52 protein-coding genes (2 of these 52 running past the window's edge) are annotated in these 56,538 nt (G+C 69.3%); 28 read left to right on the forward strand and 24 right to left on the reverse strand.

Going from position 1 to position 56,538, the window contains the following annotated elements:
- The 4 genes in view from AC3ERS_RS00275 to AC3ERS_RS00290 are tightly spaced (each overlapping or abutting the next) and all read left to right on the forward strand, a layout consistent with a single transcriptional unit that may run on beyond the window.
- Positions 1-5,984, forward strand: partial view of an amino acid adenylation domain-containing protein gene (locus AC3ERS_RS00275; protein ID WP_431962188.1) — the final stretch only. It extends 7,759 nt beyond the left edge of the window; only the last 5,984 of its 13,743 coding nucleotides appear in the window; its start codon lies off the left edge, out of view; the stop codon is at positions 5,982-5,984.
- Positions 5,981-6,952, forward strand: a complete 972-nt coding sequence (locus AC3ERS_RS00280; RefSeq protein ID WP_431962190.1) for an ATP-binding cassette domain-containing protein — start codon at positions 5,981-5,983, stop codon at positions 6,950-6,952. Before AC3ERS_RS00275 ends, AC3ERS_RS00280 begins: the two co-directional genes overlap by 4 nt.
- The gene (locus AC3ERS_RS00285; protein WP_431962192.1) at positions 6,949-7,767 is read left to right on the forward strand and encodes an ABC-2 transporter permease; all 819 of its coding nucleotides are present in this window, start codon (positions 6,949-6,951) and stop codon (positions 7,765-7,767) included. Before AC3ERS_RS00280 ends, AC3ERS_RS00285 begins: the two co-directional genes overlap by 4 nt.
- Positions 7,767-8,579, forward strand: a complete 813-nt coding sequence (locus AC3ERS_RS00290) for an ABC transporter permease (protein ID WP_431962194.1) — start codon at positions 7,767-7,769, stop codon at positions 8,577-8,579. The genes AC3ERS_RS00285 and AC3ERS_RS00290 overlap by 1 nt, the downstream gene beginning before the upstream one ends.
- A gap of 68 nt (positions 8,580-8,647) precedes the next feature.
- Here AC3ERS_RS00290 and AC3ERS_RS00295 read toward each other — a convergent pair whose 3' ends face one another.
- The gene (locus AC3ERS_RS00295; RefSeq protein WP_431962196.1) at positions 8,648-9,511 is read right to left on the reverse strand and encodes a helix-turn-helix domain-containing protein; all 864 of its coding nucleotides are present in this window, start codon (positions 9,509-9,511) and stop codon (positions 8,648-8,650) included.
- A gap of 85 nt (positions 9,512-9,596) precedes the next feature.
- Between AC3ERS_RS00295 and AC3ERS_RS00300 the strand changes: the two genes are divergently transcribed.
- Complete coding sequence (locus AC3ERS_RS00300; protein WP_431962198.1) at positions 9,597-10,043, forward strand: hypothetical protein; 447 nt, start codon at positions 9,597-9,599, stop codon at positions 10,041-10,043.
- Between the two features lie 47 nt (positions 10,044-10,090).
- On the opposite strand, the gene AC3ERS_RS00305 is transcribed toward AC3ERS_RS00300, so the two are convergent.
- The 3 genes from AC3ERS_RS00305 to AC3ERS_RS00315 form a co-directional block, all read right to left on the reverse strand.
- The gene (locus AC3ERS_RS00305; RefSeq protein ID WP_431962200.1) at positions 10,091-10,315 is read right to left on the reverse strand and encodes a hypothetical protein; all 225 of its coding nucleotides are present in this window, start codon (positions 10,313-10,315) and stop codon (positions 10,091-10,093) included.
- Between the two features lie 35 nt (positions 10,316-10,350).
- Positions 10,351-11,115, reverse strand: coding sequence for an HNH endonuclease family protein (locus AC3ERS_RS00310; protein WP_431962202.1), 765 nt, complete (start codon positions 11,113-11,115; stop codon positions 10,351-10,353).
- 300 nt (positions 11,116-11,415) lie between these two features.
- Positions 11,416-12,087 (reverse strand): phosphate signaling complex PhoU family protein, encoded by a 672-nt coding sequence (locus tag AC3ERS_RS00315; RefSeq protein ID WP_431962204.1) that lies wholly within the window; start codon positions 12,085-12,087, stop codon positions 11,416-11,418.
- 177 nt (positions 12,088-12,264) lie between these two features.
- Here AC3ERS_RS00315 and AC3ERS_RS00320 point away from each other — a divergent pair, with 177 nt between their 5' ends.
- Positions 12,265-12,660, forward strand: coding sequence for a nitroreductase/quinone reductase family protein (locus AC3ERS_RS00320; protein WP_431962206.1), 396 nt, complete (start codon positions 12,265-12,267; stop codon positions 12,658-12,660).
- Positions 12,661-12,663: 3 nt separating this feature from the next.
- Positions 12,664-12,918, forward strand: a complete 255-nt coding sequence (locus tag AC3ERS_RS00325; RefSeq protein WP_431962208.1) for an NUDIX domain-containing protein — start codon at positions 12,664-12,666, stop codon at positions 12,916-12,918.
- Here AC3ERS_RS00325 and AC3ERS_RS00330 read toward each other — a convergent pair.
- Positions 12,875-13,258 (reverse strand): DUF4377 domain-containing protein, encoded by a 384-nt coding sequence (locus tag AC3ERS_RS00330; RefSeq protein ID WP_431962210.1) that lies wholly within the window; start codon positions 13,256-13,258, stop codon positions 12,875-12,877. The genes AC3ERS_RS00325 and AC3ERS_RS00330 overlap by 44 nt on opposite strands.
- Positions 13,259-13,311: 53 nt before the next feature.
- Here AC3ERS_RS00330 and AC3ERS_RS00335 point away from each other — a divergent pair, with 53 nt between their 5' ends.
- The 10 genes from AC3ERS_RS00335 (at position 13,312) to AC3ERS_RS00380 (ending at position 23,547) form a co-directional block, all read left to right on the forward strand.
- Positions 13,312-14,403 (forward strand): calcium:cation antiporter, encoded by a 1,092-nt coding sequence (locus tag AC3ERS_RS00335; RefSeq protein WP_431962212.1) that lies wholly within the window; start codon positions 13,312-13,314, stop codon positions 14,401-14,403.
- 197 nt (positions 14,404-14,600) lie between these two features.
- On the forward strand, positions 14,601-15,446 hold the full coding sequence (locus AC3ERS_RS00340; protein WP_431962214.1) for an ABC transporter permease: 846 nt from the start codon (positions 14,601-14,603) through the stop codon (positions 15,444-15,446).
- Positions 15,446-16,312, forward strand: a complete 867-nt coding sequence (locus AC3ERS_RS00345; RefSeq protein ID WP_357458190.1) for an MlaE family ABC transporter permease — start codon at positions 15,446-15,448, stop codon at positions 16,310-16,312. The genes AC3ERS_RS00340 and AC3ERS_RS00345 overlap by 1 nt, the downstream gene beginning before the upstream one ends.
- 3 nt (positions 16,313-16,315) lie before the next feature.
- Positions 16,316-17,350 carry an MlaD family protein gene (locus AC3ERS_RS00350; protein WP_431962216.1) on the forward strand — a complete coding sequence of 345 codons (1,035 nt, stop codon included), beginning with the start codon at positions 16,316-16,318 and terminating at the stop codon, positions 17,348-17,350.
- Positions 17,347-18,351, forward strand: a complete 1,005-nt coding sequence (locus tag AC3ERS_RS00355) for an MlaD family protein (protein ID WP_431962218.1) — start codon at positions 17,347-17,349, stop codon at positions 18,349-18,351. Before AC3ERS_RS00350 ends, AC3ERS_RS00355 begins: the two co-directional genes overlap by 4 nt.
- Entirely contained in the window at positions 18,339-19,385 is a 1,047-nt protein-coding gene (locus AC3ERS_RS00360) for an MlaD family protein (protein ID WP_431962220.1), read from the forward strand. The genes AC3ERS_RS00355 and AC3ERS_RS00360 overlap by 13 nt, the downstream gene beginning before the upstream one ends.
- A complete protein-coding gene (locus AC3ERS_RS00365; protein WP_431962222.1) occupies positions 19,385-20,488 on the forward strand; it encodes an MlaD family protein in 1,104 nt (367 codons plus the stop codon). The genes AC3ERS_RS00360 and AC3ERS_RS00365 overlap by 1 nt, the downstream gene beginning before the upstream one ends.
- The gene (locus tag AC3ERS_RS00370) at positions 20,485-21,552 is read left to right on the forward strand and encodes an MlaD family protein (RefSeq protein ID WP_431962224.1); all 1,068 of its coding nucleotides are present in this window, start codon (positions 20,485-20,487) and stop codon (positions 21,550-21,552) included. The genes AC3ERS_RS00365 and AC3ERS_RS00370 overlap by 4 nt, the downstream gene beginning before the upstream one ends.
- On the forward strand, positions 21,549-22,505 hold the full coding sequence (locus tag AC3ERS_RS00375) for an MlaD family protein (RefSeq protein WP_431962226.1): 957 nt from the start codon (positions 21,549-21,551) through the stop codon (positions 22,503-22,505). The genes AC3ERS_RS00370 and AC3ERS_RS00375 overlap by 4 nt, the downstream gene beginning before the upstream one ends.
- Positions 22,506-22,728: 223 nt before the next feature.
- Complete coding sequence (locus AC3ERS_RS00380) at positions 22,729-23,547, forward strand: hypothetical protein (protein WP_431962228.1); 819 nt, start codon at positions 22,729-22,731, stop codon at positions 23,545-23,547.
- Positions 23,548-23,601: 54 nt separating this feature from the next.
- On the opposite strand, the gene AC3ERS_RS00385 is transcribed toward AC3ERS_RS00380, so the two are convergent.
- Complete coding sequence (locus tag AC3ERS_RS00385) at positions 23,602-24,156, reverse strand: TetR/AcrR family transcriptional regulator (RefSeq protein WP_431962230.1); 555 nt, start codon at positions 24,154-24,156, stop codon at positions 23,602-23,604.
- A 226-nt stretch (positions 24,157-24,382) separates the two neighbouring features.
- On the opposite strand from AC3ERS_RS00385, the gene AC3ERS_RS00390 reads away from it, so the two are divergent.
- Positions 24,383-25,606 (forward strand): cytochrome P450, encoded by a 1,224-nt coding sequence (locus tag AC3ERS_RS00390; RefSeq protein ID WP_431962232.1) that lies wholly within the window; start codon positions 24,383-24,385, stop codon positions 25,604-25,606.
- A 1-nt stretch (position 25,607) separates the two neighbouring features.
- On the opposite strand, the gene AC3ERS_RS00395 is transcribed toward AC3ERS_RS00390, so the two are convergent.
- Positions 25,608-25,988 (reverse strand): DUF5313 family protein, encoded by a 381-nt coding sequence (locus AC3ERS_RS00395; RefSeq protein ID WP_431962234.1) that lies wholly within the window; start codon positions 25,986-25,988, stop codon positions 25,608-25,610.
- Positions 25,985-26,464 carry a MarR family winged helix-turn-helix transcriptional regulator gene (locus AC3ERS_RS00400; RefSeq protein WP_431962236.1) on the reverse strand — a complete coding sequence of 160 codons (480 nt, stop codon included), beginning with the start codon at positions 26,462-26,464 and terminating at the stop codon, positions 25,985-25,987. The genes AC3ERS_RS00395 and AC3ERS_RS00400 overlap by 4 nt, the downstream gene beginning before the upstream one ends.
- 202 nt (positions 26,465-26,666) lie before the next feature.
- On the opposite strand from AC3ERS_RS00400, the gene AC3ERS_RS00405 reads away from it, so the two are divergent.
- Positions 26,667-27,689, forward strand: coding sequence for a DUF418 domain-containing protein (locus AC3ERS_RS00405; protein WP_431962238.1), 1,023 nt, complete (start codon positions 26,667-26,669; stop codon positions 27,687-27,689).
- Positions 27,690-27,717: 28 nt separating this feature from the next.
- On the opposite strand, the gene AC3ERS_RS00410 is transcribed toward AC3ERS_RS00405, so the two are convergent.
- The gene (locus AC3ERS_RS00410) at positions 27,718-28,935 is read right to left on the reverse strand and encodes a cytochrome P450 (RefSeq protein ID WP_431962240.1); all 1,218 of its coding nucleotides are present in this window, start codon (positions 28,933-28,935) and stop codon (positions 27,718-27,720) included.
- A 357-nt stretch (positions 28,936-29,292) separates the two neighbouring features.
- On the reverse strand, positions 29,293-29,487 hold the full coding sequence (locus tag AC3ERS_RS00415; RefSeq protein ID WP_431962242.1) for a hypothetical protein: 195 nt from the start codon (positions 29,485-29,487) through the stop codon (positions 29,293-29,295).
- Between the two features lie 160 nt (positions 29,488-29,647).
- Between AC3ERS_RS00415 and AC3ERS_RS00420 the strand changes: the two genes are divergently transcribed.
- The 3 genes from AC3ERS_RS00420 to AC3ERS_RS00430 are packed head-to-tail and all read left to right on the forward strand — an operon-like array spanning position 29,648 to position 30,478.
- Complete coding sequence (locus tag AC3ERS_RS00420; protein ID WP_431962244.1) at positions 29,648-30,088, forward strand: hypothetical protein; 441 nt, start codon at positions 29,648-29,650, stop codon at positions 30,086-30,088.
- 37 nt (positions 30,089-30,125) lie between these two features.
- A complete protein-coding gene (locus AC3ERS_RS00425; RefSeq protein WP_431962246.1) occupies positions 30,126-30,281 on the forward strand; it encodes a hypothetical protein in 156 nt (51 codons plus the stop codon).
- An 8-nt stretch (positions 30,282-30,289) separates the two neighbouring features.
- Positions 30,290-30,478 carry a CsbD family protein gene (locus AC3ERS_RS00430; protein WP_431962248.1) on the forward strand — a complete coding sequence of 63 codons (189 nt, stop codon included), beginning with the start codon at positions 30,290-30,292 and terminating at the stop codon, positions 30,476-30,478.
- Positions 30,479-30,662: 184 nt separating this feature from the next.
- Here the strand turns inward: AC3ERS_RS00430 and AC3ERS_RS00435 are convergent, their stop codons facing one another.
- The 9 genes from AC3ERS_RS00435 to AC3ERS_RS00475 all read right to left on the reverse strand — a co-directional run bounded on the left by AC3ERS_RS00435 (position 30,663) and on the right by AC3ERS_RS00475 (position 45,867).
- Positions 30,663-32,027 carry a hypothetical protein gene (locus AC3ERS_RS00435; RefSeq protein WP_431962250.1) on the reverse strand — a complete coding sequence of 455 codons (1,365 nt, stop codon included), beginning with the start codon at positions 32,025-32,027 and terminating at the stop codon, positions 30,663-30,665.
- A 71-nt stretch (positions 32,028-32,098) separates the two neighbouring features.
- Positions 32,099-33,388, reverse strand: coding sequence for a discoidin domain-containing protein (locus tag AC3ERS_RS00440; protein ID WP_431962252.1), 1,290 nt, complete (start codon positions 33,386-33,388; stop codon positions 32,099-32,101).
- A complete protein-coding gene (locus AC3ERS_RS00445) occupies positions 33,388-36,840 on the reverse strand; it encodes a hypothetical protein (protein ID WP_431962254.1) in 3,453 nt (1,150 codons plus the stop codon). Before AC3ERS_RS00445 ends, AC3ERS_RS00440 begins: the two co-directional genes overlap by 1 nt.
- A gap of 24 nt (positions 36,841-36,864) precedes the next feature.
- Positions 36,865-38,985, reverse strand: coding sequence for a hypothetical protein (locus tag AC3ERS_RS00450; protein WP_431962256.1), 2,121 nt, complete (start codon positions 38,983-38,985; stop codon positions 36,865-36,867).
- 17 nt (positions 38,986-39,002) lie between these two features.
- A complete protein-coding gene (locus AC3ERS_RS00455) occupies positions 39,003-41,801 on the reverse strand; it encodes a DUF6603 domain-containing protein (protein WP_431962258.1) in 2,799 nt (932 codons plus the stop codon).
- A gap of 389 nt (positions 41,802-42,190) precedes the next feature.
- Entirely contained in the window at positions 42,191-42,862 is a 672-nt protein-coding gene (locus AC3ERS_RS00460) for a phosphoribosyltransferase (protein ID WP_431962260.1), read from the reverse strand.
- Positions 42,863-42,950: 88 nt separating this feature from the next.
- Positions 42,951-43,676 carry a VIT1/CCC1 transporter family protein gene (locus AC3ERS_RS00465; protein WP_431962262.1) on the reverse strand — a complete coding sequence of 242 codons (726 nt, stop codon included), beginning with the start codon at positions 43,674-43,676 and terminating at the stop codon, positions 42,951-42,953.
- 78 nt (positions 43,677-43,754) lie between these two features.
- Positions 43,755-45,359 carry a GMC oxidoreductase gene (locus tag AC3ERS_RS00470; RefSeq protein WP_431962264.1) on the reverse strand — a complete coding sequence of 535 codons (1,605 nt, stop codon included), beginning with the start codon at positions 45,357-45,359 and terminating at the stop codon, positions 43,755-43,757.
- A 109-nt stretch (positions 45,360-45,468) separates the two neighbouring features.
- Positions 45,469-45,867, reverse strand: a complete 399-nt coding sequence (locus AC3ERS_RS00475) for a hypothetical protein (RefSeq protein ID WP_431962266.1) — start codon at positions 45,865-45,867, stop codon at positions 45,469-45,471.
- Positions 45,868-46,154: 287 nt separating this feature from the next.
- Between AC3ERS_RS00475 and AC3ERS_RS00480 the strand changes: the two genes are divergently transcribed.
- Positions 46,155-46,871 (forward strand): hypothetical protein, encoded by a 717-nt coding sequence (locus AC3ERS_RS00480; RefSeq protein ID WP_431962268.1) that lies wholly within the window; start codon positions 46,155-46,157, stop codon positions 46,869-46,871.
- A gap of 23 nt (positions 46,872-46,894) precedes the next feature.
- On the opposite strand, the gene AC3ERS_RS00485 is transcribed toward AC3ERS_RS00480, so the two are convergent.
- Entirely contained in the window at positions 46,895-47,899 is a 1,005-nt protein-coding gene (locus AC3ERS_RS00485) for an AraC family transcriptional regulator (protein WP_431962270.1), read from the reverse strand.
- 70 nt (positions 47,900-47,969) lie between these two features.
- Between AC3ERS_RS00485 and AC3ERS_RS00490 the strand changes: the two genes are divergently transcribed.
- The 3 genes from AC3ERS_RS00490 (at position 47,970) to AC3ERS_RS00500 (ending at position 51,127) form a co-directional block, all read left to right on the forward strand.
- A complete protein-coding gene (locus AC3ERS_RS00490; protein WP_431962272.1) occupies positions 47,970-49,508 on the forward strand; it encodes a flavin-containing monooxygenase in 1,539 nt (512 codons plus the stop codon).
- 86 nt (positions 49,509-49,594) lie between these two features.
- A complete protein-coding gene (locus tag AC3ERS_RS00495) occupies positions 49,595-50,017 on the forward strand; it encodes a DUF7144 family membrane protein (protein ID WP_431962274.1) in 423 nt (140 codons plus the stop codon).
- 27 nt (positions 50,018-50,044) lie between these two features.
- Positions 50,045-51,127, forward strand: coding sequence for a DNA glycosylase AlkZ-like family protein (locus AC3ERS_RS00500; protein ID WP_431962276.1), 1,083 nt, complete (start codon positions 50,045-50,047; stop codon positions 51,125-51,127).
- Between the two features lie 25 nt (positions 51,128-51,152).
- Here AC3ERS_RS00500 and AC3ERS_RS00505 read toward each other — a convergent pair whose 3' ends face one another.
- From AC3ERS_RS00505 to AC3ERS_RS00520, 4 genes are all read right to left on the reverse strand, one after another.
- Positions 51,153-51,644, reverse strand: coding sequence for a hypothetical protein (locus tag AC3ERS_RS00505; RefSeq protein ID WP_431962278.1), 492 nt, complete (start codon positions 51,642-51,644; stop codon positions 51,153-51,155).
- A complete protein-coding gene (locus tag AC3ERS_RS00510; protein ID WP_431962280.1) occupies positions 51,641-52,705 on the reverse strand; it encodes a DNA polymerase III subunit beta family protein in 1,065 nt (354 codons plus the stop codon). The genes AC3ERS_RS00505 and AC3ERS_RS00510 overlap by 4 nt, the downstream gene beginning before the upstream one ends.
- A 33-nt stretch (positions 52,706-52,738) precedes the next feature.
- On the reverse strand, positions 52,739-53,353 hold the full coding sequence (locus AC3ERS_RS00515; protein ID WP_431962282.1) for a carotenoid oxygenase family protein: 615 nt from the start codon (positions 53,351-53,353) through the stop codon (positions 52,739-52,741).
- Between the two features lie 138 nt (positions 53,354-53,491).
- Positions 53,492-54,400 (reverse strand): cation diffusion facilitator family transporter, encoded by a 909-nt coding sequence (locus AC3ERS_RS00520; protein WP_431962284.1) that lies wholly within the window; start codon positions 54,398-54,400, stop codon positions 53,492-53,494.
- A 426-nt stretch (positions 54,401-54,826) separates the two neighbouring features.
- On the opposite strand from AC3ERS_RS00520, the gene AC3ERS_RS00525 reads away from it, so the two are divergent.
- Both AC3ERS_RS00525 and AC3ERS_RS00530 read left to right on the forward strand, forming a co-directional pair.
- Positions 54,827-55,636 carry an SAM-dependent methyltransferase gene (locus AC3ERS_RS00525; protein ID WP_431962286.1) on the forward strand — a complete coding sequence of 270 codons (810 nt, stop codon included), beginning with the start codon at positions 54,827-54,829 and terminating at the stop codon, positions 55,634-55,636.
- Positions 55,637-55,685: 49 nt separating this feature from the next.
- Positions 55,686-56,538, forward strand: partial view of a diguanylate cyclase domain-containing protein gene (locus AC3ERS_RS00530; RefSeq protein WP_431962288.1) — the 5' portion only. 422 nt of this gene lie beyond the right edge of the window; only the first 853 of its 1,275 coding nucleotides appear in the window; its start codon is at positions 55,686-55,688; its stop codon lies beyond the right edge, outside the window.

A 56,538-nucleotide genomic window follows, 5' to 3' on the forward strand; every position in this document is an offset into this window, starting at 1 on the left:
CCCTCGGCGAGGAGGCCGAATACGACACCGAACGGCTGCGCTCGCGCATCGCGGGCGCGCTGCCCGGCTACATGGTGCCCGGCTATCTCGTCGTGCTGGACGAGGTGCCGCTGACACCGGTCGGCAAGCTGGATCGCAACGCGCTGCCCGTGCCCGATTTCGCCGCGTTCCTGCGCCGGTACCTGGCCCCGCGCACGCCGGTGGAGCAGGCGGTCGCCGAGGTGTTCGCGGAAGTGCTCGGCGCCGAGCGGGTCAGCATCGACCACTCGTTCTTCGAACTCGGCGGCAACTCGCTCAGCGCGACCAAGGTGGTGGCCAGGGTCAACGCGGCGCTCGGCGCCACGATCGCGCTGCGGGACCTGTTCGACGCCCCTACTGTCGCGCAACTGTCGGCGCGGGTGGTCCCCGCCGCGCCGGGGGCGCGGGCCCGCTTCGCGCTGGCACCGCGCATCCGGCCGGACCGTATCCCGCTCTCACCCGCCCAGCAGCGGATGTGGGTGCTCAACCGGCTCGACCCCACCTCGCCCGCCTACAACATCGCTGTCGCGCTGCGGCTCACCGGTGAACTGGACGTTGCGGGCATGCGGCGCGCGCTGCGGGCCGTGATCGACCGGCACGAAAGCCTGCGCACCATGTACCCGGCCGACGCCGAGGGGCCGCGGCAGGTGGTCCTCGGCGCCGACGCCGTGGCGCCCGAGCTCCACGCGGTCGTCACCGAACCCGGTGCGCCGCTGCGTGATCGGATCGCCGCACTGGCCGGTGTCGGATTCGACCTGGTGACCGAGCCGGCGCTGCGGGTCGGACTGTTCCGGTTGCACACGGCCGACGGCAACGGGCGCGCGACGCCGGTGCACGTCGTGGTCCTGGTAGTGCACCACATCAGCGCGGACGGCGCGTCGATGGCGCCGCTGGCCACCGACCTGATGACCGCGTACGCCGCGGCCACGATGGGCCAGGAGGCGGCGTTGGCCGCGCTGCCGGTGCAGTACACCGATTTCGCGCTGTGGCACCGGGAACTGCTCGGCGACGAGTCCGATCCGGAATCGCCGGCCGCGAGCCAGATTCGCTTCTGGACCGAATCGCTCTCGGGCGCACCGGATCTGCTGGAGCTGCCCGCCGACCGGCCGCGCCCCGCGGTGCAGTCGATGCGCAGCGCCGACCTGGATTTCGCGGTCGAGCAGGGGCTGCACCGGGCCATGGCCGAGCTGGCCGCCGACGCCGACGTCAGCATGTTCATGCTGGTGCACGCCGCCCTCGCGGTGCTGCTCGCGCGGCTGGGCAGCGCCGAGGACGTGGTGATCGGCACCGCGGTCGCCGGGCGCGGGGAGGCCGCGCTGGACGAGATGGTGGGCATGTTCGTGAACACCCTCGCGCTGCGCACACCGGTCGACCCGAACCTGACCTTCCGCGAATTCCTCAGCGCGGTGCGCTCGTCGGATCTGGACGCCTTCGGCAACGCCGACGTGCCCTTCGAACGCCTCGTGCAGGTGCTGAACCCGACCAGGTCCACCGCGCACCACCCGATCTTCCAGGTCTCGCTCTCCTTGCAGAACTTCGTCGAACCGGCGCTCGAGCTGCCCGGCCTGCGCATCGACGTGGAGGATCTGGATCGCGACGCGGCACAGTTCGACCTGACGCTCGACCTGCGTGAGCGCTTCGACGGCGCTCAGCTCGATGAAACCCAGCTCGATGAAACCCAGCTCGATGAAACCCAGCCCGAGGGAACCCAGCCCGAGGGAACCCAGCGCGCGGGCATCGATGCCACGTTGACCTATGCCACCGACCTGTTCGACGCGCCGACGGTCGACACCCTCGCCCGCCGGTGGCTCGGGGTGCTCGCCGCGGTCGTCGCCGATCCGGGGCAGCGCCTCGGCGACATCGATCTGCTGGTGCCGCTGGAGCGCGCCGAACTGGCTCCCGCGCGCGGCCCGGAATCCGCCGGGGTGCGCACTCTGCCCGAGGTGTTCGCGGCGACGGCGGACGCGTATCCGGAGCGCGCCGCGGTGGTCGCCGCGGGCGCGACACTGACCTACCGCGAAGTGGCCGCCCGCGCCGCGCAACTCGCCCGCCTGCTGATCGAGGCGGGCGCGGGACCGGAGACGGTGGTGGCGCTCGGGCTGACCAGGGGCGCGGAGCTGCTGGTCGGCATGTGGGCGGCCGCCGCGGCGGGCGCGGCCTTCCTCCCGGTCGACCCGAAGCATCCGGTGGACCGCATCGAGCACATGCTCACCGATTCCGGTGCGGTGCTCGGGCTCACCGTCGCCGCGCACCGGCCGCAGCTGCCCGAGGACACGCGGTGGCTGGTCCTCGACGACGCGACCTTCGCCGCCCGCTGGCGCGCGGCCGACGACGCACCGCTGCGCGCCGACGAGCCGCGCGTGCCGATCCTGCCGGACCACCCGGCGTGGATGATCTACACCTCGGGCTCCACCGGAACGCCGAAGGGCGTGACGGTCTCACATCGCGGCATCGCCGATCTCGTGGCCGCGCAGCGCGAGTCGCTGGCGCTGGACGAGCACGCGCGCGTATTGCAGGTCGCCTCACCGAGTTTCGACGCGTCGGTGTTCGAGGCGATCATGGCCTTCGGCGCGGGCGGCGCCTCGGTGGTCGCGCCGCCGGAGGTGTTCGGCGGGGACGCCCTGGCCGAACTGATCGAGGCCGAACGCGTGACGCACGCGGTGATCACGCCGTCGGCGCTGGCCACGGTGGATCCGGCGCGGGTGTCGAGTCTGCGGGTGCTGGCGGTGGCGGGCGAGGCGGTCGGCGCGGAGCTGGTGGAACGCTGGGCGCCGGACCGGACCATGGTGAACCTGTACGGCCCTACCGAATCCACCATCTGGGCGACGGGTTCGGGTGCGCTGTCGGTGGACGCGCCGGTGACCATCGGCGGTCCCATTCGCGGCGCGTCGGTGCTGGTGCTGGACGGGCGGCTGCGCCCGGTGCCGGTGGGTGTCGCGGGAGAGCTCTATCTCGCCGGTCCCTCCCTGGCGCGCGGCTATCACGCCCGCCCCGATCTGAACGCCACCCGCTTCGTCGCGAATCCCTATGGGACGGAGGGGGAGCGGATGTACCGGACCGGCGACCTGGTGCGCTGGGACGGCGACGGTGAACTGGAATACGTCGGCCGCACCGATTTCCAGGTGAAGGTGCGCGGCCAGCGCATCGAGCTCGGCGAGATCGACGCTGTGCTCGGCCGGGCCGATGGCGTGGAATTCGCCGTGACGCTCGGCGTCCGCGGCCCAGCCGGCGGCACCGCACTGGCCGCCTACGTGGTCCACGAATCCGGCGTCGAGCTGGACGTCGAGGGGCTGCGCGCGCACGCCGCCGCGGCACTGCCCGGCTACATGGTGCCCGCGGCCTTCGTGGTGCTCGACGCGATTCCGCTCAACGCCGTCGGCAAGCTCGACCGGAAAGCACTGCCGGAACCGGTGTTCGCCGACGAACGGATCGAGTACGTCGCACCACGCACGCCCACCGAGGAGACTCTGGCGGTGGTCTTCGCGGAACTCCTGGGCCGCGAGCGGGTCGGCGCCGAGGACTCCTTCTTCGCGCTCGGCGGCGACAGCATCCTCGCCATCCAACTGGTCTCCCGCGCCAGGCAAGGCGGCGTGACCATCACCCCGTTGCAGGTGTTCGAGCACCGCACCGTCGCCGCGCTGGCCGCCGCGGCGGACGCCGCGGGTGAGCTGGTGGTGCTCGAGGAGCTGCCCGGCGGCGGGGTCGGCGAGATGCCGCTGCCGCCGATCGTGCGGTACATGATCGAACGCGGCGGCGACTACGACCGTTTCGCGCAGACCGCGGTATTGGAACTGCCCGTCGGCATCCGCGCCGAGCAGCTGGCGGCGACGATCGCGGCCGTGGTCGACCGCCACGACATGCTGCGCGCCAGGCTGCTGCACGACCCGGACGTGCGGCTCGAGGTGTCCGAACCGGGCAGCGTCGATGTGGCGAGCCTGATCCGCCGCATCGAGTTCGCCGCCGACGCGGACACGGTCGACCTGCGCGAATACGCGCTCACCGAACTGGATTCCGCGATGAACCGGCTGAACCCGGCGCGCGGTGTGGTGTTGCAGTTCCTCTGGCTCGATCCGGTCGGCGAGGCCGGTGATCGCAGCCGGTCCGGTCGCCTCATCGTGATCGCGCACCACCTCGTCGTGGACGGGGTGTCCTGGCGGATCCTGGTGCCCGACCTGATGGCCGCCTGGGCTCAGGTCTCGGCGGGCGCGACGCCGGTGCTCGCCGACACCGGCACGTCGATGCGGCGCTGGGCGCACGCGCTGGCCGAGGAAGCGCACAGCGCCGCGCGGGTCGCCGAACTCGACTACTGGCGCGACCTGATCGACGGACCCGATCCGCTGATCGGCGGCCGCGAGCTGGATCCGGCCGTGGATCAGGCGGGGCAGCTGCGCATGGTGGAGGCGGAGGTGTCCGAGGCGGTCACCGCCGCGCTGCTGACCACGCTGCCCGCGCTGTTCCACGGCGGCGTCGAGGACGCGCTGCTCACCACGCTGGCCCTCGCCGTGCACAAGTGGCGCGCGAGCCAGGAGCGCAGCGTCCTGGTGCGATTGGAAGGGCACGGTCGTCAGCAGGAAGTGATCCCCGGCGCCGACCTGTCCCGGACCGTCGGGTGGTTCACCAGCATCTACCCGGTGCGGCTGGACCTCGGGACGGTGGACGTCGACGAGGCATGGGCCGGTGGCCCCGCGCTGGGGCAGGCGATCCGCGCGATCAAGCACCAGCTGCTCGCGGTGCCCGACAAGGGCATCGGGTTCGGCCTGCTGCGCTACCTGAATCACCAGACCGCCGAACAATTTCCGCGTCGCCTGCCGGGCCGCGTCGCCTTCAACTACCTGGGCCGCTACGCCACCGGCGAGATCCCGCCCGGCCTGGAGGGACTCGGCTGGCTGCCCACCGAGGAGCTCGGCGATCTGCCCGCGACCGAGTGCCAGGACGTGCCGCTGCAAGCCGAGATCGACGTGAACGCGGTGGTCCTCGGCGACCGGCTGCGCGCCACCTTCGGCTTCCCCGCGACGCTGCTGGACCGCGCCGAAGTCGCCGAGCTCTCCCGCCTCTGGGTCGAAGCGCTCGGTGTCGCCGCCGCATTCGCGTCCACCCCGGAGGCGCGCGCGGCGGGCGCGGAAGAGGAGCGGGCCATGGCCGAACTCGCCGCCGCCGCGGCGCAACCCGCGCCGGGCACGGCCCTCGGTCTCGACGTGCTGCTGCCGATCCGCCCGGGCGGCGACGCACCCGCGCTGTTCTGCATCCACCCGTCGTCCGGAATGTCGTGGACCTACCTGGGTCTCGCGGAGGCGCTCGCGCCAGGCCGCCCGATCTACGGTCTGCAAGCGCCGGATCTGAGCGGCCGCGAACCGTCCGTGCGCAGCATCGAGGAATTCGCCGACCGCTACGTGCGCGAGATCCGCGCTGTGCAGCCGGAAGGTCCGTATCACCTGCTCGGCTGGTCGTTCGGCGGGCTCATCGCGCACGCCATGGCCACCCGGCTCGAACAGGAGGGCGCGTCCGTCGGCGTGCTCGCCCTGCTGGACGCCGACACCGCGGACATCGACGGCGACAGCATCGAGCCGCTCACCGCGGGCTCGTTCGTCAGCACCTTCGGCGCGGTGTTCGGCATCGACGACGTCCCCGCCGATGCCACGGCGCAGGAGGCGGCCGCGCTGATCGCCGAGCGGACCGGCGGCGTGGCCCTGGTGGACGCCGACACCCTCGAGCGAATGGCGGGCTCCTACAACGCCTCGGCGCGCACCAGAACCGGGTATCAGCGTCCCGTCTACCACGGCGACGCCCTGTATTTCAGTGCCACCGTGGACAGTTCGGACATCTTCGGCCCCGAGGGCTGGCGTCCGTACGTCACCGGTGCGATCACCAACTACGACGTCGAGGTCACCCACGACGAAATGACCGCACCACACGTGCTGCCGATCATCGCGCGTGTGCTCGACGAGCAACTTGGAGGCATGCAGTGAACGACAGCGGAGTTGTGGTGGAAGGCGTGGAGAAATCCTTCGGCCCGGTGCGCGCCCTGCGCGGCGTGGATTTCACCGCCGCGCAGGGTGAGGTGCTCGGCATCCTCGGCCCGAACGGCGCGGGCAAGACCACCATGGTGAACGTCCTGTCCACGCTCATCGCGCCGGATCGCGGCCGCGCGCAGGTCGCAGGCTACGACGTGGTCGCCGATCCGGCGGCGGTGCGCCGCTCGATCATGCTGACCGGGCAGTTCGCGGCGCTGGACGACATGCTCAGCGGCTACGAGAACCTGGTCATGTTCGGCAGGCTCATGGGACTGCGCAAACCCGCCGCGCGGGCGCGCGCCGACGAACTGCTCGCCGAATTCGACCTGGTCGAGGCCGCGGACAGGCGGGTGGGCACCTATTCCGGCGGTATGCGCAGGCGCATCGATATCGCGTGCGGACTCGTCGTGCGGCCCGACGTGGTGTTCCTCGACGAGCCGACGACGGGCCTGGATCCGCGCAGCCGCCAGGGCGTGTGGGATCTGGTGTCCGGCTTCCGCAAACACGGCATCACCACGCTGCTCACCACGCAGTACCTGGAAGAGGCCGACGCGCTGTGCGATCGGATCATCGTCATCGATCACGGCGTGGTCATCGCCGAAGGCACCGCCGACGAGCTGAAGTCGCGCACCGGAGGCAGCTACTGCGAGGTGGTCCCGCTGCGGCTGGAGGATCTGCCCGCCATCGCGGCCGCGCTGGGTTCACTACTGCCCGAGGAGAATCGGGCCGCCCTCACACCGGAGTCCGACCGCATCGCGATCCCCGCTCCCGAGGGCGCGAAGACGCTCGCCGAGGCGCTGCGCAGGCTGGACTCGTCGGGCATCCAGTTGGTCGACATCGCCCTGCGCCGTCCTTCCCTCGACGACGTGTTCCTCCAGCTCACCGGCCACCTGGCGGCCACGGAGACGGGAGCGGCCGGATGACCGCGGGCACCTGGCTGACCGAGACCCGCGCCACGCCGGTCCGCGTGCAACAGTGGTGGGTGCTCACCACCAGGCTGGTGACGCCCGCGATCAAGAGCGGCGAGGTGCTCAGCTCCGTCGTCGCGCCCGTCGCCTTCACCGCGAGCTTCTACATTCCGCTGAAAACGGTGATGACCTTCATCGGCACCGGATTCAGCAGCTACGCGCAGTTCATGATGCCCATCGTCATCCTGCAGGCCTGTGCGTTCACCGCGATCGGCGCCGCGTTCCGGTCGGCCACCGACGTCGTCGCCGGGATCGACCGCCGCTTCGGTTCGATGCCGATCGGTCCGCTCGTTCCGGTCGGTGCGCGCATGTCCGGCAATGTGTTCCGGCTGTTCATCGCGATAGCGGCGGCGCTGGTCTGCGGACACGTGATCGGCTTCCGCTTCCGGCTCGACGGCTGGCACACGCTCGGATTCCTGGCCTTCTCGTTGCTCATCGGCATCGTGTTCACGCTGGGCGGCGACGTCATCGGGACGCTGGCCAAGAGTCCGGAGGCGACCACGCAGGCGTTGGTGCTGCCGCCGTTGATCCTCGGCATGCTCTCGACGGGTTTGGCTCCCGCGGACCAATTCCCCAGCTGGATCCAGCCTTTCGTGCGCAACCAGCCGGTTTCGCAGTTCGTCATCGCGTTGCGCGCGCTGGCGGGCGACACGAAAGGCAATGCGGGCGAGGTGAGCTGGGCGCTGATGGGTCCGCCGCTGCTGTGGGCGGCGGCGATTCTGGTCGTCTGTGTGCCGACGGCGATCCGGCTGAGCTCGAGGAGGGCGTGATGATTGTGACGACCCAACACCCGACGCTGTCGCACGGCGAGAGCTCGCCGGTCTCGTTGCTGCGGCACACCGCGATCCAGACCCAACGCCTGCTGGTGCGCTGGTCCCGCAGTCCGGTGGCGCTGCTGGAGACGCTGATCATCCCGTGCCTGCTGCTGTTGATGCTCGACATCGTCATCGGCAATCAGATCGCGAAGTTCTCCGGCACCGACGCGCTGTACGGGTCCGTGCCGATGGTCGCCATCGTCGGCGCGCTGAGCGGCGCGATAGCGGGCGGGGTGATGCTCGGCCGGGAACGCGACGCGGGACTGCTCGCCCGTTTCTGGGTGCTGCCGGTGCACCGGTCCTCCGGGCTGATCGCCCGGATCCTGGCCGAGGGCTGCCGGATTCTGCTCGGCACGCTCGTGGTGCTCGTCGTGGGCTATGCGCTCGGCTTCCGCTTCCACCAGGGGTTGCCGGCCGGGCTGTTGTTCGTGTTCATTCCGGTGCTCTTCGGGTTGGCGTTCGCCACCATGGTCACCGCCATCGCGGTCTTCACCGCGAAAGCGGCGCTGGTGGAGGGAATCACGATCCTCACCTCGCTGCTGATGTTCTTCAGCACCGGCTTCGTCCCGCTGATCGCCTTCCCGCCGTGGATCCAGCCCGTGGTCCGCAACCAGCCGATGTCGGTAGCGGTGGACACCATGAAGGCGCTCTCGCTGGGCGGCCCGCTGGCCCACCCCCTCACGATGACCTTCGTCTGGTCGATCGGCGCGGTCGTCGTCTTCGCGGTGCCCGCGGTGATCGGCTACCGGCGCGCCAGCCGCCGGTGAGCCGTTCCCACGTACGCCTTTCCACGCGTCACAGGGTGGTGTGCGATGACCGTGTGGGGCGGCTGGCGTCAGCGGCGGTCGGCGCGGGCGCGGAGGACGGCCGCGGTGTGGTCGTCGGCGGGGAGGAAGGCCTCCAGGTGCAGTTCCGAGAGCGTGACGTCGACGGCGGTCGCGAAGGACGTGATGGTGGTGATCAGCCGCAGTTCGCCCTCCTCGCTGCGCAACCGCAGCGGGACGGCGAAACCGAGGTGGTCGGGGCCGGGCTCGGCGGCGGGCAGATAGCCCGTCAACTCGGCGATGAAAGCGTCCAGCTCGGGATCGGGACTGCGCAGCGCGCGCCCGCGCAGTGACTCGGTCACGTGCCTGCCCCACTCCGGCAGGTTCAGCACCCGGCGGGCGAGGCCGTCCGGATGCAGCGCCAGACGCAGCACGTTGATCGGCGGGGCGAGCAGCTCGGGCGCCGCATCGTCGGTGAGCAGCTCGAAAGCGGCGTTGGCGGCGACCAGCACGCCGTACGGGCGCACCACGACCGCGGGGTAGGGCATGTGGCCATCCAGAATGCGGTCGAGCGCGGCCCGGACCGGCGCCAATTCCGGCGTGTCCAACCGTGATTCGGCGAAGACGGGCGCGTATCCCGCGGCGAGCAGCAGACCGTTGCGTTCCCGCAGCGAGAGTTCCAGCGACTCGGCGAGGCGCACGACCATGGTGCGGCCGGGGCGGGAGCGGCCCTGCTCGAGGAAGCTGAGGTAGCGCTGGGTGGTGTCGGCGCGGATGGCCAGATCCAGCTGACTCACCCGGCGCATAGTGCGCCAGCGTTTGAGCTGATGGGCGAACGCTCCGGGTTGTGCGCCCGCGCCGGCAGGTGGCTCGGCCACGGTGCCGATAGGTGGCTGCGCCACGGTGTATCTGGGTGACTGCGCCACGGTGCTCATCGGTCCTTGATATCGAACCCGGTGCGGCCGCGCCATACCCTGCGGGGAATCGCGGCGTCGCACCGCGCTCGCCAGACTCGTTCCCATGAGCATTCACCACGATGACAAAGAACCGGCCCGCTTCGCCGAGCGGTACATCGCACTCTGGAACGAGCCCGACCCCGCGCTCCGCCGCGGCCTGATCGACGAACTCTGGGCCGCCGACGGTGCGCAGGTGCTGATCGATCCCCCCGAAGCCATCCGCGACGCCGCGACCGACCTGGCCTTCCCGATCCCGCCGCTGGAGGTGCGCGGCGCCGAAGCCTTGGAGCGGCGCGTGAGCCGCGCCTACGAGATGTTCGTCGCCCCCGGCGAGCACGTCTTCGAAACCCACGGTCCGGCCACCCGGCTCAGCACGAACCTGATCGGCTTCGGCTGGGCGATGGTGACCAGGGCCGACGGCGCCGTCGCAGGCGGCGGCTACGAGGTGATCGCGCTGGACGGCGAGGGCCGAATCCGCCTGGACCACCAGTACATCGGCATCGACGCCTAGCCGATCGCGTCGCAGCGGTTCCGGTCAGCGGGATGCGCGCGAACTCGTCACGCCTCGAAGAACACCACGTTGCCCGCCGCGTCGCGGGCGCCGAGGCCTGCTTCGATGGCGGCGGCGAGTTCGGCCGTCGTCGACCAGGTGCGCGGGGGGTCACCGTCGAGATTGCCGATGGTCAGCCACGTCTCGGTATCGCGGTAGCGGACCAGTCCCTTGCCCGTCGCGTCGACAGTGACATCGAGATCGCCGGACACCGTCCCTTCCTCTTCGGTCATGACGGCGGCCCTGGCGGAGATCTCGATGATGTCGATTATCTGAATCCTCCTCGGCTGACGCAGTCGTCGACTGCGGCGCGCAGCGCGGATTGTTCGGCAGGGTCGATGGTCAAGCCGTATTTTACTTTGATCTGGAGGTAGTGACCGATATAGCCACACCGGAAGTTTCCCGGCGGCAGATAGTTCGCGGCGTCCTGATCGCCCTTCGACCTGTTGGCCGATGGGTCGGAGGCGACGAGGTTGATCGCGTCGTTCGCGATGCGGCGGCGCGTGTCCTCGTCACGGGTGGCCGCCCCGGATCGCCACGCCTCGGCCAGCGGGACGATGTGCTCGGCGTCGACACCGGACGGGTCGGTGATCCACTTGTACTCTTTGAGCTGTCCGGTCTTGCTGTCCAGGACGCCGTACTGATCGCGCCAGCCCCCGTCGGAACCGATCGTGAGCTCACAGGTTTTGGGATCGAGCCGGACCGAGCCGACGGCGTCGCGCAGCATCATCACTTCCCGCGTGGTGCAGCGACTGTATTGCGTGAAGTCAGCGCCGAAACCGTGTTCGGGCTTGTTGGTATCCCAATGCGGGAACTTCTCGCGGCTGTACCCGGTCATCGGCGCCTCCGGCGCGACAGCGAGTTTCGCGAGCAGGTCGCGGACTTCCTTGGCGGACACCGAAATCTGCTGTCCGGGCGAGGCCGGTGGTTTGCTGTCGGTGCCGCGAGAAGCGGTGCATGCGGCGGTCAGCAAGAGAGTGCAGACGATCGGTGCGACAACGGCCACCATCTTGCGGGATGCGATCCACTTCACAGCGATCCCCCATCGCACGGGATCGGCGTGGTGCCGATGACTCTCCCGGCCACCGGTTGCCAGAGGGACGATTGCCGGGCCGTGAACTTCATCGAGTTGTTTCCTAACGCCTACCTCGTGCAATTATCGCGGGCGCCAAGGTACCTTGTCTCGGCTATGTCGGAATGCCAACGCCGCGTATGAGGTTCGGCACACTCGCCGCGACGGGGTCGTTCGGCTGCCAGCGTCACGCGTGGGTCGCCGTCCTCGCGCCGAGGTCATCGGGTGAGTGGCGTCGGTACGTGGACTATCTCGCTGTGCTCAGGCCTCGTCCGGCTCCGGGTCCGCGGGCTGTGCCATCGGCGGAACTCCGGTGTCGAGGAACCGGATCAGCCGCTCGATGCGCGTGGTGTGGTCGACGCAGCGCTCCAGGTAATTGCCGAGCAGTGCGAGGTCGATCGCGGCGGTCGCCGGCTGCGTGCGCTCCGGATCGATCAACGCCGCGTGCAGGCGCGTGCGCAGATCGGTGAGCGCCGCGGTGACCTGTTCGGCGTCGGCGGACTGGTGGGCGGTGGCCACGGCCTCCCCGGCGAGGGCGGTGCGGTGCGCCGCGAACGTTCCGAGCTCGGTCAGCACGTCCAGGATGGGTTGCGGTGCCACGTGGTTCGGATGACTTCGGTAGACCTGGTCGGCGACGCGGCTGGTGAGCCAGCCGATGCGGGACAGCTCGTTGGCGATCTGGATCGCCGTCACCACATGCCGCAGATCCCTGGCCACCGGTGCCTGCAGTGCGAGCAGCACCACCGTCCGCGCCTCGCACGCGCCATACATCTTCTGTAGCTGCTCGTCGAGGGCGAAAACCTCGTAGGTGACGGCGAGGTCGGCGCCCGCGATGGCGTCGGTGACGCGCTCGACGGTGTCGTGGGCGAGTCGGCACATCAGCGTCAGATCGTTCGTCAACGCGTTGAGCTCGTGGGTGAACTGGGTCCGCACGGGGCAAATTCTCGCTTATGCCGGGGCGAGCAGGGAAACGATTCGCACTGCCCGGTATGGCGATAGCGTACGCGTCGTATCGGATGATCCGCGAAAGTGGCGGTGTGCAGTGAAAATAGCGTATGCGTATCACGTGGCCTTCGTGTCGCTCGCCCTCTCCGGTGTTACGGTCGGCGTATGCCGAAGAGGGACGATGTGCAACACCGTCTGGTGACCACCTTCCAGCGCTGGGTCGGCAATCCGATTCTGCGCAGGCTGCCGAGCCAGCAGCTGCTCGAGACGACAGGCAGGGTGAGCGGCGAGCCGCGCATCACCCCGATCGGCGGCCGCCGGACCGGCGATCAGTTCTGGCTGGTCTCCGAGTTCGGCGAACGCTCGCAGTACATCCGGAACATCAAAGCCGACAATCGGGTTCGCGTGCGGCTGCACGGACGCTGGCACACCGGCACCGCCCACCTGCTCCCCGAAGACGACGCCCGCGCCCGCCTGCGCCAACTCCCGCGCGCCAACAGCGCCGCCGTCCGCCTCGTCGGCACCGACCTGCTGACCGTCCGCGTAGACCTCACCGACTGAGGCGTGGCCGACTACATTCGCTGGCTGCGCGAGCGGGTCGGCCACGACCACATCCAATTGGCGTACGCCGCGGCATGTGTGGTGGCCGACGGGCGTGTGCTCATGCAACGTCGCAGCGACGACGGCCAGTGGGGACTGCCGGGCGGCGCCATCGAGCTGGGCGAGTCGGCCGCGTCGGCCGTCGTGCGCGAGGTCGCCGAGGAGACGGGCCCACCTAAGCGGGCTGTTTGTCGAGCACTTCGACCAGGCGCCACGTGACCGATGGTGCGTCGGCGGGTGGGTTGTCCACGGGGGTCTGTTCGATGCGCAGGCGGTAGCGGTAGCCAGGCTGAAACTCGAAATCCGTGATCGAGCCGTAGAACAACTCCCACGGGCCGTTGTGGCCGCGGCGGATCTGGAGGCAGTCCATCGGTGCGACGCCGGTGCACCGCATGGTCTGTGGCGCGACATCGATCACGAAGGTTCCGTCGCGTTCCACGGATTCGCTGGTCGTGGCTGCGGCGAGGAATGGTTGGGCCTGCGGTGCGGTGGTGCACGCGGCCAGCAGCGGGGCGAGCAGGATGCTCGCGGCGACGGCCTTGTGGAGTCGTTGCTGCATCCCCCCGATGATACCGATCGGGGTGCGCGGAGATAGCTGGGACGATGGAAGACATGATCCGTGCGTTGACAACCCGCTGGACCTCGTTCGTCCCTCTCCTCGCCGCACTCGCCTTGGTCGCCGCCTGGGGCCGAAGCCTGCCGACAGCGGGAGTGATCGTGGTCGCACTGTTTCTCGCGGGATCGGTGCTCGCCGCCGTGCATCATGCCGAGGTCGTCGCGCACCGGGTGGGGGAGCCGTTCGGATCGCTGGTGCTCGCGGTCGCCGTGACGGTGATCGAGGTCGCGCTCATCGTGACGCTGATGATCTCCGGCGGCGAGAAGTCCGCCACCCTGGCCCGCGACACCGTCTTCGCCGCGGTGATGATCACCTGCAACGGCATCTTCGGCCTGGCCTTGCTGGTCGGCGCGCTGCGCAGGCGCATAGCGGTGTTCAACGCGGAAGGCACCGGCGCCGCGCTGGCCACGGTGGCGACGCTGGCCACGCTGAGCCTGGTGCTGCCGACCTTCACCTCGAGCGTGCCGGGCCCGGAGTTCTCGCCCGCGCAGCTCGCCTTCGCCGCGGTCGCCTCGCTCGCGCTGTACGGCCTGTTCGTGATGGTTCAGACGGTGCGCCACCGCGACGACTTCCTCCCGGTGGAGGGTGACGGCGTGGTCACCGGCGACGGCGCGCACGACGCGCGGCCCTCCGTCCGGGCGACGCTCGCCAGCCTGGGGTTGTTGCTGGTCGCGCTGGTCGGAGTGGTCGGTCTGGCGAAAGTGGTCTCGCCGACCATCGAATCGGCGGTGGCGAACGCGGGCCTGCCGCCCGCGGCGGTGGGTGTGGCGATCGCGCTGTTGGTGCTGCTGCCCGAGACGCTCGCTGCGGTGCGTGCCGCGCGCCGCGATCAGGTGCAGATCAGCCTGAACCTGGCGCTGGGCTCGGCGATGGCCAGCATCGGCCTGACCATCCCGGCCATCGCTGTAGCAACTATCTGGCTACAGGGTCCTCTGGTGCTCGGACTGGGTGCGACGCAGATGGTTCTGCTCGCGCTGACGGTGGTCGTCGGCGTGCTGACCGTCGTTCCAGGTCGCGCCACCCTTCTGCAAGGTGGTGTCCATCTGGCTCTGTTCTCGGCTTTTGTGTTCCTCGCCGTCAGTCCCTAGTCATAGTGATGCGTCTCACGGATAACCGGGAGCGTTTACCTGAACGGTTGATCAGTGGTCAGCGTCACAGCATCCGAATTTTGTTGTGACGCAGAGTACCGATTAGCTTGACGGATGTTGGCATTGACGCCGGATTCGGAGAGCGCCATGAATTTCGACATCTCCCGTGCGGAAAGCGCGGCACGCGGGTCTGGTCTATGACCCCGGAAATCCGCACCGCCGATCGCGAATCCGCGACCACGATCGTTCGCAAGAATTTCTCCGACACGATGGTGTCGTCGCTGCGGACGTTCGGTCGTGCGGTGGGTATCGCGCAGGAGTCGGTCACCGGAACGGTCGGTGATATCGCGCGCCGGGAGTTCCAGTGGCGTGAGGCGATCGTGCAGGCGTGGCGGTTGATCACGGTGACGACGGTGCCCGCGATCTTGATGGCGATCCCGTTCGGAGTGATCGTCTCGATTCAGGTGGGGAATCTGATTCATACGTTGGGCGCGGATTCGCTGCTGGGTGCGACCGGTGGTCTGGGCGTGATCAAGCAGGGTGCGCCGATGGCGACGGGGTTCCTGCTCGGCGGCGCGGGGGCGGCGGCGATCGCGGCGGATCTGGGTGCGCGCACGATTCGGGAGGAGATCGATGCGTTGCACACGATGGGGATCTCGCCGATCCATCGGTTGGTGATTCCGCGGATGGTGGCGATGCTGGTGGTCGCGCCGCTGTTGAACGTGTTGATCATTTTCGTGGGTGTGCTGGCGGGATACGCGGTGGCGATCGGCGGACAAGGGGTCACGCCGGGCAGTTATTGGGCGACGTTCGGTTCGTTCACCACGGCCGCCGATGTGTGGGTGTCGTTGGTGAAGGCGTTGATCTTCGGATTCGTGGTGGTGACCATCGCGTGCCAGCGGGGGTTGGAGGCCAAGGGCGGTCCGCGGGGTGTGGCCGACGCGGTGAACGCGGCGGTGGTGCTGTCGGTGGTGTCGATCGTGTGCGTGAATCTGCTGCTGACGCAGGTGACCGCGATGTTCCTGCCCACGAGGCTGGCGTGATGGCTGTCTCCTCCTACGTCCCGAAGGGACTCGCTCCCGTCGCGCGCTACTTCCGTCGCGGCAGCCGCGTGCTGCGGGCGATCGATTCGCTCGGCTTCGTCGCGGTGTTCGTCTGGCAGGTGCTCTCGTCCATTCCGCTGACGTTGCAGCGCTATCGCGCGGAGACCATGCGCGCCATCACGAACATGACGTGGGGCCGCGGCTCCATCGTGGTCGGCGGCGGCACGGTGCCCATGATGGTCGTGCTCGGCCTGGTGATGGGCGCCTCGGTCGGCGTCGAATCCTTCGCCACCCTGGACATGCTCGGCATGGGCCCGGTCACCGGCATCGTGTCGGCCTACGCGACGACCCGCGAACTCGCCCCGATCGCGGCCGCCGTCGGCTTCGCCGCGCAGGCGGGTTGCCGGATCACCGCCGAGATCGGCTCCATGCGCATCTCCGAGGAGATCGACGCGATCGAATCGCTCGGCTTGCGGTCGGTGCCGTTCGTGGTGACCACCCGGGTGATCGCGGGCGCGCTGGCCATCGTGCCGACCTTCCTGATCGCGCTGATCCTGTCCTACCTCGCCTGCCGCGGCCTCATCACGCTGGTGCACGGCCAATCCGCGGGCGTCTACGACCACTACTTCTTCCAATTCGTGTCCGGATTCGACGTGATCGCCGCGGTGATCAAGGTCGCCATCTTCGGCACCGTGGTGATTCTCGTGCACAGCTATTACGGCTTCTTCGCGAAAGGCGGACCCGAGGGCGTCGGCATCGCGTCGGGCCGTGCGGTGCGCACCAGTTTCGTGGCGATCATCGCCATCGACATGGTGCTGTCCATCGTGCTGTGGGGTTTCAACACGGCGATCAGCTTCACGGGGTGAACATTGCCTGAGTACGGCTTGCCCGGCGTCGCCGCGGACAAGAAACGTTCGCGCACGATCGGATTGGTGATCGTCGCGCTGATCGGGGTGGTCGCGCTGACCACCGCGCTCTACCGCACCGTGCGTTCGGAAGACGGCCTGCGCATCGCGCTGCGCACCGAGCAGATCGGCGACGGCGTCACCGAGGGCACCCAGGTGCGCCTGGACGGCGTGCTGGTCGGCGAGGTGGCGCGGATCGCGCCCGCCGAGCGCGGCACCCAGCGAATCACCTTGCGGCTGGACGACTCCCGGCTGTACGGCATCGACGACTCGCTGCTGGTCGACTACGCGCCCGCCAATCTGTTCGGCATCAGCGAACTCGAACTGCGCCGCGGGCCAGGCGGTTCGCCGCTGCGCCAGGATGCCGAGATCGACCTGACCGGACCGCGCGCCGCAGGCGTCTACGACGCCACGATGGGCAGCATCCTGCGCAGCCTGTCGCAGGTGAGCGCGTCGGTCTTCAGCCCGCAGCTGGCGACCGTCATCGCGCAGGTCTCGGCGGACTTCAAGGCGTTCACGCCGCTGGTGCAGGCGCTGATCACGGTGGCGCGCACCATCGCCGACAACCAGACCATGCCCGCCTCCGAGCTGATGGGCAGGCTGGGCCCGGCCTTCGACGGCGGCGGCGACTTCGCGGGCGCGACGATCCAGATCCTGGACCAGATCCACGACATCAGGATCGTGCAGACCGACAAGGACCGCTACGACATCGGCGTCGCCGCCCTCACCGGACAGATCCTGCCCGGCCTCGCCACCACGGTGAGCACCGCGGGCGGACAGCTGGCCGAGGCCACCGACATGCTGGCCCCGCTGCTGAGCGTGCTCGCCCAGATGGTGCCGCGGCCTCAGCAGTCGGCGGCCGAATTGCGCCTGCTGCTGGAGCGTTTGCGCGCGGCGATGCCGGAGTCGCCGGACGGGCCGGTGCTGAATCTGGAGGTCGACCTGCAGGGCGTGCCCGGTATCGCGGTGCCGCTGCTCGGCCAGGGAGGTGTGCGATGACGGTGCGCGGCGCGGCATGGCGCTTCGGTCTGTTCGCCGCGGTGATGGCGGTGGTGCTCGCGCTGGTGCTCACCGCGATCAAGCGGCCGGTGTCCGGCGAGACCCAGGCGCACGACGCGCTGTTCACCGACGCCAACGGCCTGAAGGTCGGCGACGACGTGCGCATGTACGGCGTGCAGGTGGGCAAGGTCGAGAAGATCTCGCTCGACGGGGTGAAGGCGAAGGTCCATCTCACCGTCCGGACGGCGACGCCGATCTACGACAACAGCACGCTGGCCATCCGGTACCAGAACCTGACGGGGCAGCGGTACATCGATCTCCAGCAACAGCCGAATCCCGGTGTGCGCCTAGCGGCCGACGCGCTGATCGGCGCCGACATGACGGTGCCGTCGTTCGATGTGACCAGCCTGTTCAACGGTCTGAAGCCGGTGCTCGCGACGCTGTCGCCGGAAGCGGTCAACCAGTTCGCCGAGAGCATGCTCGCGGTGATCGAGGGCGACGGCACCGGCATCGGTCCCGCGATGGAGGCGATCGGCAAGCTCAGCCAGTACGTGGGCGACCGCCAGCAGGTGATCGGTCAGCTGGTGAAGAACATGTCCGACATCGCCGACCGGGTCGGCGGGCGGGTGCACTACCTGGTGCCGCTACTGGCCAGGCTCAGCGACGTCTTCCAGTCCCTCCAGGCCAACATCGGCGGGCTCGCCGATTTCGCGATGTCCGCGCCCGCGGTGCTCGGTCCGCTGGACCGGCTGCTGGCCACGCTCGGGCTCGACCCGCACAGCGGCCAGGACATCGACGCGATGATCCGCGGCCTGTTCCCCGATCCGGAGCAAGCGGTCGAGGTTTTCGGCCGGCTGCCCGGCCTGCTCCAGTCGGTGGACAACGCACTGCCACGCACCGTCGCAGGCTGGCGGCCGGAGTGCAGCAAGGGCGCGGCCGAGCTGCCCGCGCCGGTGCGCGTGCTGGTAGCAGGACAGAAGGTGGCGATATGCCAGGCGTGATTTCCCGCTGGTTCGGCGGTGACCGGCCGATCCTCGACGACGCGGCCAAGCGGCACAAGGAGATTCGGCTCGGTGTCCTCGGCGCGGCGCTCGTCGTGCTCGGCATGGTCGCGGCGGGCGTGCTGTACGCGGTGCCGTTCGGCAAGACCACCTACACGGCCGAACTGTCGGAGGCGCAGTCGGTGAAGACAGGCGACGATGTGCGCCTCGCCGGAGTCCCGGTGGGTTCGGTGGATTCGCTCGAGCTGAAGCCGGACCGGGTGGTCATGAAGTTCACCGTGAAATCCGATGTGTTCCTCGGTGACAAGACATCCCTGGACATCCGCATGCTCACGGTGGTGGGCGGGCACTATGTCGCGCTGTTCCCCGCGGGAGACGCGCCGCTGGGCAAGAAGCCGATCCCCGCGGATCGAGTCCGCCTGCCCTACAGCCTGATCCAGACCTTCCAGGACGCGACGACGCCGCTGAACGAGCTCGACGGTGACACGCTGCGGCGCAACCTGTCCGCGCTGGACGACTCGCTCTCCTCCGCCCCGGACACCCTGCGCACCACGCTGGACATGGTCGGCGGCTACATCGACGCCATCGACCGCCAGCGCGCCCAGGTCTCCAACGCCATCGCGGTGGCCGACGAATACGTCACCATGTACGACGGCGCGAAGACCGACCTGGGCAGGCTGATGGACAACGTCAACCTGCTGGAGACCGTGCTCATCGACAAGCGCGCGGAACTGCGCGAGTCGATCGCGCTGCTCAACAGCGTGGTACAGCGGCTGGCCGCGCTCGCACCCGCCTGGGACGCCACCTTGAAGCCGAGGGCGCAGCAGCTGGCCGACGCGCTGCCGCGGCTCGAGGAGATGGGCGGCAAGCTCGAACCGATGATCGCGAGCACCCAGCAGCTCGGCGAGAAGCTGCGGTCGCTGGTGATCCCGGAGGAGGGCATCGTGCTCGACCGCTCGGAGACGACGGTGCCCGCTCCCTCTGGTCTGGATCTGTCGTCGGTGTGCGTGCCGGTGCCGGGGAAGGAGTGCTGATGCTGAAGAAGCTGCTCGGCACACAGGCGTTCATGTCGATCGCGGGCGTCGCGGTCATCGCGCTGCTCGGGGTGGCCGGTTACTTCGTGGTCTTCGATCCGATGAAGAAGACCGAATCCTATTGCGCGATCATGCCCGACAGCATCGGTCTGTACCAGGGCAACCAGGTGACCATGCGCGGCATCACGGTCGGCAGCGTCACCTCGGTGCGCAACCAGGGCGGGAACGTGCGGGTCGATTTCGAGGTCGACGCCGACCACCCGGTGTACGCCGACGCCTCGGCCACCACGGTGTCCGACACCGTCGTCGCCGACCGGGAACTCGCCGTGCTGGCCAGCGGAACCAACCTGGAGCGCTGGAACAGTGCGCAGTGCATCACCAAGACGCTGACCCCGAAGAGCCTCACCGAGACCCTCACGGCGCTAGCGCAACTTTCCGACCAGATCGTGGGGCCCGACCCGTCCCAGCCCCATTCGCTGGCCAACGGGCTCACGGCGCTGGACAGGGCGACGGCGGGCACCGGCCCGCAGATCAACGAGCTGATCCGCAAGCTGGGTTCGGCGCTGAAATCGCCGGACGCCGACATCGGTCACCTCGCAGGCATTTTCGACGCGTTCGCCTCGGTCTCGCAGAAGGTGAACCAGTACTGGGGCGACCTGCAGACCATGCTGGTGCGCGTCGGGCCCGTGCTGAATCAAGCGAGCGATGACCTGCTGATCCCCGGCGCGCAGCTGTTCGACGGCTTGGCCGAGGTGCTGCCGATGCTGAACGACATCACGAACTCGTTCGGCGACCAGATCCTCACCCTGCTCGACCGGGCGGTGCCGATGCTGAAGCTGCTGCGCGCCAACGTCGGCTCGTTGCGCGAGATCGTGCTCACCACACCGGTGTTCGCCTCCGCGCTGCGCAGCGTCGCCGATCCGGAGACCGGCGCGGCGAGCCTGACCTACGCCCCGCCGAAGGTGGCGATCCCGCAGCAGAACGCCGAGCAAGTGTGTGCGGCCCTGAACGCGGCGTCGCCCGGCCGGTGCGCAGGCGTCGAGAACGGCATGGTGAACGTGGAACTGGTGCAGCTGGTGCTGGGATTGGCGGGTGCCCGATGATCGAACGGCGGAAAACCGTGCGGCGCACCGGGATCGCGCTGGCGCTGGCGGCCTCGGTCCTGCTCGGCGGCTGCGCCTTCGACCCGTCCTCGGTGCCTGTGCCCGGCACCTCGGTGTCGGGGCCGACCTACCGCGTCCGGATCGAGTTCGCGAACGTGCTGAACCTGCCCGCCCGTGCGAAGGTCATCGCCAACGGCGCGCAGGTCGGCGCCGTCGAGAAGGTCACCGTGGTGCCCGCGGCCGAGGCGCGGCAGGGCCGCGGCGGGTACGTCGTCGTGGACATCGACCTCGCGAAATCGGTACGGCTGCCGTCGAACACGATCGCGGAGCTGCGCCAGAACACGGTGCTCGGTGACATCCACATCGCGCTGACCACCCCGCCGGACGGCTTCGGCTCGCTGCTCGAACCGGGCGGCACCATCGATCTGGATCACACGAAACCTCCTGTGCAGCTGGAGGACACGATGGCGGCGATGGCGTTCTTCGTACAGGGCGGCGCGGTCGGCCAGTTGCAGGACATCATCCACCGGTTCAACTCGGTGCTGCCGCAGGACCCGAAGGAGACCGCGCGGATCGCGGGCGTGATGGGCGCCGACGCCGCCGACCTGGCCGCCAACCTCGACCAGGTGGACAAGTTGCTCTACGGTCTCGCCAACAACGCCGAAGTGCTGCACAAGGTGCAGCCGGAGCTGGACAACATCCTCAGCGCGGCGTCGGTGGACCGCCTCGGCGCCGCGACGCAATCCATCGACGGCGTGACGAAGATCTTCCACGAGCTCGGCCCGGTCGGCCAATCGCTGGTGTGGCTCGCGCCGCTCGTACAGTCCGGCGACGCGGCAGCCATGGCGTTCGTGCCGCTGGCCACCGGCGGACCGCTGGATCTGCGCAACCCCTCGAATCTGGCCATGCTGGTCGCGCTGCTGCGGGACAAGATCATTCCGTTCGTCGAGCGCGGGCCGAAGGTGAACGTCACCGGCGTGCGGGTGGACGCGAGTCCCATCGCGGAGCAGGAGCAGGTCGACCGCATCGTTCAGACCCTGCGCATGATCGGAGCTGTCCGATGAAGATCGGTTCGCTGGCCTCGCTCGGCGGCATCGCCGCCATCATGATCCTCGGCGCGGCCTACCTGACCTTCGGCGTGGTGCGGTTCGATCCGTTCGCCGACTACACCCACGCCACCATGGTGCTGAAGAACTCCGGCGGGCTCGGCGTCGGTTCGCCGATCCTGTTGACCGGCATCGAGATCGGCGACGTCACCTCGGTGGACAACACCGCCGCCGGTGTCGAGGTCGGCTTCCGCGTCGACGCCGCGCACCGGGTGCCCACCGCGAGCGTCGTCACCATCGAACATCTGTCGGCGCTCGGCGAGCCGTACGTGCAGTTCGTTCCGAAGGGCGACAGCGGACCGTACCTGCGCGACGGCCAGCGCCTGGACACCGAGGACGTCCGGACGCCGCTGTCCGTCGCCGAGGTGGCGCGCATGGTCACCAAGACCATGAACCAGCTCGATCCGGCGGTGGTCGGTTCGCTGGTGGAGACCATGAGCAAGTCCGTCACCGGCACCGAATCCGTGATGCCCGAGCTCGCCAGGTCCGGTGATCTGCTCGCCTCGACCATCATGACCAGGGCGCCGAAGATCGCCGAGCTGATCAACAGCTTCCAGCTCGCCGCCGCCGACATCGAATGGGCAGGCCCGGCGACCGCGGCGGGCGCACCCGGCCTGGTGCGCTTCGGCCAGGCGCTCGACGAGCTCGTCGAGGCGGTCGGCCGCCTGGTCACCGCGCAGGGCAGTCCGGAGAGGTACCTCGAGGGCGGCGGTGTCGTGCCCTTCCTCGAAAAGCTCACGGCATGGCTCCGCGAAGCGGGCCCCGAACTGCGCGAACTCATCCCGGGCCTGCGACCGCTCGCGGACGCGGCGACCTCCGCCGCGCCCCAACTCGACCTGAGCACCCTGATCGGCCAAGCGCTGCACAGCACCGACGACGACGCGATTCAGGTTCGCGTCGCCATCAAATAACCGGCCTCGCAAGAGGTCTCGCAGAACCGACACACGCCTCGCAGCGCGGAAGCGTCTGGCAGTTCTGCGTGGCAACCGGTGAATCGTTTCATCGGATGGCTGTTGAGCAGAGAGAACACGGGCTTCGGGTGGTTGGACTTCGTGTCAGCGACCTTCGGGTAACCTGCCGGGAAAGATCGACTACTCGTGACGGTGTTCTCTGTTCGGCAGCGAAGGCGGTGCGATGGTGGAGTCCGGCGGCGGCCCTGCGCCCTATGGCTATGACGAAGGGTCGAACAACACTCGCGTTCTCGTGATCGCGGCGGCCATCGCCGCGACACTCGCGGTGGTGGTGGCGATCGGACTCGTGCTGCGTTCGGATCCGGAATCGGACGACGGGCCGACGCCGCTGACGCCCTCGTTCACCGCCAAAACGACGGCAGCCAGTCCCACCGCGCGCACCACGCCGATGGCCACGACCGCCCGTCCGACCGCCTTCGCGTCGGCGACCCCGCAGCCCGCTCGCCGGATCGGCGACGACTGCTCGGCGGGCGGCATCACCGCGCAGTGGGATCTGCGCGAGGGGCAGTGGACGTGCGTGCCGCAGGGCCAGGGTCACGAACCGCACCGCGTCGGCGACGATTGTTCGCACGACGGGATCACCGCGCAGTGGGGCCACGCCCCGGACGGCGAGTGGGTCTGCCTGCCGCAGGAGCAGGCGCGCGAGGATCACCAGGTCGGCGACGATTGTTCGCACGACGGCATCATCGCCCAGTGGGGCCTGTCCCCGGACGGCCGGTGGATCTGCGTGGCGCAGGAACAGGGCGTGGGCGGACCGGTGCCGCCGGTCGTCGTCCCCGCGCCTCCGATCGCGCCGGGACTCCCCGCGCCACCGGTCGCGCCCGGACCCGCCGCGCCGCCTTTCGCGCCCGCGCCTGCCGGGCCGCCGGTCGCGCCCGCTGGGCCGCCGGTCGGCCCCGTGCCTCCGGTCCTGCCCCAGTTCTTCCCGTTGCCGGTCCCGGCCGCGCCGCCGGTGGTGCCGGGACCGCCTGCAGGTGAGTGAGCGAGAACGCCGTCGCGGTGCGTCGTGGCGACGATGCCGCGGTGTGCGCAGCGGTTATGCCGTGGCGAAGACCGGCACGACGAATCGATCGACCAGGGCCCGCTCCGCCGCGTAATCGCCTGCTGGCCAGAACAACAGCGACAGGACCACCCGGACGATCCACTGCCCGGCGGCGGGGTCGTCGCCGGTGGCGGTGAGCGCGGAGGCGGCCTGCGCGAGCCGCGGGTTGCTCGCCAGGAATCGCTCGACCTCGCGCGGGGCGGCGCCGTTGAGGAAGGCGACCGCGACGCGGTCGGCGCGTACCGCGTCGAGCGCGGCGAGGATCGCGCCCGCGACGCGCTCGGCGCCCGTCGTCCCGGCGATCGCGGCGGCGATGGTCTCCCCGATGCGGGCCGTCGCACCGGCGAGGACCGCCTCGCGCAGCGCCGACTTCCCGCCGACATAGCGGTAGACGGTGGCGCGTGAGCAGCCCGCCTCCGTCGCGACGCGCTCGATGCTCAGCCCGGCCATACCGTCGCGGGCGATGAGATCGGCCGCGGCGGCGTGAATGCGTTCGACCGCCAGCGCGCGGCGATCGCCACCGGCCAGCCAGTCGGGTTGTCCGGACATCGCGACCTCGTTTCTCGGCGGATACGGTCGAAGAATTTTGTCTCACGGTGAGACATCTCGCCAAGTGCGACCACGCGGGGCCGCAGCTGGAGGAGGGGGCGCGAGACGGCTTCTGACCAGGCGTTTCCGGCCGCGAATCTCACTTTTCCCAAGCCATTGACGCGGGCTGCCGCGACGGCGAAACCTGGTGTGCGACATCGCTGTCGGAGTGCGAAAGGCGGAGCGGATGACCCGCGCAGTGGACGAGATCGACCTGTTCGACCCGGGGTCGCTCGACGACCCGTATCCCCTCTACGAGCGGCTGCGCCGCACGGCGCCGGTGCACCGGGTGGACGGCACCGATTTCTACCTGGTGAGCCGCTGGGATCTCGTCGTGGAGGCGACCACCCGCCCCGCCGACTTCTCTTCGCACCTGACCGCCGCGCTGGTGCACCAGCCCGACGGCTCGGCCGCCGTCTTCGACATGGACGGCGACGGGCAGGCGGTGCACGTGCTCGCCACCGCCGACGATCCGGAGCACCTGCGCCAGCGCAAACTGGTGCTGCCCGCGCTCGTCGCGAAACGCATTCGCGCACTGGAGCCCACGATGGCGGCGAACGTGCGCCGGCTGTGGGTCGAGGGAGTGGACGGCGATCGCATCGAGTGGATGGCGGCGATGGCCGACCGTCTTCCGATGACCATGGTCGCGGGTCTGATCGGGCTGCCCGACGCGGACGTTCCGCGCCTGGTGGAGTGGGGCTACGCCTCCACCGAACTGCTCGGCGGGGTGGTCACCACCGATCGGCTCGGGATCGTGATCACCGCGGCGACCGAGCTCGCCGGCTATCTGCATCAGGCGTTCACCGCGTCGTGCGCGGCGCCCGGCGACGATCTGCTCGGCGATCTGGCGCGAGCGTGCGCCGCGGGCGATCTCGAGCCGCAGGTCGCGGTGCTGATGCTGGTGCAGCTGGTCGGTGCGGGCGGGGAGTCGACCGCGGGCCTGATCGGCAATGCCGTCCGCTTGCTCGCCGCCGATTCGGCTCTACAACAACGGCTTCGGGAGGATCCGGACCTGCTGCCGGACTTTCTCGAGGAGGTGCTGCGGGTGGAGTCGCCGTTCCGCGCCCACCACCGGCACGTCGTCGCGGACACCACGCTCGGCGGCGTCGACCTGCCCTCGGGCGCGCACCTGCTCCTGCTCTGGGGCGCGGCGAATCGCGACCCAGCCGTCTTTCCCGACGCCGATCGGCTCCGCTTGGATCGCGCCGTCCAACGCGGTCATCTCGCGTTCGGCAAGGGCGTGCATTTCTGCGTCGGCGCCGCGTTGGCCCGGCTCGAGGCGCGGGTCGCGCTCGGCGCGCTGCTCGCCGGTACCGCGTCGTTCGAGCTGGCTCCGGAAGGCGGTGCGGCCCAGTGGGTTCCGAGCGTCTTCGTGCGCAGGCACGCGCGACTCGCGCTCGTCCTCCGTTGACTCAGTGCGGGTGCTGGGCGGCGTAGCGTGCGCGTTCCAGCGCGCGCCTGCGCGCCCGCTCCGGGTTCTCCAGATCGGCGGGCAGCCCGTGCTCGGTCAGACGGTGCGCGCGGTTCATCGGCATGAACGCGGCGGTGTAGAACAGCGCGAGCAGCATGGCGAGCAGCACCATCGACCCGCGCAACCACAGCTCGCCGGGGAAGAAAAGGAACACCGCGAACAGCGGCGTGAAGGGAACCATGCCGCGCACCAGATGGCGTGCGACGGCGTGCTTTCCGGTCAGGTCCTCGCGCACCCAGTCGTGCAGCGAATCGGGCAGCCTGCGCCCGAAGGCGTAGCCGATCCACTCGACGGGGTTGGGGCGGCGGCGGGCGCCTGTCATGCGTCGGCTCCTGTCGATGCGGGGTCGGCGAGCACCGACCGGCGGGCGGCCTCGTTGACCCTGGTCAGCACGTCGCGCAGTTCTTCGAGGTCGGCCAGGGTGACGCCGAGGCGCTGCACCACCGCGGGCGGAATGCGTTCGGCCTGCGCGCGCAGCGCGGCGCCCGCCTCGGTCAGGTCGATGACCAGGTTCCGCTCGTCGCGCGGGTCGCGCCCTCGGCTGATCAGTCCGGCCGACTCCAGGCGCTTGAGCAGTGGCGAGAGGGTCGGCGAATCGAGCTGGATGGCCTCGGCGATCTCCTTCACCGACATCGGCGCCTCGCCCCACAGCGCGAGCATCACCAGGTACTGCGGGTGCGTCAGCCCGAGCGGCTCCAGCAGCGGGCGATAGACGGCGAGCACCGCGCGATTGGCCACGGCCAACGCGAAACACACCTGCCGGTCCAGCCGCAGCGGGTCCTCGATCTCGGTCTCCACGGTTCCTCCTCGGGTCCCGGCTAGGTTAACGCACAAATAGTTAGTGCGTTAAGTGCATGTGCGGGACATCTCCCTCGGACGGCTCCGCCGCTGCTCCGACGGACTTCGCCCGACCCCGCACCGTCGACGCGCATTTCCGCCGCTCCGGCCGTCCGCAGGCCGGTTGACCGAATTCCGCCGACTCCGCCGCTACTGTCGGGGCATGTACGACGTCTCCCCGCGTGAGCGCATTCGCGAACTGGACGCCGTGCGCGGGTTCGCCCTGTGCGGAATGCCGGTGGTCATCATCTGGCAGATGACCGACATGACGGCCACCGTTCCCTCCGGCGAGGCCATGGACCCGCTCCGGCACGCTCTGTCGGTGCTGGTCGAGGGGCGCTTCTTCCCGATCTTCGCGTTCCTGTTCGGCCTGAGCTTCGCGCTGTTCCTGGACCGCGCCGCCGAGCGGACCGCGCGTCCGCGACTCGCGGTGGCGCGCAGGCTGATCGCGCTCGGCGTGCTCGGGCTGGCGCACCAGAGGTTCCAGCCGGGGGAGGCGCTGCTGCCGTACGCGGCCGTGGGAGCGGTGATCCTGCTGCCCGCGTCCGCTCTGCCGCTGTGGCTGATTGTGGCCGCGGGCCTGGTGGGCACGGTGGGCGTGGCGCTCACTCTCGGCGGCGGACTCGCCCTGGTACCCGGCCTGTTCCTGCTCGGCCTGGCCGCGGGCCGTCACGGTCCCGTCGTCGACCTGCGCGGCCGCACCTGGCAGCTCGCGGCGGTCTTCGCGCTCGCGCTGCCCGCCGCGCTGGTGGCTGCCGTATGGGAGTGGCGCACACCGTATCTGGAGCTGTGGACCAGCTCCATCGAGCCGATCGCGGGCCTGTTCGGCGCGCTCACCTACCTGACCGGCCTGTTGCTCGTGCTGCGCACCGGATACTTCGAGGTGCTCGCCGAGGTGCTCGAGCCGATGGGACGCATGGCGCTGACGAACTACGTGTCGGCCACGGCGCTGATCCTGCTCGCGGAGCCGCACCTGCGTCTGGGCGGCACCACCCGCTATCCCGCGCTGCTCGGTCTCGCCGCGGGCATCGTCGTCTTCCATGCCTTCGTCAGTTACCTGTGGCTGTCCTGGTTCCGATACGGCCCGCTGGAATGGGTGTGGCGGTGCGTCACCTGGTGGCGCATCGTCCCACTCGGCAAGACCGAGCCGGAAGGCGTGGCCGCGATCGGTCTGCCGCTCAGGTGACCCGAGATCGCGCCGGGAACACTCGCGCTCAGGCGAGCGTGACCGGCAGGATCAGCGGACCGCGATGCCGGAAACCGGAGCGCCACGGGATCTCTCGCGCGGGCGTGGTCAGCGTCGTCGCAGGCCAGCGATCGCAGAAGCGCGTGAGTACCGCCCCGGCGACGCCGTGCACCAGCGCGGTGCCGAGACAGGAGTGCGGGCCGTGGCCGAGGCCGAGCTGAGCGTTGCGGGCGCGGTTCGGATCGAACCGCTCGGGCCGGTCGAACGCCGCAGGATCGCGATTGGCGCCCGCCAGACACAGCAACACGGTCTGCCCGGCCTTGACGGTGTAGCCGCCGATATCCAGATCCGTTGTAGCGAACCGGGGTCCGGCGAGCACCTGCGGTGAGAGGTAGCGCAGCAGCTCGTCCACGGCGCGCCGCCGGTCGGTGGCGGCGCGGAAAGCCCTGCGGTGCGCGGGCTCGGCGACGAGCGTGAGCGCCGCACCCGCGATCAGGTCGGCGAGCACCTCGTACCAGACGAACAGCAGGTAGAACAGCACGCCGGTGAGCTCGTCGGCCGTCGGCGAACCGGTCTCGTCGCGCGCGGCGACCAGTCGTCCGACCGCGGTGTCGGCGCCCGCCCGCGCGATCACGGCGTCGACGAGTGTGCGCATGGTCGCGAGGGTGTCCCTGGCGCGCGGCACCGTCGCGCCGGGCAGCAGCGTCGAATTCGCCCAGGCGAGCAGGGCTTCGCGTTCCGCGTCGGCCAGTCCGAGCAGCTCACCGAGCACCGCGGCGGGCAGCGGGATCGCCAGCCGTGCGACCAGATCCACCTTCGGGTCCGTGTCGGTGTCCTCGAGCAGCGTGTCGACCAGATCGCTTGCGCGCTCGTCCCATTCGGCAGCCCTGCGCGGCGCGATTTCGGCCGTGATCAGGCGGCGCAGCCGCGCGTGGGCGTGGGCGTCGGCGACGAGCAGCGCGTCCATCGGGGGCGGGACGGCGAATCCCGTGTAGTCGGTCTGCCCGGCCCAGGTGACGTCGGCGGTCAGGCGCTCGTCCGACAGCGCGGCGCGCACGTCGGCATGCCTGGTCACCAGCCAGGCGGGCGGGCCGTCGGGCGTGCGGACGCGGTGCATGCCGCCCTCACGACGCAGCGCGCTCAGCACCGGCCACGGATCCGCCGCGAAACCGGCATCGAAGATCTGTCGCACCCCAGCCCCCATCCGCTTGTCCGCCAACACTTCTCGGTACCGTTCGGTCGGCACCAAAGTACTCCGCTCGGGCCGCGTGCGCCGCTCGGGCTGGTGGGGGGCGTCCGCCGCGGTTGCCGCGACGCGGGGCGGCGATCGGGCGGGGCGTCGCTGGTGTTGCCGCCGCTGCTGTACGCGGCCGCGCGATCAGTTCCGCGGGCGTTCGGCCTGCGCCGACCCGGAGGCCGCCCACGAGGACGCGAAAGAGCGGGCCGCGCGGGACCTGCGGGGTACTGCCTGCGGACCATCCGGGCGGAGATGATCGAGGCAGGCCGCGGGGAGGCGCTCGCGGCACGGCGCGAATCCGGCGTGCCGCCGGATCTGGTCGACCAGGGGACCAAGCGCCTCGATCTCGGCCCGACTCGCTGAGCGCTACTTGGCGGGAACGCCCGCCTGCCGGATCGCGTTCAGGACCTCGCCGTAGCTGAGGGTGGTGGAGTTCACCGAGATGGTCTCCGCCACGCGGTCGACGTCGACGGAATCGACGCCGCCGAGTCCGCGCAGCGCATTCTGGGCGACGCTGGCGGATGCGTCCGAGTAATCGGTGAGGTCGAAGGTGTAGGTCATGGTGTCCGATTCTCCTTGGTTGCTGATCGATCGGTCCGGTCAGTTCTGCGCATACACCGAAACCGGGGGGCGTAAACGTTCGCGATCGCGGTGAGTTTGATCCCGCCGGAACAGGGAATAGCGAACTCGTAATACAACTTTTCAACGCACCAGGATTGTCATGATCATTCTCATAGGGCTGATCGTCCTGATCGGCGCGGTGGTCGTCGGCGTCGCCGCTGTGGCGGCGAATACCGGCGAGCTACGCACGTCGACGGGCGATTTCGCCGTTTTCGACTATCACTTCACAGCGTCCGCGGGAGAGGTGTTCCTTTACGGCACGGTGATCGGCGCGGTGGCCGCGCTCGGGTTGCTCCTCGTGCTGACCGGGCTGTGGCGCACCTCCCGCCGCGGTAGCGAGGCGCGCAGGGAGCTGCGCAGGTCACGCCGGGAGATCGCGGCTACTCGCCGCGATGCTCCGCCTCCGCAGGCACCGCCGGTCGCGCCGCCGCCGGGCAACAAGCCCGCGTGGAGCGCCAACCGATTCCTGCGCCGACCGTCCGGAACCGCGCCGCTGGCGGGCCCTCCGGGCGGCAAGACACAGGCGCCTACTGCCGGCTGACAAGTCAACGGTTGACCAAGAGGAAAGGGATGAGACCGTGATTGTTCTCGGATTGATACTGCTGATCGTGGGCTGGCTGCTCGGGATCGGGTGGCTGACCACGGCGGGCATCATCGTGCTGATCATCGGCGCGGCGCTCTGGATCGCTGGTTCGGTGGGCCGTCCGGTCGGCGGCCGCAGGCACTATTACTGAGGCCATCGATGCACGACGAAAATTACCGCAGGAACGGTCGTTTCGACCACCGAATTCAGGCCGCGCGTGGCCGTATGAAGAAATTCCTCGGACGCGCGACCGATAATCCGCGGCTGTCGGCGGAGGGACGGCGGGACCAGTTCCTCGGCAACATGAAACAGGCAGCAGGCAAAGTGCGGGACGCGTTCCGGCGCTGACCGATCGCCGATGTCGGCCGAGGTGTGCACCCGGCCGACATCGGCATGCGGCTGGACTGCGACTACTCCATCGTCACTCGTTCCGGTACTGCCGAAGGACTGGCACAGCAGTTGAGATCACTGGACGCGGTGTCCCCAGCCAGAGAGAAGCGGCATGTTGCGGAGCCAGGGATCCCATGTCGCGCTACTCCGAAACCGGCTGCCCGACTGGCGTGTCGAAGCGATCCGTCATGTGCAAATCGGTGGCTGTGGTGGAATCGGTGGTCCCATCGGGCTCATGATGGACCGGCACTCCGAACACGCTGGATGTACTGGTCACTCGCAATCTGGGTAAAGGGGTGATCGAGAATGAACGGATGGCCAGATGACGGTCGGCCGAATCACCACGCACGAATATGAGCTGGAGGTAGCGTGCTGCCAGGCCTGAGTGCTCGGTGTAGTTGAGCTCTTTCGGACTGTGGGAGGCTCTTGTCAGGTGAAAGTATTTTTTTCTGTCTGCAGACCACTCCAATGCACAGGAATTCGGTAGATGGTTCCCCGATGGATCACCAAAGCGGAGCCTGATGGAGGTCAGCGGCGGCGCGTTCTCCCCTCTGTCCACCACGAGGTATCCAACAACGGTCGTAATAGGCGATTTGCTCAGGTAATAGGTGTCAGGCGAGCCGTCGAACATGTGCTCGAAGGGATGGTCCGGTGCCGGCTCGAAGTAGTCAGCGAACGACGGCACGGTTGCGGTTTCATGCCCGACGAACAGATCGCCGCGCACAGTCAAGTGTCCGACCTCCAGATCCGGCACCCGGACGGTGATGGTGACGGCCAGTGTCCGCTCGACGGTGTCGTTGCCCGCCTGGACGGTGCCCCGCAGGTAGAACACTGTCGTCCGACTGATGTTCGGAACCGTGTAGGTGGTCTTGTTCGTTACATCGATTTCGGCGACGTCGTACAGCAGTTTCAGCGACGACACGCCACCGGCCTCCCAGGTCAGCCGCGCCGAACCGCCGTTCTCGATGATCGGATCGTCGGTGGTCAGGTTGTCGAGACGAAAGTCCGGCGGAAACTTGCCGACGTTGATCGTGACGCTTCCGGTCTCCCAGGCGCCGTCGCCGTCTACCTCCCGCCACTCCATCGCGATGGCCAGCATCGTGCTCCCGACCACCGAGTTGATGCGCGCGTCCATCAACTGGATCGTGACGCCGTCGCCGCGGTCGATCACGGTGAATTCCGTTGTCGGCGTGAAGGTGATCGTCTTCGCCGCCGGGTCCGTGCGCGGCGTCCACTCCGCCAAACTGATCTGCGGGGCGATGCTGGTGATATCCGGTGTCAGATCGCCGGAGTTGGGTCCGGTCGGCACTGTGATGGTGATCTTGCGGCATTCGATCGCCAACCCGCTGCGGCGACTGCCGACCAACACGAAATCGGCGCGTTCCGGATCGCCGCTGGACGGCGAGATACGCACTGGATCCGGATCAGTGTGCAGCTCGAAATACAGTGGTGCGCTGGAGCTCACGTGAACACCATCGGTAGCGGCGTACTGGCCGATGATCGACATGCGTGGTTCTCCTCGTTCGTCGCTGGGATCGGTCGGACGGCATCGGACGTCAAGCGGTGAATCCGAATCGGTTAGGGCTCCGTGATTCCGGATCGGGCGATCACCGGCACACTGAACTCCGCCGCGTTGTCGTCGAGAATCAGCGGCGTAGCCGGTGGATCGACCTCGAGTGACCGAATGGCCACGCCGTCCCACGCCCAGTTGCTAATCGACTCGATACCGATGTACCTAGCGATCACGGACCCTCCCGCGGCGGCCTTCCAGTGGAATTCGGTCGCGTTGTCGCTCCACGCATCGAGGGCGTTCCATTCCTTGCCATCGGTGGACACTGCGACCCGTCCCATGCGCGGCCGAAAGTTTCCTGCGCGATCACCGAACCAGAGGTCCACCGACGTGATCAGCGATCGCGATCCCCGGTCGACGATAATCAGCGTGCCGCCGAAGATCCTGTTCTTGGTCAGGAAGTAGGTATCGAGCGATCCATCGAGAATGTCCTCCATCGGGTGTCCCGGCTCGGCTTCGATACCCTGTTTCAGGCTCACCGACTGCGGCCTGCTCATCCGCACCGAGCCGTGTATTTCGAGATTGCCGATCACCAGGTCCGGAATGCGGACGGTGACGGTGGTCATGAGCGTCCGTTCGACGGTGTTGTTGCCGACCTGGACGGTGCCGCGCAGATAGAACACCGTCGTACCGGTGACGTTCGGAACCGTCCACGTGGTCTTGTTTGTGACATCGACCTCGGCGACGTCGTACAGCAACTTCACCGACGAGGCGCCCTGCGCGACCCAGGACAACCGCACCGAATCACCGTTGTCGATGATCGGCTGCTCGGCGGTGAAGTTGTCGAGAACGAAGTCCGGCGGGAACTTGCCGATATTCATCGTGGCGAGCCCGGTCTCCCAGGGATCGTCGAAACCCGCTTCTCGCCACTCCATTTCGATACGCACCGGGGCACTGCCGACCTGGGTGTTGATCCGGGCGTCCATCAGCTGGATCGAGACGCCCTCCTCGCGGCCGATGACGCCGGCGCCCGACGACGGTGTGAAGGTGATCGTCTTCGCGGCAGCGTCGGTGCGTGGCGTCCAGTCCTCGAGGCTGATCTGCGGCGCGATGCTGTTGATGTCGGACGTGAGGTCGGGTGAGTTGTTTCCGGTCGGCACCGTGATGGTGATCTTGCGGCATTCGATGCCCAGTCCGCTGCGTCGACTGCCGACCAGAACGATATCGGCGCGCTGCGGGTCACCGCCGGACGGCGAGACACGCACCGGGTCCGGATCGGTGGTCAACTCGAAATACAGTGGCGCACTGCTGGTGACCTGCTCGGTCTCGGTGACGAGGTACTCCCGGACAATCGTCATTACCGTGCTCCTCGCTCGTTGCTGGTACGGCTGTATTGGGCGGCGTCTTCGAGAACCAGGAAACCGGAACGAATTTCGGGATCGACGCCGACAGGCAGCGAGGCCGGGTCGGGGACAACGATCGGGAACTCCGACCACTCCGCGCCCACGGCCTCGGTCCACGACCACGTGCCGGTGGCGGTGGTGGGCTGGGGGAGCGTGACCGCGCCGGTTTCGGTGCGGGCGATGAGCAGCGGGCCCGCGCGGAAGTTCACCGCCATGGCGGCCAGCGCGGCGTCGGTGAAGCGTTGCGGCACAACGACCGAGGACACCGGGAGGATGTCGGTGGTGGCGTGGACGGCGGCGCGGGGGTCGAGCAGCAGGGTGACGGTGGCGCTGCTGTCGCCTTCGAACGCCAGCTTCAGACGCTCGCCGACATCGATGGGCCGCAGATATCCGCCCGAGTCGTCCGGATTGTCCAGTACCGTTTCGAAATGCTCGTAGTCCTCGTCGATTACGCAGCCGATGAGCCCGTCGTCGGTTTGCATCGCCTCGCCTAGGCGGACATTCCACCGGTAGGAGGGCATGTGCGGCGCGGGGGGATTCACCACCCGCGGCCAGGTGACGTCGGTGCGGACCGGCCCGCACAACTCCAGGTCGAGCCGGGCGCGCACCAGGGCCAGCGGACGGCCGAGCAGGAAGCCGAGACTGTAGTCCTCCGGCCCGTCGGGGTCGATGGACACGAGGGTTCGGTCGATGAGATCGCGCACGGCGTCGAGGACGTCGGGGCCCTTCTGCACGATCACCGACAGGTACCGGTGGACATGCGGGTATTCCGCTGCCACATCGTCGAATTCGGCGACCGGTGAGCCGGGGAGAGCGGTCCAGGCGACGATCTGCTGGCCGGACGCCGACAGCACCCGCCGCAGATCGCCGAGCGCGTTGCCGTCCGGGTCGTACACGGCCAACGACCGATCCAGCCGATTGTGTATCAGCCACGCGCACACCGGATTCGCGCCGGGAGTGAGTTCGGCGTCGTCGTCGGACCGTGCGGACAGGAAGTCGAAGCGCAGCCGAGCGGGTTGCAGCAGCCGGGGCCCGAGTTCCACATAGCGGTCGACTTGGGTATCACCGACGGCGTACTTCGGCGTCATGGAATCGGGCTTGCACAGCTGATCGAAATGCAACGGATTGTCGATGAGGTTGATAGCGCGGCCGAATCGGTCCACCACCGACAGCCGGATGAACAGCAGCTGCCCGGACCGCAATTCCTGGAAGTCGGACTCCGGCCAGTCGTCCCATTCGAAGACCGGCCGCGCGCCGCCGTCCGGCGATGCTCCGGCACCGGTGCCGATCAATCCGGCGATGTCGCCGGTGGGGGCCCGGTTGACCATCGAAAGACGTTGCCCGACGGCGGTGCTCAGCCCGTCCAGCCGCTGCGACAACTGGTCCAGGTCGGTCAGTTGTTCGTGCATGGCGGCGAGCACGTCGGCGCGCAGGTCGGTGCGGCCGTTGGCGTAGCTGTCGAGCTGTCCGTCCTGGTCGTACCCGCTGGTGGGCATGAGGACCTGGCGGCCGCTGACGGTGATGGCGGGCTTCAGGTGGCCCTCGCCCTCCCAGCGGTAGTAGTTCCCGTCGAAGGAAAAGCGTTCCTGGCCGGCTTCGACGAACGGGATGGCGGTGTACTCGACCTCCCACTGCAGATACAGCGGCTGCCACGGCTGCTCCCACGGAGCGGTGCCGTACTCCGGCAATGTCCCGGTCGGATCATCGAGGCTCGCACCGGTTTTGCGGGCTTGATCGATGACGAAGAATTCGGTGACCAGCTTCGCCATCGGCCCCGGCAGGTCGGTGACATTCACCTTCGCGACCTCGGCGGCAACCGTGTCGGCGGTGATGGCGCCGATCTTGGTGACGACTCGTTCCTCGACCCGGCACGGCAGGTCGGAGTCGCGGGTCAGCGGGGCGCTCAGGTTCGCGCCCTGCATCATCAGCACCGGGTCCGCGTGCTGTTCGAACGGAGCCAGGGGCACACGTTGCAGCTCGAGGCCGGTACGCAGACCGTGTTCGGCGGCGTAGGCGCGGGCCTTGGCGGCCAGCGCGTCGGCCTTGGTGTCCCACGGTATCTCGTCCCGCAGCGCCGCGACCTCGTTCGACAGCTGCGCCACCCGCCAGGCCGCCGAGTTCTCTCGCGTCGGATCGAGTTGCCTGAGGATGCCCGGCGCATAATCCTCCGGTGGTTCCGGGTCGCACGACAGCGCCCACAGAACGTAGAGCCGCTGCTGCGCGCCCGCGAGTTCGCGTTCGAGGGTGTCGAGATCGCGTTGGCGGCCATTCAAATCGGCGGTGACCTCGGCGGCGAGCCGCTGTTCGGCGGCGAGTTCGGCGACCGACAGCGCGGCTCGCGCGTCCTCGCCGCCGCGGTCGACGGTGCGCCACACGAACCCGCCCGGCACCGGCCCGAATCCGGAATCGTGGGCGGCGCGTTCGGGGAACAGCTCGCCGTCGGCACGATCGTATTCGTCGAGCACACCGAGCGCGAACGCGCGGTAGAGCTGAGCATCTTTCTCGCTCAACGCATTCGAACCACCCGACTGCTCCTGGAGTTCGCCCGCGGCCTCGCCCGCGCTGTTGCCGATCGCCACCGCGATCTCATTGGCGTGCGGGCTCGCCGACGGGTACACGCCGCCGTTGGGTCGCCAGTCGACGCCGATCGCGCTGCCGGTGTAGACCGAGCGCCGCGGCTCACCGAAGGTCGCGGCCAGCTGCCACTCCAGCCGCGACATCAGGTCGGCGAACCGCTCGTCGGCATGGTCGCCGGCCACCAGGATGTCGCTTTTCGGTTCCGAATACCAGCCTGCGACAAAGTAGCTCAGCCGGTCGTCGTTGTCGGGATGGAGGTCGTCGAGTGTGTCGTGGATGGAGAAGACGTTTTTGTTGTACGGCTGGAACACCGAGAACGTCAGGAGCCCGGGCCCGATCGCGGTGAGGAACTGCTCGCCCCCCGGCTCCTGCCACGGGCTGCCGGTGGTGAGCTCGACCAGTCGGCCGATCTTGGTGGCGGTCGCGGTGTCGGTGGTGGGGTCGAGATACGACACCGCCCCCTCACGGGAGTCGAGGTAGTCGCTGTGCACGATCCACGCGCGCACACCGCCGTTGGAGCGGCGCACCACCAGCCAGCGATTGGGCACCAGCGGGAAGTCGCCGACCTCGCCGGTCTCCTCGTCCTGCAGGCCCTCGCTGAGTGCCTCCGGCAACTGCCAGTGCAAGTACACGCCGAGACGAGACGGGTCGCCCGTCCACTGCTCGGGCCCGGCGAACGGCGCGGGCTCCGGGGCGGCGTTGTCGTTGACGAACGGGACGAAGTTCGAGGTCCAGCGCTGGATGACATAGCTGCCGTCGGCGTCGCGGGTCCGGGCGTTCACCGCGAACGCCGCCACCTCGACCGGCACGATCAGAGTGTCGTTGGGCATGAGAATCCCTCCGGATAGCGTCGATCAGGAGCGGGCGAAGGTCTGCAGTTGCGGCGCCTTGAACATCTGCAGTGCGAACTGAGCGGGGGACAGAGTCGGCAACTCGTGGGCGGCGGCCAGCGCGGGCACCAGCGCGCCCTCGACGTCGAGCACGTCGTGGGAGGGCCGCAGGAATTTACCGAACCCGGGAGGGTCGGGGAACTCCTCGATGTACTCGCCGACGACGCCGCTGAGTTTGCGCAGGTCGATGGTGTGGAGATCGCCGATGCCGAAGTGGATGCCCTGCGGCGCTTCGGCGATGGTGAAGGTGTCGAGGGTGTCCGGGTACAGCAGCATGAGCACGTTGCTGCCGAACATCGCGCGGTGCAGTGGCTCCAGTTCCGTCTCACCGTGAAAGGCGGTGTAGCGGGTACGCGGCCAGTTCGGCACCAGCAGCGAACGGATCAGCACCCCGCAGGCGGGTGGATCCGGTACTGCGGCGGCCAGCTCGTTGAGGTCCTCGTCCAGCGCGTGACCGACCCCGACACTCAGCGCGCCGTCGACCGCGGCCCGCACCCATCCCGGATCGACGTAGAAGAACCGGATGCTCTCCGGCGGAAGCATTCTCGGGTCGGGGACGAGGTGATCGAAGGGCACCATCTGCAGTGCCGCGAGCCGGTTCAGCCACTCCTGCACCGGATCCAGTTGCTCGCGGACAGCCGACCGCAGCACCGCCCTGGTGTGGGTGTCGGACACCGTGACGCGTAGCGCGTCCGCCGACAGCGCCGACAGCGCGCCGTTGCCCCGTACCGCCGCGGCGGCGGGGCGGCGCGGCGCGGTGGCCAGCTCGGCCCCGCTGCGCGCCAGTGCCAACGGCAGCCTCGACTCGAGTAGGTGATCGAAGGCGGTGCGCACCCGGCTCTCGTGCAACGCCGCTCCCGCCTCGCTCACCGCGCGTCCCGCGATCAGCTCCGGATGCGCGGCCGCCCGGCGCGCGGCCCGCCTGGCCGCTTTGCGGAATTCCAGCAGCCGATTCCGGAACGGGGCGTCGGCCAAGGCCACTGTGCGGCCGAGGCTGAAGGCGCTGGCGTAGCCGGAGTCGAAGACACCGGACTGCTTCAGGTAGATCAGCGCCTCACCGCCGGAATCGAGCCTGGGTTCACGCGGGGGAGGAAGTGGCTGCGCGGGCGTGGCGGTGAACGGTCCGCGATAGAAGGCGATGGTGCGTTCCCCCGATTCCAGGCGCTGCGGGAGCACCGTCGCGCCACCCTGAATCCGTTGCCGCGCATCGGCATCCAGTTCACCGGGCGGCACCGGCAGGCACAGCTGGAGATCGGGTTCCGCCGCCAGGTTCGCCACCAGGTCACCGAACCCGATGCCGTTGTCGTCGAGGGTTTCGAATGTCCACGTGTGCAGCGACACCATCCGCAGGCCCTCCGACGGCGCCGCCGTGTCCCGCAGGTATGGCTCGAATCCTTCCACCGTGACCAGATGCGCTACGTGCCGTGCGGCGGTCGCGGCGGGGAAGCGATTGGCGACGACGACCGCGTTGCACTCGTCGAGATTCGGTTCCGGGTCGGCGCCGCGCACGTGGTCGGCGTCCGGCCGCCCACCCTCCCTCAGGTGGGCGAGCAGCGCCGCCTCCGCGAAGGTCGGGCGGAGCTTCGTGAACAGATCCGCCGGGATGTGGATGCTGCGGCAGGCCATTTCGGCTTCGCCGTCGAGCAGGCTGTCGGTGTCGATGGCGGGCGGTTTACCCGGTCCGGCCTGCCCGCGGAGCAGTTGGGCGACAGTGGAGACGGTGACCTCACCGATCGCATGGGGGTCGTCCGGAAGTTCGCCTTCCCGGAACACCAGCAGGAACATCCACGGGCTGCCGTCGTCCTCCCCTGCGGGCAGCATCGCCCACGGCAGGCCGGGGGTGTCGAGCGTGATGTGTGGCAGGAGCTGGCTGTATTTCCCGACACCGCCCGGCACCGGGTAGCAGGCCTGCACCTCGGAGTCGCCGAGCGCGAAACGCTGGGTGCGCACGTCGAATCGCTGGTCGCGGGCCGGCAGCGGGGCGACGGTGTCGATCTTCTGCTCAACGGCGAGGGCATAGCGGCCCGCGTAGAGCGACGGGATCCGGTGGTCGAGGAATCGTGTGCGGTGCGTGGTGGTTGGCATGTCGATCCCCTCTTGTCTCAGCCGACGAGCATCGGTTCGGCCGTGAAGGCCGTCTGGCAGGCGCGGGCGTAGGCGGACAGGTCGCTGTCGACCTCACCCAGGTCGAAGCCGAGTGCGGCCAGCTGTCCGGCCAAGCGGCGGCGAGCATCGGCCTGCGCCGAGGCGGCGACCGTGCTCGCGATGGTGGCGATGACGTTCCCCGGCCGCTGCGGCACGGCCCCGACCGGGCCCGCCGCGGGGTCGAGTGGCTGACTGCCGTCGGGCGCGACGGTATCGAAGTCGAGCGCCTCCTCGTCGATGAATCCGGTGGACGTGCCGTATCGCGGTGCGGGCGAGGTGAATTGGACGCCGAGCAACTGGTTCTTCACCAGGTGGTCGTCTCCGGCGGGCAGGTCGCCAGTGCTGCCGGAACCCCACAGTTCGGCCGACACCGTCGCCATCCGGCGGCTGCGGGTCCACTGCCCGAGGTCGAGGTCCGTATCGCCCCGCGTCAACTTCACCCGCTGGGTACTGGTGACACCGCGCCATGTGGTCGGCCGCAGGTCGACGGGACTGCCGTCCTCGACAGCGGTACTCGACGTGCCGAGGTACACCTTGGTGAGCGGCACGGTGGTGTCGGTGTCGAAGGTGAATCCGTTGGCCGACACCTCCCACGAGCCGTCTCCGCCGGTCTCGCGGTTCTTGTCCATGAGCAGCCCGGCCTGCGGCAGGACGCGTACGTTGTTGCCCGCGGGCGGCAGCATGGCGGAGAACCCGGCCCAGTCCAGATCGTTGCTCGCCCCGGCGCGTCCGTTGCCGAAATTGATGGTGAACGAGATGAACCACAGCTTCACCTTGGCCCGGCCGCCGGTGGGCGGTCCCCAAACCGTCAGTCCGACACCGACTTCCACGGTGATGGTGATCCTGACGAAGATGATCTTCACCGAGGCGGACACACCCATCGACACCCGGATGCCGACGTCGAAGTAGAAGGGGTTCCATTGGACGAGGGCGTCCATCTTCGCGTCACACCAGGCGCGGACCGGACCCGCGTGGAAACGCACGGCGAGCTGCCCGCCCGCCATCGCGGCGCCCGGGGTGAACGCCAGGTACGCCTTGCCGGAGATAGTGACCGCGCCGGTCAGATCCCAGTCGAAACCGACCCGCGGCACCGACGGATACCGCTGCGGGGCACGGTAATTCTTGTGGTATCCACCCACGGTGTAGACGAAGTCGCCCGCGTGCGGACTCGGCCCGAACCAGGTGCGGAAGGCCACGCCGCCGTGCAACCGGCAGTTCGGGTCGAGGACGAACGAGTTCGGGGCGAGCGCCATGGCGAAGCCCATCTCGCCCTCGCCGGGTTTGAGCACCGCTTGCAGATTCGCCGCTACACGGGCCAGTTTCCGGCCGCCCCCCTTGGGGAATTCCGCGGCCGCGGTGCCGAGCAGGGCGACGGTGAACTCGTCACCGACCTGCACGATCGCCATCGCGCGGCCTGAGACGAATTCGGCGAGGGTGAAGCCGAGCCCGGCCGCCACCCAGAGCTCGTTCTCCCTGGGCGAGATCCACGGGTTGTCGCCGCCTATCAGGGTGCGCAGCACCGAGACGGGCTTACCGGACCCCGCGCCGATCGAACCCGGATCGGCCAGCGCCTTGACGAACGGGAAGTTCGCGACCTGCGCGACCTCGGGTACGCGGATGTGGCTGTTCCATCCGAACCCCACCGACACGCCGGTCAGTCGCAGCGCGGGGATGCCGATGCCGGGATTGCCGCCGATGCCGGCGTAGCCGAAGAAGGAGGGCTCGGCGGCACCGGACTCCGGGACCACGTACGCGCCCATACCGGTGCCGTAGATACCCGACTTCCCACCCTTGAACGAGAACATCAGCACGCCGCCGATGACCGTCTTGTATGGGGATTCCGCCTGCGTCACACCGAGTTCGCCGACGATGTGCAGGGGGTTGCAGTCCAGGGCGAGACTCGCGACGGCGCCGTCCTCGCTGAGCGTCAGCCCGAACCGGCCGTTGCCCCGCTCGGACGACGACCTGGTACCTGCCAGCAGAGCGAAGCCGTCGCTGGTCGCCACCGCGCGCACCGGGCGGTACGGCGAACCGGTGCGCCGGACGTGGGTCGAGGCCGAGGGCATCGGTCGGCCCAACCCGTCCAGCCGCGAGGGATCCGTCGGCGTCTCGGGACGCGGGGTGTCCAGGCGTACCAGGAAGCGGCATGGCTGGGGACCTGGCCTCGGGAGCAGCAACCAGGCCCCTGGCGGCAGCTCGTCGGCGAACGGGTCGGGTAGTAGGGCGCGCGAAAGACCTTCGTCTTCCAGAACTGCCAGCTCGGCCAGCCGGGCGGCAGGCAGCGATCTGTCGGTGCAGATCACCTGCCAGCCGTCGGCGCTCGCGGTGAACATGCGCTCACCGTTCTCCCGGAGCACGACCGCCACGCCCGTGCCGGTCGCCCGCACCGTCGTGCCCGCATGCTCGTCGAGACGCAGCGTGAGGGTGTCGGACGGGCCGCACGGCAGGTCGGGTAGCTCGAACCCGGCGCACCGGGCCAGCAGTTGCGCCGACGCTCCCACCCCGGGGAGCTGGACATCGAGCGCGATGTCCGCGCCGTCGTGCGCGCGGCTCAGCCGTGCAGAAGCGGGTTGGTCGGCGTAGGACACCCGCGCGATCCCGTCACCTGTCTCGATTCCCGCCGAGAATTGCAGAGCGCCGTCGGGAAACAGCGCGCGCAATCCGTCGCCGAAGCCGAACGAATCGATCGGAATTTCGACCGATTCCCCGTTCGATTCGTCGAGAAGTTTATGGAGCCACTGGATTCGGACCGTCACGAATACCCCTCCTCCTCCGACGCCCACCCGCGGCCCGAGTGGACTGCTCGCGTTCAGCGTAGGGCTGATCATCTGAGGTTGGTGACGATTCGCAATTGCCGCTGCGCACCAAGCGGTTTCGTGAGCTATTCCGTCTTTCGTGCAATGGTCACACGGAAGCCGAATATATGGGAAAAACCATCGCTGAATGGGCGCCGAAAAATAGCGAATTGCGCAGCGGGTGCGCAACGCGCCGATGACCGCTGATGACACGTCTACGGCTGCCGGATGCATTCTCGAAAATCGGCGTCGAAAGCGGGTCCTGCGGCCGAAGCAGGTGGAGAGTCGCCAGCCTAGGAGCGGGCACGTGATCCGCGCCGTGGCTGGGACAGGTCAACCTCGGACACACCCTACGGCCGGCCCGATTCGCCGGAACGCTGGCGCAGGTCGGCCGCCGCGCTGTCCAGCAGATCGCACACCTGAGCGTCGTCGACCGGGGTGAAGTCCCCGTACCACCTGGCGATCGACGTGACCACTTCCGCGCCCTCCAGGCAGACGACCTGGTCGACCCGCCCGCCGAGCGCACGGATCGCCGAGGCCGCGCCGACGGGCGCGGCGAGCGCGACGCGGGCCGCTCCCGCCGCGCGCACCACCTCGACGGCCGCGCGGGCCGTGACACCGGTCGCGATGCCGTCGTCGACGATTACCGCTGTCCGGCCGTGCAGCGCGAGTCCGGACGCGCCGCCCCGGTAGCGAATGGCGCTGCGGGCCAGGTCTGCTCGCTGTTCCGCCTCCAGCTCGGCCCGGCCCGTTTCGGAGACGAACGCGCGCGCCAGAATCTTGTCGTCGATCACCCCGACCCCGCCCTCGCCGACCGCGCCGAACGCCAGGTCCGGCCGATAGGGCACCCGCAACCTGCGCACCATCGCCACCGTGAGCGGCGCGCGCAACGCGCCCGCCACCTCGTAAGCGACCGGAACGCCACCGCGGGGCACCCCGAGCACCACCGTGTCGGCGTCGCGAAAGTGGGCCAACCGCAGGGCGAGTCGCCGACCCGCCGCCCGGCGATCACGGAAGGGCATGCTGGGCCTCCGGACTCGGACTTCGGAAAGCACCGAAGTCTACGCCCGGCCGAAACCCCTGCGGCGGGTGGGAGACTCGAGCTTCCGTTCAGATTCCGGCGACGTCGGTCAGCTGCCCGATGCCGTAGGTGACCAGCATGGCCAGCGCGCCGCCGAGCACCACCCGCAGCATGGCGCGGACGGGATCGCTGCCGCCGAGCCTGGCGCTGATCGAGCCGGTGAGCGCCAGCGCCAGCAGCACCGCGGCGACGGTCACCGGGATGCGTGCGGTGACCGGCGGCAGCAGGATCGCCACCAGCGGCAGCAGCGCGCCGAGGGTGAACGCGATCGCCGAGGAGAACGCGGCCTGCCACGGATTGGTGAGTGCGCGCGGGTTCAGGCCGAGTTCGGCCTCGGCGTGCGCGGTGAAGGCGTCGTGCGCGGTGAGCTCCTCGGCGACCTTGCGCGCGGTGTCGGGGGAGAGTCCCTTGGCGCGATAGATGGCGGTGAGCTCCGTGAGCTCGTAGTCCGGCTCGTCGGCGAGCTCCCGGCGTTCCTTGGCGAGCAGCGCGCGCTCGGAATCCCGCTGGGTGCTGACCGACACGTACTCACCGACCGCCATCGACAGCGCACCGGCCGAGAGACCCGCGATGCCCGCGGTGAAGATCGCGCTCGTGGTGGTGGTCGCCGCGGCGACGCCGACCACGAGCCCGGCCGTCGACACGATGCCGTCGTTCGCGCCGAGCACGCCGGCGCGCAACCAGTTCAGCCTGGTCGCGAATCCGCCCCCGTGCGGCTCGTGCGGATGAGAACCGCTGATCGTCGAGTCCTCCATGCCCCGCACCCTAATGGACGCTGCCGGACGAAGTCCGTCGAAAACCTACGCATGGCCGGTGCGAAAGCGGAGGTACGCCTAAACGGCGGTGGTGACCTTCGTGCGGAGGCGATCGGCCAAGCGGACCGCGAGCGCGACGATCGTTAGCGTCGGATTGGCATGGCCCGTGGTGGGAAACACCGAGCTGCCCGCGACGAACAGGTTGTCCATTCCGTGCACCAGGCAGTCGGCGTCGACGACGCCGTCGCGCGGGGCGGCGGACATCCGGGTGGTGCCGGTCGGGTGCGCCCAGTCGGTGAGGGTCGGCGGCAGCGTGCTGTCCGGTGTGGCCCAGTCGAACAGGGTCGGTCCGGCGAATCCCAGCCTGGCGAATTCCTGGACCGCCAGCGCGGCGGCGCGGCGCACGGTGGCGTCCTCCTGGGCGTGCACCCGCCAGTCCACCCGCGCCGCCGGCATCCCGAGCCGGTCGGCGCGATCGGTCAGGGTGACACGGCTGTCTCGGTTCGGGGCCTGTTCGACCATGCAGCGCAACTCGATTCGGTCCAGCTTGTGCGGCAGCCCGGTGTGCTGGAGGAGTCGCCGTCGCGCGCCCGCGAGCAGCAGTCCGGAATTGGCCAGCGCGACTTTCGCGTCGTGCCGGTCGCCGCGCCCGCGCAGCAGTTGCTTCACCGAGTCCCACGGATCGTCCGCGGCGGGCACCTCCTGTAACCACAGTGCGCAGTTCAACAGACCCTCGTCGGCCTGGATCTCAGGGGCGAGGGCCACGCCGTGCACGAAAGTGTGGCGGCCGTGCGGCGTCTTCACCACGTACTTGCCGAAGCGGTGCGTGATCGCCTCGGCCGCAGCCGGTTCCAGCGCGCCGACCGCCCCGCAGCGGTGGTCCATCAGATAGCGCCCGACCTGGTCGTTCCGGTTGCCGAGCCCCTCGGGCCGCGCCCGGCGCGAGGCGAGCAGCAGGCGGGGATTGCCGATGCCGCCGGTCGCGAGCACCACCGCGCGGACACGGACGGTGCGCGGTCGTGGGTCGGCTCCCGCCACTTGCAGCGTCTGCACGTGCGTGCCGTCCGGATCGGTGTCGAGATGGGTGACGGTCGCGCCGACGATCACCAGAACATTGGGCGCGGTGAGGCTTTCGATGTGCGCGCCGAAGCGCTTGCAGTCGAACGGGTCGGCGGGGTCGCGGCTGATCTGCCAGAAGTAGGGGCGGAACCGCCGCGGGTCGAGCGCGTCGGCCGGGCGTGTTCGTCCGGCCAGTTCCCAGAAGCCGTCGTCGGTGAAGCCGCTGCCGTGTCCGATGCCGATGTGGCAGGCGGCGCGGGGCAGGTAGGGCTCCAGGTCGGCGGGGCCGATCGGCCATCCGGAGCCGGGAACCCAAGGGCGGTCACGGAAGTCGAGTTCGTCGAGCAGCGCGCAGCGCCCGCTCCACGAGTGCGAATTGCCGCCGAGGATCCGGTCGCCCGCGATCCGGTTCGGCTGCGCCCGGCGCGCGCCGACGTTGTCGTAGTCGTCGAGCGCGTTGGTCGTGTCCGAGGATTCGCGCCCGCCGCTCTCCAGGACCAGCACGCGCAGTGCGGAATTCGCCAACTCGGCCGCGATCGTCAGTCCGGCGGGGCCCGAGCCCACCACGCACACGTCGGCGGTCAGTTCCTCGTCCCGGACCGCTGCCAATTCTTCGATCCGCACGGTCGCCCTCCCGCAAGCCAGAAACCCCGCCCGGCGGGCCGTCGGCCGGTCCGCACGTCACGTTCACTGTACGAGGCGCGCGCCGATCACACGCCGAAAACCGTTGGCGTCAACGAAGTTCGGTGTGGTTTCCGGAACGGACGCGGCGGGCACGCCGGATGGGCACGGGGTGCGGGATCAGCTTGCGGTGTGCGAACTGCATACCGCCGAGCAGCGCGAGCGCGAGAAGTGCCGTGACATAGTCGCCGAGAGCGAGTGAGAGCACCGCGAAGCCTCCGAGTAGCGGTAGTTCCAACAGGGCGCACCAGCCGAGAATCCGTAGTCGAGTGGCATTGGCGTCCAGCCAGCGCACGCCGTCGTCGATGATCTCGCCCGCCGTGACCGAACAGATCATGCCGTCGCCCACCTGAACGAAGCGATGCACTGCGTCGTCGCGGGTGAGTTCGCCCAGCCAGGCCAGGTCGATGAGCCGCTTGCCCTCTTCGGCGACTTCTCGGACTGTGTCCATGCGACCCCTTCCGAGTCGATATTCGGCCGAATTCTATGTCGACGGAACCCGGCTTCCTAGAGGTGATTCCCGCCGCCTGACCTTGTCCGCGCCGCGCCGGGCCGACCCGAGTACCCACCGGCGGATTCCGTCGAATGTCCTGCGGCGCGTACGCCCACGTGCTGCCCGCGGAGCCGGCGAGCTGCGGGTGATGAGCGCGTGGCCGAGGGCGTTTCGGCCTCTTCGCGCGCGTAGCACGGGGTGGACCGGTGCGGACGTACGGCACGGTTCCTGGCATGCTGACCGGCATGATCACACTGCGGTACTCAGGGGCACGCCTGCTGGCGGGGATTTCGGCGGGCGTCATGCTGCTCGCCGGTTGCGGCGGGAACGACGAGGCAGCGACGAGTTCGGCCGCGCCAACCACCCCGCGTGACCAGCTACTGCTGTCGGAGTCCGAATTCCCGGCCAATACCAAGAAAGTGGACCTGCCCAAGGACCGCCTGGAGACCGCCGCCGCCGATCTGGCAGGCACGCAACAGAATTCCACCATCACCCCGGCGGACTGCGCGGGCACCCAGGAGGATCTGGGAACCGCGACCAAGAACCTGCTCTCGGACGCGGCGGTCGCGGGCGCGACCGACGACAAGGCCGGGCTGATGTTCGTGGAGTTCGTCGCGGGCCGCACCGCCGATCTGGCGCAGATCACCGCGGGAAACAAGAAGTGCGGTGAGGTGAGCGCGACCTCGACCGTGGAGGGCAAGCAGATCACCTCGGTGGTCAAGGTGGAGAACCTCGACGCTCCTGCGGAGCTGAAGGGCGCCGAGGCCATCGTCTACCGCTCGGTCAGCACCTCGACCGTCGGCACCGGCAAGCCGCTCACCTCCACCGCCTACCAGGGCATGGCCGTGCTGCGCGGCACCACAGTCGTCGTGCGCGTCGCCGCGCTGAAGGACTCGCTGGACGAGGCCGCGTTCGAGAAGTTCTTCGTGGACGCGGTGGAGAAGGTGCGCAAGGCCTCGTAGTCAGCGTTCCGCGCGGCCCGCGTTCAGCGTTCCGAACGACGCAGTGCGGTGGGCGTGCGTCCCCACCAGCGACGGGAGGATCGGGTGAAGGTCGCCTGTTCGGCGAAGCCGAGGAGCGAGGCGACCTGGCTCAGCGGCATGTCGGTGGTGGTGAGGTAGCGGTGGGCCTCCTCGCGGCGCACGTCGTCGAGCAGCGCGGCGAAGGTGGCGCCCTCGGCGGCCAGCCTGCGCTGTAGCGTGCGCGGATGCGTTCTCAAAATTCTTGCTACCACGGCGATTTCGGGTGGGGTCGTGCCGAGCAGCTGGCGAAGCGCGGCACGCACCCGTGGCGCGATCGAGGTGCCGATCCCCGCGGTCTGCTCGGCGAGGAAGGCCATGGCCAGCCGGTGCAGATTCTGGTCGCCGCCGGAGAGCGGGCGGTCGGCCAGACCGCACGGCATCCGCAGGATGGCCGCGGACCGGCCCACCCGCACCGGTGCGCCGAAGAATTCCTCATAGGCGCGCAGCGGGGCGGGCGGGTGGTACGGCAGTTCCACCGACCGCAGTCCGTAGCGTTCGCCGACCAGCCGTTGGATGGTGCGGTGCAGGAAGCCGAGGCCGAGATCGGTGCCTTGGACCGGGGCGGGCACGTCCGGCGGTCCGTCGTACCGCAGGGCGATCACGCCGGGGTCGCCGTACGGGTCGGCGGTCAGGCCGAGGCTGAGCGAGCGGGCGTGCACGAACAGGTAGCGCGAGGAGCAGGCGAGCGCGTCGGCCAGGGTGGGGGAGTTGCGGATCGCCAACGCCAGCGGGCCGAGCATGGCCAGGTCCTGGCGGTAGGCGATGCGCAGTCCGAGGTCGGGGCAGTCGAGGCGGTGGGCGGCCAGCTCCAGCGCCGCCGCCATGGCATGGTCGGGGACGAGCAGATCGTCGGCGTCCAGCGCGGCCGTGGGCAGGCCCACCGCGGTCACGTATTCCTCGGCGTCGCCGCCCAGCTCTGCCACCGTGGCGCGGAAGCCGCGCAAGCCTGCGGATCGGATGACGGACATGTCGTCCAGAGTCAAATACTTGTCGCCCGAAGTCAAGAATGCCGCCGGTCGGATCCGCACACTGGAACCCATGACCGCAGTAGCACCGGAGGACAGTGATGTCCGGAACCATGATGTCCGGGACCACCTCGACGTCGTGATCGTCGGGGCGGGCCTGTCCGGCATCGGCGCCGCGTACCGGCTCCAGACCGAATGCCCCGGCAAGAGCTACGCCGTGCTGGAGGCCCGCGACGCACTCGGCGGCACCTGGGACCTGTTCCGCTACCCGGGCATTCGCTCGGACTCGGACATGTTCACCCTCGGCTACCCCTTCCAGCCGTGGCGCGACGCGAAGGCGATCGCCGACGGATCCTCGATCCTGCGCTACCTCGAGGAGACGGCGGCCGAGCACGGCATCGACCGGCACATCCGCTTTCGCACCAAGGTGCTCTCGGCCGACTGGTCCAGCGCCGAGTGCCGGTGGACGCTGACTCTCGCCGAGCGCGACGCGGCGGGCCGCACCGTCGAGCGCACGCTCACCTGCGACTTCCTCTACACCTGCGCGGGCTACTACGACTACGATCGCGGCCACGCGCCGGAATTCGCCGGCGCGGACACCTTCTCCGGGCGGATCGTGCACCCCCAGTTCTGGCCGGAGGACCTCGACTACGCGGGCAAGCGAGTCGCGGTGATCGGCAGCGGCGCCACGGCGGTCACGCTGGTGCCGTCGATGGCCGATCAGGCCGAGCTGGTGACGATGGTGCAGCGCAGCCCGACCTGGATCAGCCCCGTCCCCGGCCGGGACAAGCAGGCCGACGCGATCCGCCGTCTGTTGCCGCCGCGCCTGGCGCACCGGGTGATCCGCGCCAAGAAGATCCTGTTCGGCATCGGGTTCTACCAGTACTGCCGCCGTTTTCCCGGCTCAGCGCGCAAGCTGCTCACCGGCCTGACCACGCGGATCATGAAGGACGAGCAGGCCGTCGCCGAGCACTTCACGCCCAGCTACGACCCGTGGGACCAGCGGTTGTGCGCGGTGCCGGACGCCGACTTCTTCAAGGCGATGAAGAAGGGCAAGGCGCAGATCGTCACCGATCACATCGACCGCTTCGTGCCCGAGGGCATCCGGCTGAAGTCAGGGCGGGTGGTGGAGGCCGACATCATCGTCACGGCCACCGGGTTGCGGCTGCTCGCGTTCGGCGGCATCACTCCGCATGTCGACGGCATCCCGGTCCAGCTGTCCGAGCAGTTCGTCTGGCAGGGCGCGATGCTCACCGGCGTGCCCAACTTCGCGGTCTGCGTCGGCTACACCAACGCCTCGTGGACGTTGCGCGCCGACCTCACCTCCCGGCTGGTCTGCAAGGTGCTGCGGCACATGGACGCCAACGGCTACGCGGCCGTCGTCCCGGAACCGGACGGCGAGCTCACCGAGCACCCGCTGCTCGATCTGGCCTCCGGATACGTCCAACGCTCCATCGGCGACTTCCCGCGCCAGGGCGGGCGTCACCCGTGGAAGGTCCGCCAGAACTATTTGCTGGATTCGGCCACGACGCTGCGCACCAACCTGCACAAGACGCTCAAGCCGACGCCGCGCGCGGACCTCCGCGCTCCGGTCTCCGCTGTGGCGCGCTGATCGCGAATCCTCACCCGAAACGGGTGAGGTATTCCGCGGGCGCACCGGCTGGGATGGACATTCAGGTTTCTCCTTCGCGGAAGGGAATGCAGATGACCACACCGACACCGGAAACCCAGCACCCGGTTCGCCAGGGCATCGCGGCGGGCACCTCCATCGGCGCCGCGATCCTGCTGCTGACCGTTGGTGTACTGCAGATCTTCGAAGGCATTTCGGCCATCATCGACGACGAACTGTTCGTCGTGGGGCCCGAGTACGTGTACCAGTTCGACATCTCCACCTGGGGCTGGATCCATCTCGTGCTCGGCATCCTCCTGGTGATCTGCTCGATCGGGCTCATGACGGGAAGCACCTGGGGCAGGGTCGCGGCCATCGCCATCGCGGCGCTCGCGATCATCGCCAATTTCCTCTCGCTGCCCTACTACCCGTACTGGTCGATCCTGATCATCGCCCTGAGCATCGTGGTGATCTGGGCGGTGTCGACTTGGAAGCCGACCGACGAATACTGAGGGCGGCTCGGTCGCTACGGTGGGCCGATGGCCGAGACGATCGCCGTCGCCCGCGCCCAGTGGCTCGGTCACCGCTGGCGCCGCCACGGCCTGAACGGGCGAACGAACGGCGGGGCGCTGGACGACCTGCTGCTGCTCGGACTCCAGGATGGGCGATTCGGCGGCGCCGCGTACTCGCTGCGTCAGCGCACCGAGCGGATCGGCTCCACACCGCTCGGCCGGGCGATCGATCCGGCCGGGCCGTTGGTGAGCTGGTGGTCGATGCGCGGCGCCCCGCACGCGCACCGGCTGGCCCAGCTGGACGTCGTGCGCGACGCGCTGGCGCCGCAGGTCTCGGACGAGGGCGGCGCGGCGCAGGCCGACGCCGTCGCCGAGGTCGCCGCGGCGCTGCGCGCTGTCGTCACCCGACCGATGCCGAAGGCCGAGGTCAGCGCGGCGGTGACCGCGCGGGTCTCACCCGCGCTGGTGCGCTGGTGCGAGCGCTGCGCAGCGGAGCATGTGCCGGACGGGCTGTTCCGCGCAGCCGGATGTCAGGCGCAGATCGTGCTCGGGCCGGAGGTGAACCGGGCGACGGTGCTGTATCCGACCCCGGATCATCCCGCCGTCGGCGTGCGACAGCCGCGCCTGGCGCTGTTGCGAGCCTTCTTCCGGGTGAACGGGCCGACCACCCGTCCGCTGTTCCGCGATTGGCTCGGCGCCGCCGCCGACGAGCCGTGGCGCGCGGTGGCGGGCACGCTGGTGCGAGTGCGGGTGGACGATCGACGATACGACCTGCCCGAATCGCTGCTGGACGAGGTGCGCGGCGCACCGCCGCCGGAGGGTGTGCTGCTGGTTCCGCCCGGCGATCCCTATCTGCGCCAAGCGGATCGGTCGCTGCTCGTCCCCGACCGCGCGAGGCGGGGACAGGTGTGGCGGGCGCTGTCCGCGCCGGGCGCGGTGCTCGTCGACGGTGAGGTGGCGGGTGTCTGGCGGTACCGCCGTGATCGGCACCGGATGGCGGTGAGCCTGTTCGCGGCGCTTCCGAGCGGACGCCGCGATGAGATGGAGCGGAATGCGCAGTGGCTGACCGGAGACGACCGGTTGCGCTTCGGCTTCGATGAAGTCGGCTAGCACGGGAGGTCGTCGGACGCGATGGTCAGCTGGGAGCGGGTGCTCGCGGTTCCGTACGTCCGTCCCGGATCGCTTGCGCCACCTCTTCCACGGCCGTGCGCACTGTCGCACCGTACTCGTCGTCACCGAGCGTGCGCAGGCAACCGCGGGCGGCTTCGATCTGACGCTCGGCGGCCTCGAACGAGGCGAGGCGGCGGTAGTTGTCGGCGAGGTTCAGGTGCAGCGAGGGGTAGAAACCGCGCACGTTCAGTCCCGCGTGGTGGCGGCGCACGCGCTCGTCGGTGAGGCTGTCCGCGGCGTCGAGTGCGCGGATGTCCCAGGTGAGGGCCTGCGCGGCGTCGTCGTGCAGGTCGGCGAGGTAGTGCGCGAGGGTGCAGCGGTGCAGTGGATCGCCCTGCGGGCCGAGTTCGGTCCACAGCTCGGTCAGCATGGTGCGTGCGGTGTCGCGGTCGCCCGCGCGGCCGAGCCCGACCGCGCGGGCGATGGCGTCCATGGTGGTGTCGGTTGGATCGGTCATCGGTCGTCCTCCGTGGTCGGTACGAATGTGGGCATGACGAGGGTGGTGAGATCGCCGTCGGTCGCCGAACGGACGACGACCGGTTGGTCGGGGGCGGCGAGGTCGAACATCAGGTCCGGCCCGATCGCGCTCGCGACGGCGGGGCGCAGCACCGTCGAACGGAACGCGAGATCCATCGGTGCGCCGGTGATCACGGCGGGCAGCCGGGTGGCGGTGACGGCGCCGGAGACCGCGAGCCCGGCCCCGTCGACGGCGCAGACGACGCTCTCGTCCGTGGCCGTCTCCAGCAGGTCGAGCAGCGCGGCGCGGGCAACCAGCACCCGGGTGCGCACGGTGGGCAGTCCGTCGAGCACCGCTCGGTACTCGGGGAAGGGCTCTCCGATTCCGGCGCAGTCGTGCTCGGTGTCGCCGGAGGTGAGCGCGAGGCCGGATTCGCGCGGCGCGAGGACGACCTCCTCGATCGAGTCCAGCCACGGGCGCAGCGACGCCAGCGTCGCGGCCCCGATCACCGCTGTCCACGCGCCGCCGTTCCGCAGCGGTGCCACGGTGCGCGTCGACAGCCGGTACCGGTCGGTGGCAGTGAGCGTCAGCGCGGTCGAATCCGCCTCCACCAGGATGCCGGTGAGTACCGGGGCCGAGTCGTCGACCGCCGCGGCCGCGCCCACTTGCGCGATGGCGCGCGCCAATTCGGCCGCGGGCACCGCCGTGCCGTGCCCCGCGCCGAGAGTCCGCTTGACCTGCGCCGCGACCCGCGCGGCCGCCTTCGCCCGCCGTTCCAGCACCGCGACGTGCGCGTCGAGCAACCGTTCGGCGCGGTCCGGGTCGGCCGCGAGCACCTCGGTGATGGCCTCCAGCGACAAGTCGATGCCGCGCAGCCGCCGGATCAGCACCGCCCGCTCGCACTGCGAGCGCGTGTAATACCGGTATCCGGTCGCCGCGTCGACCTCGGTGGGCGTGAGCAGCCCGCAGTCGGCGTAGAACCGCAGCGCGCTCGTGGTCAGGCCGCTGGCCCGCGCCAGCGCCCCGATGGTGATCAACTCCTCGACCCTGGAACTCCGCACCGGGCCATCATGGAGTCTCAACCAACGTGAAGGTCAACCGCGCCCAGCCAACCGGGTCGCCGTACCCGCTCGATCAGACCGGGTACGGCTCCCGACACGACCAGCACCGTTAGATGTGATCCTGCGGCCGAAGAACAACAGCTCCCCGGTCCTCGGGCAGATCTTGGGATGGGCGGTCATCGGAGTACGCAGCGCGTCCGCGAAAGTGAACGGTCCGACGGTCTCCAATTCCGGGCTGATCTCATAGGGAAAGCCGCCTTCCTCGAGCGCCAGCAGCCGGCCCGCGTGCGCGACCACGTGGGTGTTGGCAGTGGTGACGCGGTAGTCCAGCTTCCCGGTGTCGGCGTCGACGGTCAGCGCGAGCCTGGACTGCGCGGGATGCGCGAACAAGGGGGTTCGCACGTACCGGTTGCGATACCAGCGAGCCTGTCCGTCCCGCAGCGCCACCGCGTGGATCATGCCGTCGCCCGAGAAGTAGTGCGGCGACCAGCCCGTGCGCGGATTGGGGCCGTTGCGCAGATACACCCCGTTCAAATCTTCGGGAACGGTCCCGATCACCGTGGCCGGTTGCACTGTCACCTCGTCGGTGATCGGCGCATTGTTTCCCGAAAGGTGCAAGGGCGGATCGGTGTTGGGCGGGGTCGTCATGAGCTGCTCTCCTGTTCTCAGTAGGCGGCCCAAGCTTGCGGCGACGATCCGCGAAGAAACAGTCTTGTTCTTGCCGCCGCCCTCAGCCGGTCGAAGAAGACGCAGCGCAACGGCGATGAAATTGACACCGCGCCCGTCTCATGCCCGGTGCACCGGCCCGTGCGGCTCGGCGCAGTGCAGATCCGCGCGCGGCGCGGTCGGATCGGACACGTGGTCCACCTGCAACGTCGTGTGCTCCAGGCCGAACTCCGCCAGCAGCACCCGCTCGATCCCCAGCCGCACGGCGTGGCAGTCGGACCGGTCGTCGACCAGGATGTGCGCCGACAGCGAGGGCTCGCCCGAGGTGATCACCCAGACGTGCAGGTCGTGTACCTCGCTGACCTGCGGGATGGTGACGATGCGCGCGCCGATGGCATCGGGATCGAGGTGTGCGGGCGCGGCCTCCAAGAAGATCCGCCCCGATTCGCGGACCAGCGCCCAGCCTGCCTTCAGCATCAGCGCGGCGACCACCAGCGCCGCGATGGCGTCGGCGCGGGGATAACCGGCAAGCCACACCACCGCGCCCGCGATGGCCGTGCCGATGAAGGCGTACATGTCGTTGAGGATGTGCTGGAAGGCGCCTTCGACATTGAGGCTGGTGCGGTTGGCGCGGCTGATGCACCACGCGGCGACGACGTTGACGACGATGCCGACCAGCGCGGTGACGAAGACCAGCGGGCCTGCCACGTCCGGCGGGTGGATCAGCCGGTCCACGCCTTCGTAGACGAACCACGCCGCCAGCAGCAGCAGGGTGATGCCGTTGGCTTGCGCCGACAGGATCTCCGCGCGCTTGTAGCCGTAGGTGTAGCGGCCGCGCGCGGGGCGCTTGGACAGCCGGATGGCGATGAGCGCGAGGACGATCGATGCGGCGTCGGTGAGCATGTGCGCGGCGTCGGTGATCAGCGCCAGCGACTGCGCCAGCAGGCCGACCACCACCTCGGCCGCCATGAACGCGAGGATCAGGGCGAGCGCGATGCTCAGCCAGCGCGGGTCCGAGTCCGCGGACACGCCGTGATCGTGGTGGTGCCCGCCGCCGTGGTCGTGGCTGTGATCATGGGAGTGCCGGAGCTCATCGGCGCACTCGCGTTCCCGCGTCGTGCTGTCCGCCGGTCGCGCCGGGTGCCGCGGCGACACGCAGTGATCTCCCATGAGCGAACGTCCCTTCCACGTCGGATGGCTGCCGCGCCACAGCCTAGCCTATCTTGCAGACATGCGCATGTCTGCATTTATTTGGAGGTGTAGGAGGGTTGCCGGGCGGGTACCCGCATCCGGCGTACCGCCGCGGTGCGCAACTGTGATCATGTGCAGTGCACTGTCGTTCGGACCTGCGGTTACGATGCGGACGGCGCCTAGCGGGTGATCGGCGACACCACCCGTTCGGTGCGAGCCTTCCCGGTCGCGGAAGGCCGGCTCGTGGACACAAAGGGGTATGCGATGGACAGGCCGGCGTGGGCGCCCGAGGGCGTGGATATGCAGCAGGCGAGCCCGGCACGCATGTACGACGCGCTGCTCGGCGGCTCGCATAATTTCGAGGTCGACCGCAAGGCCGCCGACTTGGGCAAGCGGCTGGTGCCCGATCTGCCGCTGGTCGCGCTGAGCAACCGCGCGTTCCTGCGCAGGGCGGTGCGCTTCCTGGTGGACGCGGGCATACGCCAGTTCCTCGACATCGGCTCGGGCATCCCGACGGCGGGCAACGTGCACGAGGTGGCGCAGCGGCTCGACCCGGAGATCCGGGTGCTCTACGTCGACATCGATCCGGTCGCCGTCGCGCACTCGAAGGCGATCCTGCGCGACAACGACCGCGCCGCGGCGATCGAAGCGGATCTGCGCAAGCCGGAGGAACTGCTCGGCAAGGTCCGCGAGACCGGATTGATCGATTTCGACCAGCCCGTCGGGCTGCTGCTGGTCGCGGTGCTGCACCTGCTCTCCGACGAGGACGCGCCCGCCGCGAAGGTCGCCGCGATGCGCGCCGCCGTGCCGAGCGGTTCCTTCGTGGCGATCTCGCACCTGACCTCGGAGCTGCGGCCCGAGGACGCCGCGCAGCTCGGTGCGAACGCGGCACAGCAGAGCAAGGTCGGGATTCACTTCCGCTCCGCCCCTGCCATCGCGGCTATGTTCGACGGATGGGACCTGGTGGAGCCGGGTGTGGTGGAACTACCCGCCTGGCGCCCGGAATCCGAGCGCGATCTCCACGAGGCGCCCGGCCGATCACTCGGTCTGGCCGGACTCGGTCACAAGGTCTGAGGCCGGAACTGTCGAGGGCGCCGGTCGGACGGGCAGGAGGTCGCGGGTAGTGGGTCTGCGCGAGCTGGCGTTGCGATGGGCGGACGCGCTGGACGGCGTCGTCGCACCCACGCTCACGCGGACCGAGACCGAGGCGATGCTCGCCGACCTGTCCGAGCTCCTTGTCGCCGCCATCCGCGGCGACGGCGATCTGCGCGACGCCCACGACGCGGCCGTGGTGCTGGTGGCCGCGAACTACCGCGACCCGCTGATGGTCAGCCGTTCGATCGCGGTGATCTGCCACGACATGGTCGAGGAGATCTGCGCCCCCGGCGACGCGGACTACGACCGGGTGCGCGATCGCGCGGTGGCCGTGGCCGCCGAGTTCGCCTCCGGTTGCACCGGCGCCTTGCGTGCGGCCGCGCTGGTCGAGCAGGAGACGACCCTCGGCGCGGCGCTGGCCGCAGCACGGGACGCCGAAGCGCGGCGCCAGCTTTCGGAGGCGAGGTTCGAGGCCGTGTTCGCGGGCGCCTCGGTCGGCATCGGCACCGTCGACGTCACCGGGCGCGTGCTCGCGGTGAACGCCGCCTTCGCCGAGATGCTCGGCCTGCCGCAGGAGCACATGCCGGGGCGCGCGGTGGCCGAGCTGCTCGGGCCCGCCAACATCGGGCACGCCTACGGACGGTTCCGGAGCATGCTGGCGGGCGAGACCGATCGCTTCCGCCTGGAGACCACGCACGTGCGCCCGGACGGCGGACTTGCTCACATCGACCTGTCGATGTCGGCGGTGCGCGACGCGGACAGGCGCATCCAGTTCCTGATCGGCGTGGCGGTGGACGTCACCGAGCGCAAGCAGCTGTCCGACCGGCTCTGGCACGACGCTCACCACGACAATCTGACCGGGCTGCCCAATCGGCTGCTCT

It is taken from the genome of Nocardia sp. bgisy134 (assembly GCF_057708325.1).

Bases quoted from the DNA above. Each gene is read 5' to 3' on its own strand.
- AC3ERS_RS00305 (WP_431962200.1), bottom strand. From the start codon at position 10,315: ATGACCGAAGAGGAAGGGACGGTGTCCGGCGATCTCGATGTCACTGTC.
- AC3ERS_RS00495 (WP_431962274.1), top strand. From the start codon at position 49,595: ATGCAGATGACCACACCGACACCGGAAACCCAGCACCCGGTTCGCCAG.
- AC3ERS_RS00390 (WP_431962232.1), top strand. From the start codon at position 24,383: ATGACCCGCGCAGTGGACGAGATCGACCTGTTCGACCCGGGGTCGCTC.
- AC3ERS_RS00465 (WP_431962262.1), bottom strand. From the start codon at position 43,676: ATGGAGGACTCGACGATCAGCGGTTCTCATCCGCACGAGCCGCACGGG.
- AC3ERS_RS00380 (WP_431962228.1), top strand. From the start codon at position 22,729: ATGGTGGAGTCCGGCGGCGGCCCTGCGCCCTATGGCTATGACGAAGGG.
- AC3ERS_RS00355 (WP_431962218.1), top strand. From the start codon at position 17,347: ATGACGGTGCGCGGCGCGGCATGGCGCTTCGGTCTGTTCGCCGCGGTG.
- AC3ERS_RS00360 (WP_431962220.1), top strand. From the start codon at position 18,339: ATGCCAGGCGTGATTTCCCGCTGGTTCGGCGGTGACCGGCCGATCCTC.
- AC3ERS_RS00490 (WP_431962272.1), top strand. From the start codon at position 47,970: ATGACCGCAGTAGCACCGGAGGACAGTGATGTCCGGAACCATGATGTC.
- AC3ERS_RS00395 (WP_431962234.1), bottom strand. From the start codon at position 25,988: ATGACAGGCGCCCGCCGCCGCCCCAACCCCGTCGAGTGGATCGGCTAC.
- AC3ERS_RS00515 (WP_431962282.1), bottom strand. From the start codon at position 53,353: ATGACGACCCCGCCCAACACCGATCCGCCCTTGCACCTTTCGGGAAAC.
- AC3ERS_RS00375 (WP_431962226.1), top strand. From the start codon at position 21,549: ATGAAGATCGGTTCGCTGGCCTCGCTCGGCGGCATCGCCGCCATCATG.
- AC3ERS_RS00440 (WP_431962252.1), bottom strand. From the start codon at position 33,388: ATGACGATTGTCCGGGAGTACCTCGTCACCGAGACCGAGCAGGTCACC.
- AC3ERS_RS00460 (WP_431962260.1), bottom strand. From the start codon at position 42,862: ATGCCCTTCCGTGATCGCCGGGCGGCGGGTCGGCGACTCGCCCTGCGG.
- AC3ERS_RS00320 (WP_431962206.1), top strand. From the start codon at position 12,265: ATGCCGAAGAGGGACGATGTGCAACACCGTCTGGTGACCACCTTCCAG.
- AC3ERS_RS00475 (WP_431962266.1), bottom strand. From the start codon at position 45,867: ATGGACACAGTCCGAGAAGTCGCCGAAGAGGGCAAGCGGCTCATCGAC.
- AC3ERS_RS00365 (WP_431962222.1), top strand. From the start codon at position 19,385: ATGCTGAAGAAGCTGCTCGGCACACAGGCGTTCATGTCGATCGCGGGC.
- AC3ERS_RS00420 (WP_431962244.1), top strand. From the start codon at position 29,648: ATGATCATTCTCATAGGGCTGATCGTCCTGATCGGCGCGGTGGTCGTC.
- AC3ERS_RS00480 (WP_431962268.1), top strand. From the start codon at position 46,155: ATGATCACACTGCGGTACTCAGGGGCACGCCTGCTGGCGGGGATTTCG.
- AC3ERS_RS00285 (WP_431962192.1), top strand. From the start codon at position 6,949: ATGACCGCGGGCACCTGGCTGACCGAGACCCGCGCCACGCCGGTCCGC.
- AC3ERS_RS00485 (WP_431962270.1), bottom strand. From the start codon at position 47,899: ATGTCCGTCATCCGATCCGCAGGCTTGCGCGGCTTCCGCGCCACGGTG.
- AC3ERS_RS00385 (WP_431962230.1), bottom strand. From the start codon at position 24,156: ATGTCCGGACAACCCGACTGGCTGGCCGGTGGCGATCGCCGCGCGCTG.
- AC3ERS_RS00505 (WP_431962278.1), bottom strand. From the start codon at position 51,644: ATGACCGATCCAACCGACACCACCATGGACGCCATCGCCCGCGCGGTC.
- AC3ERS_RS00330 (WP_431962210.1), bottom strand. From the start codon at position 13,258: ATGCAGCAACGACTCCACAAGGCCGTCGCCGCGAGCATCCTGCTCGCC.
- AC3ERS_RS00445 (WP_431962254.1), bottom strand. From the start codon at position 36,840: ATGCCCAACGACACTCTGATCGTGCCGGTCGAGGTGGCGGCGTTCGCG.
- AC3ERS_RS00525 (WP_431962286.1), top strand. From the start codon at position 54,827: ATGGACAGGCCGGCGTGGGCGCCCGAGGGCGTGGATATGCAGCAGGCG.
- AC3ERS_RS00450 (WP_431962256.1), bottom strand. From the start codon at position 38,985: ATGCCAACCACCACGCACCGCACACGATTCCTCGACCACCGGATCCCG.
- AC3ERS_RS00300 (WP_431962198.1), top strand. From the start codon at position 9,597: ATGAGCATTCACCACGATGACAAAGAACCGGCCCGCTTCGCCGAGCGG.
- AC3ERS_RS00430 (WP_431962248.1), top strand. From the start codon at position 30,290: ATGCACGACGAAAATTACCGCAGGAACGGTCGTTTCGACCACCGAATT.
- AC3ERS_RS00500 (WP_431962276.1), top strand. From the start codon at position 50,045: ATGGCCGAGACGATCGCCGTCGCCCGCGCCCAGTGGCTCGGTCACCGC.
- AC3ERS_RS00435 (WP_431962250.1), bottom strand. From the start codon at position 32,027: ATGTCGATCATCGGCCAGTACGCCGCTACCGATGGTGTTCACGTGAGC.
- AC3ERS_RS00335 (WP_431962212.1), top strand. From the start codon at position 13,312: ATGATCCGTGCGTTGACAACCCGCTGGACCTCGTTCGTCCCTCTCCTC.
- AC3ERS_RS00340 (WP_431962214.1), top strand. From the start codon at position 14,601: ATGACCCCGGAAATCCGCACCGCCGATCGCGAATCCGCGACCACGATC.
- AC3ERS_RS00405 (WP_431962238.1), top strand. From the start codon at position 26,667: ATGTACGACGTCTCCCCGCGTGAGCGCATTCGCGAACTGGACGCCGTG.
- AC3ERS_RS00345 (WP_357458190.1), top strand. From the start codon at position 15,446: ATGGCTGTCTCCTCCTACGTCCCGAAGGGACTCGCTCCCGTCGCGCGC.
- AC3ERS_RS00295 (WP_431962196.1), bottom strand. From the start codon at position 9,511: ATGAGCACCGTGGCGCAGTCACCCAGATACACCGTGGCGCAGCCACCT.
- AC3ERS_RS00415 (WP_431962242.1), bottom strand. From the start codon at position 29,487: ATGACCTACACCTTCGACCTCACCGATTACTCGGACGCATCCGCCAGC.
- AC3ERS_RS00370 (WP_431962224.1), top strand. From the start codon at position 20,485: ATGATCGAACGGCGGAAAACCGTGCGGCGCACCGGGATCGCGCTGGCG.
- AC3ERS_RS00290 (WP_431962194.1), top strand. From the start codon at position 7,767: ATGATTGTGACGACCCAACACCCGACGCTGTCGCACGGCGAGAGCTCG.